Source organism: Pseudoflavonifractor sp. AF19-9AC (genome assembly GCF_003478995.1).
GTDB lineage: Bacteria > Bacillota > Clostridia > Oscillospirales > Oscillospiraceae > Lawsonibacter.
Window position 1 is genome coordinate 83,965 of sequence record NZ_QUGI01000009.1, and the last position, 45,529, is coordinate 129,493.

Annotated in this window: 41 protein-coding genes, 3 tRNA genes and 1 pseudogene (1 of these 45 cut by a window edge); 17 read left to right on the plus strand and 28 right to left on the minus strand. The window is 60.7% G+C overall.

Annotation, left to right across the window (positions count from 1 at the left end):
• From DWX58_RS14025 to DWX58_RS14040, 4 genes are all read right to left on the minus strand, one after another.
• Positions 1–189: the 5' portion of an RNA polymerase sigma factor gene (locus DWX58_RS14025; RefSeq protein WP_243093533.1), read on the minus strand. 306 nt of this gene lie to the left of the window's left edge; 189 of the gene's 495 nt are visible here — the first part of the coding sequence; its start codon is at positions 187–189; the stop codon falls past the left edge of the window.
• A 134-nt stretch (positions 190–323) separates the two neighbouring features.
• Entirely contained in the window at positions 324–851 is a 528-nt protein-coding gene (locus DWX58_RS14030) for a hypothetical protein (protein ID WP_118644885.1), read from the minus strand.
• Between the two features lie 119 nt (positions 852–970).
• A complete protein-coding gene (gene alaS / locus DWX58_RS14035) occupies positions 971–3,649 on the minus strand; it encodes an alanine--tRNA ligase (RefSeq protein WP_118644887.1) in 2,679 nt (892 codons plus the stop codon).
• 48 nt (positions 3,650–3,697) lie between these two features.
• Positions 3,698–4,129: a DUF3887 domain-containing protein gene (locus DWX58_RS14040; RefSeq protein ID WP_118644889.1), complete on the minus strand. Its 432-nt coding sequence runs from the start codon at positions 4,127–4,129 to the stop codon at positions 3,698–3,700.
• A 384-nt stretch (positions 4,130–4,513) separates the two neighbouring features.
• Between DWX58_RS14040 and DWX58_RS14045 the strand changes: the two genes are divergently transcribed.
• Positions 4,514–4,600, plus strand: a tRNA-Ser gene (locus DWX58_RS14045).
• Positions 4,601–4,635: 35 nt separating this feature from the next.
• Positions 4,636–4,727 (plus strand) — tRNA-Ser (locus DWX58_RS14050).
• Positions 4,728–4,859: 132 nt separating this feature from the next.
• On the opposite strand, the gene DWX58_RS14055 is transcribed toward DWX58_RS14050, so the two are convergent.
• The 11 genes from DWX58_RS14055 to DWX58_RS14105 all read right to left on the minus strand — a co-directional run bounded on the left by DWX58_RS14055 (position 4,860) and on the right by DWX58_RS14105 (position 17,130).
• Complete coding sequence (locus DWX58_RS14055; RefSeq protein WP_118644892.1) at positions 4,860–5,624, minus strand: peptidoglycan recognition family protein; 765 nt, start codon at positions 5,622–5,624, stop codon at positions 4,860–4,862.
• A 256-nt stretch (positions 5,625–5,880) separates the two neighbouring features.
• Complete coding sequence (locus DWX58_RS14060; protein ID WP_118644895.1) at positions 5,881–7,062, minus strand: sodium ion-translocating decarboxylase subunit beta; 1,182 nt, start codon at positions 7,060–7,062, stop codon at positions 5,881–5,883.
• 15 nt (positions 7,063–7,077) lie between these two features.
• Complete coding sequence (locus DWX58_RS16010; protein ID WP_118644898.1) at positions 7,078–7,755, minus strand: OadG family transporter subunit; 678 nt, start codon at positions 7,753–7,755, stop codon at positions 7,078–7,080.
• A 16-nt stretch (positions 7,756–7,771) separates the two neighbouring features.
• Complete coding sequence (locus DWX58_RS14070) at positions 7,772–8,203, minus strand: biotin/lipoyl-containing protein (protein ID WP_118644901.1); 432 nt, start codon at positions 8,201–8,203, stop codon at positions 7,772–7,774.
• 199 nt (positions 8,204–8,402) lie between these two features.
• Positions 8,403–9,539 carry a (R)-2-hydroxyglutaryl-CoA dehydratase subunit beta gene (gene hgdB / locus DWX58_RS14075; RefSeq protein WP_118644904.1) on the minus strand — a complete coding sequence of 379 codons (1,137 nt, stop codon included), beginning with the start codon at positions 9,537–9,539 and terminating at the stop codon, positions 8,403–8,405.
• On the minus strand, positions 9,536–10,999 hold the full coding sequence (gene hgdA, locus DWX58_RS14080) for a (R)-2-hydroxyglutaryl-CoA dehydratase subunit alpha (RefSeq protein ID WP_118644907.1): 1,464 nt from the start codon (positions 10,997–10,999) through the stop codon (positions 9,536–9,538). Before hgdA ends, hgdB begins: the two co-directional genes overlap by 4 nt.
• Before the next feature lie 54 nt (positions 11,000–11,053).
• On the minus strand, positions 11,054–11,848 hold the full coding sequence (gene hgdC / locus DWX58_RS14085; protein WP_118644910.1) for a (R)-2-hydroxyglutaryl-CoA dehydratase activase HgdC: 795 nt from the start codon (positions 11,846–11,848) through the stop codon (positions 11,054–11,056).
• Between the two features lie 76 nt (positions 11,849–11,924).
• Positions 11,925–13,175, minus strand: coding sequence for a sodium/glutamate symporter (locus DWX58_RS14090; RefSeq protein WP_118644913.1), 1,251 nt, complete (start codon positions 13,173–13,175; stop codon positions 11,925–11,927).
• A 223-nt stretch (positions 13,176–13,398) separates the two neighbouring features.
• The gene (locus tag DWX58_RS14095) at positions 13,399–15,147 is read right to left on the minus strand and encodes a carboxyl transferase domain-containing protein (RefSeq protein ID WP_347559182.1); all 1,749 of its coding nucleotides are present in this window, start codon (positions 15,145–15,147) and stop codon (positions 13,399–13,401) included.
• 60 nt (positions 15,148–15,207) lie between these two features.
• Complete coding sequence (gene gctB / locus DWX58_RS14100; protein WP_118644919.1) at positions 15,208–16,011, minus strand: glutaconate CoA-transferase subunit B; 804 nt, start codon at positions 16,009–16,011, stop codon at positions 15,208–15,210.
• A gap of 21 nt (positions 16,012–16,032) precedes the next feature.
• Positions 16,033–17,130, minus strand: a complete 1,098-nt coding sequence (locus DWX58_RS14105; protein ID WP_118644922.1) for a CoA-transferase — start codon at positions 17,128–17,130, stop codon at positions 16,033–16,035.
• 290 nt (positions 17,131–17,420) lie between these two features.
• On the opposite strand from DWX58_RS14105, the gene DWX58_RS14110 reads away from it, so the two are divergent.
• Both DWX58_RS14110 and brnQ read left to right on the plus strand, forming a co-directional pair.
• The gene (locus DWX58_RS14110) at positions 17,421–18,260 is read left to right on the plus strand and encodes an AraC family transcriptional regulator (protein ID WP_118644925.1); all 840 of its coding nucleotides are present in this window, start codon (positions 17,421–17,423) and stop codon (positions 18,258–18,260) included.
• 226 nt (positions 18,261–18,486) lie between these two features.
• On the plus strand, positions 18,487–19,794 hold the full coding sequence (gene brnQ, locus DWX58_RS14115) for a branched-chain amino acid transport system II carrier protein (protein WP_118644928.1): 1,308 nt from the start codon (positions 18,487–18,489) through the stop codon (positions 19,792–19,794).
• A gap of 64 nt (positions 19,795–19,858) precedes the next feature.
• On the opposite strand, the gene DWX58_RS14120 is transcribed toward brnQ, so the two are convergent.
• The 10 genes from DWX58_RS14120 to DWX58_RS14165 form a co-directional block, all read right to left on the minus strand.
• Positions 19,859–20,737, minus strand: coding sequence for a YitT family protein (locus DWX58_RS14120; RefSeq protein ID WP_118644931.1), 879 nt, complete (start codon positions 20,735–20,737; stop codon positions 19,859–19,861).
• 24 nt (positions 20,738–20,761) lie between these two features.
• Positions 20,762–21,286: a CDP-diacylglycerol--glycerol-3-phosphate 3-phosphatidyltransferase gene (pgsA, locus tag DWX58_RS14125; protein WP_118644934.1), complete on the minus strand. Its 525-nt coding sequence runs from the start codon at positions 21,284–21,286 to the stop codon at positions 20,762–20,764.
• Positions 21,287–21,316: 30 nt separating this feature from the next.
• Positions 21,317–22,642 (minus strand): 30S ribosomal protein S12 methylthiotransferase RimO, encoded by a 1,326-nt coding sequence (rimO, locus tag DWX58_RS14130; RefSeq protein ID WP_118644936.1) that lies wholly within the window; start codon positions 22,640–22,642, stop codon positions 21,317–21,319.
• Between the two features lie 41 nt (positions 22,643–22,683).
• Positions 22,684–23,304, minus strand: coding sequence for a RecX family transcriptional regulator (locus DWX58_RS14135; protein ID WP_118644939.1), 621 nt, complete (start codon positions 23,302–23,304; stop codon positions 22,684–22,686).
• A 3-nt stretch (positions 23,305–23,307) separates the two neighbouring features.
• A complete protein-coding gene (gene recA / locus DWX58_RS14140) occupies positions 23,308–24,420 on the minus strand; it encodes a recombinase RecA (protein WP_118644942.1) in 1,113 nt (370 codons plus the stop codon).
• Between the two features lie 89 nt (positions 24,421–24,509).
• On the minus strand, positions 24,510–25,373 hold the full coding sequence (gene prmC / locus DWX58_RS14145) for a peptide chain release factor N(5)-glutamine methyltransferase (RefSeq protein ID WP_118644945.1): 864 nt from the start codon (positions 25,371–25,373) through the stop codon (positions 24,510–24,512).
• Positions 25,374–25,414: 41 nt separating this feature from the next.
• The gene (locus DWX58_RS14150; RefSeq protein WP_347559180.1) at positions 25,415–26,419 is read right to left on the minus strand and encodes a DUF1385 domain-containing protein; all 1,005 of its coding nucleotides are present in this window, start codon (positions 26,417–26,419) and stop codon (positions 25,415–25,417) included.
• A 79-nt stretch (positions 26,420–26,498) separates the two neighbouring features.
• The gene (locus tag DWX58_RS15930) at positions 26,499–27,926 is read right to left on the minus strand and encodes a HAMP domain-containing sensor histidine kinase (RefSeq protein ID WP_118644948.1); all 1,428 of its coding nucleotides are present in this window, start codon (positions 27,924–27,926) and stop codon (positions 26,499–26,501) included.
• Between the two features lie 268 nt (positions 27,927–28,194).
• Complete coding sequence (locus DWX58_RS14160) at positions 28,195–28,884, minus strand: response regulator transcription factor (RefSeq protein ID WP_118644951.1); 690 nt, start codon at positions 28,882–28,884, stop codon at positions 28,195–28,197.
• 39 nt (positions 28,885–28,923) lie between these two features.
• Positions 28,924–30,381, minus strand: a complete 1,458-nt coding sequence (locus DWX58_RS14165; RefSeq protein ID WP_118644954.1) for a hypothetical protein — start codon at positions 30,379–30,381, stop codon at positions 28,924–28,926.
• A gap of 253 nt (positions 30,382–30,634) precedes the next feature.
• Here DWX58_RS14165 and DWX58_RS14170 point away from each other — a divergent pair, with 253 nt between their 5' ends.
• From DWX58_RS14170 to DWX58_RS14195, 6 genes are read left to right on the plus strand one after another with little or no spacing between them, the layout of a single operon-like run.
• Positions 30,635–30,880, plus strand: coding sequence for a hypothetical protein (locus DWX58_RS14170; RefSeq protein WP_118644957.1), 246 nt, complete (start codon positions 30,635–30,637; stop codon positions 30,878–30,880).
• A 31-nt stretch (positions 30,881–30,911) separates the two neighbouring features.
• Positions 30,912–31,292: a GntR family transcriptional regulator gene (locus DWX58_RS14175; RefSeq protein WP_118644960.1), complete on the plus strand. Its 381-nt coding sequence runs from the start codon at positions 30,912–30,914 to the stop codon at positions 31,290–31,292.
• Positions 31,289–32,176, plus strand: a complete 888-nt coding sequence (locus DWX58_RS14180; RefSeq protein ID WP_118644963.1) for an ABC transporter ATP-binding protein — start codon at positions 31,289–31,291, stop codon at positions 32,174–32,176. The genes DWX58_RS14175 and DWX58_RS14180 overlap by 4 nt, the downstream gene beginning before the upstream one ends.
• Positions 32,177–32,189: 13 nt before the next feature.
• Complete coding sequence (locus tag DWX58_RS14185) at positions 32,190–32,861, plus strand: hypothetical protein (protein ID WP_118644966.1); 672 nt, start codon at positions 32,190–32,192, stop codon at positions 32,859–32,861.
• Between the two features lie 10 nt (positions 32,862–32,871).
• Complete coding sequence (locus tag DWX58_RS14190; protein ID WP_118644969.1) at positions 32,872–33,600, plus strand: hypothetical protein; 729 nt, start codon at positions 32,872–32,874, stop codon at positions 33,598–33,600.
• 21 nt (positions 33,601–33,621) lie between these two features.
• Positions 33,622–33,813, plus strand: a complete 192-nt coding sequence (locus DWX58_RS14195) for a DUF6440 family protein (protein ID WP_118644972.1) — start codon at positions 33,622–33,624, stop codon at positions 33,811–33,813.
• Positions 33,814–33,876: 63 nt separating this feature from the next.
• Here DWX58_RS14195 and DWX58_RS15935 read toward each other — a convergent pair whose 3' ends face one another.
• A complete protein-coding gene (locus DWX58_RS15935; RefSeq protein WP_118644975.1) occupies positions 33,877–36,708 on the minus strand; it encodes a phosphodiester glycosidase family protein in 2,832 nt (943 codons plus the stop codon).
• Positions 36,709–36,967: 259 nt separating this feature from the next.
• On the opposite strand from DWX58_RS15935, the gene murJ reads away from it, so the two are divergent.
• The 7 genes from murJ to DWX58_RS14235 all read left to right on the plus strand — a co-directional run bounded on the left by murJ (position 36,968) and on the right by DWX58_RS14235 (position 44,624).
• A complete protein-coding gene (gene murJ, locus DWX58_RS14205; RefSeq protein ID WP_118644978.1) occupies positions 36,968–38,530 on the plus strand; it encodes a murein biosynthesis integral membrane protein MurJ in 1,563 nt (520 codons plus the stop codon).
• Positions 38,531–38,533: 3 nt separating this feature from the next.
• Positions 38,534–39,982 carry an O-antigen ligase family protein gene (locus DWX58_RS14210; RefSeq protein WP_118644981.1) on the plus strand — a complete coding sequence of 483 codons (1,449 nt, stop codon included), beginning with the start codon at positions 38,534–38,536 and terminating at the stop codon, positions 39,980–39,982.
• On the plus strand, positions 39,979–41,112 hold the full coding sequence (locus DWX58_RS14215) for a glycosyltransferase family 4 protein (protein ID WP_118644984.1): 1,134 nt from the start codon (positions 39,979–39,981) through the stop codon (positions 41,110–41,112). Before DWX58_RS14210 ends, DWX58_RS14215 begins: the two co-directional genes overlap by 4 nt.
• On the plus strand, positions 41,099–41,611 hold the full coding sequence (locus tag DWX58_RS14220; protein ID WP_158579300.1) for a DUF4330 domain-containing protein: 513 nt from the start codon (positions 41,099–41,101) through the stop codon (positions 41,609–41,611). The genes DWX58_RS14215 and DWX58_RS14220 overlap by 14 nt, the downstream gene beginning before the upstream one ends.
• Positions 41,608–42,108, plus strand: coding sequence for a DUF4330 domain-containing protein (locus DWX58_RS14225; protein ID WP_118644990.1), 501 nt, complete (start codon positions 41,608–41,610; stop codon positions 42,106–42,108). The genes DWX58_RS14220 and DWX58_RS14225 overlap by 4 nt, the downstream gene beginning before the upstream one ends.
• Before the next feature lie 29 nt (positions 42,109–42,137).
• Complete coding sequence (csaB, locus tag DWX58_RS14230; RefSeq protein ID WP_118644993.1) at positions 42,138–44,348, plus strand: polysaccharide pyruvyl transferase CsaB; 2,211 nt, start codon at positions 42,138–42,140, stop codon at positions 44,346–44,348.
• Positions 44,349–44,532: 184 nt separating this feature from the next.
• Positions 44,533–44,624: transfer RNA gene (locus DWX58_RS14235), tRNA-Ser, on the plus strand.
• Positions 44,625–44,764: 140 nt separating this feature from the next.
• On the opposite strand, the gene DWX58_RS14240 is transcribed toward DWX58_RS14235, so the two are convergent.
• Both DWX58_RS14240 and DWX58_RS15265 read right to left on the minus strand, forming a co-directional pair.
• The gene (locus DWX58_RS14240; RefSeq protein WP_118644996.1) at positions 44,765–45,094 is read right to left on the minus strand and encodes an SCP2 sterol-binding domain-containing protein; all 330 of its coding nucleotides are present in this window, start codon (positions 45,092–45,094) and stop codon (positions 44,765–44,767) included.
• 254 nt (positions 45,095–45,348) lie between these two features.
• Positions 45,349–45,529, minus strand: a pseudogene (locus DWX58_RS15265) (hypothetical protein); the annotation flags it as partial.

Here is a 45,529-nt window from a genome sequence, read left to right on the forward strand (position 1 = left end):
GAACCATGCCTTTTCATGCTCCGGATCATGGAAGGGCTTTGGATCCTCCATCACCTTGCGGAAGACATTCTGGGCGGCGTCCTCCGCGTCAGGGCGGTTTTTCATCAGCATCATGCAGATTTGATAGACCATTTTGATGTGTCGCCGGTAGAGGCTGGCCACTTCCTCCCGGCTCCGTATTCCATCCACGAAGGCACCTCCCTTCTATCTCTTCTGTCTATTACACAATTGGAGGGAACAAATTGTTGAGTGGAGAAAAAATTTTGAAAGGGACGGCACAGGCCGTCCCTCTGTGAGTGAAAAAGGTATCTGGAATGGGGGTATTAAAGCCCAAGCGTTTCGTAATACTCCGGGGAAAAGATCAGCACCGCCGGGTCAAAATCGGACTGAAGTGTCTTTACCGCCTCGTAAGGATCGGCGGGAGCAATAGAAAACTCCGTACGCAGGCACTCCAGGGCCTGTGCCTTTCGCGCCAAAAATTCCTGGCACCCCGGCCAGTCCGCTTCCCCGTCCTCCGCCAGCAGTTGGCGAAAGCGCTCCTCCGAAAGCCACCAGATCTGGGACAAGGGGTTGGCGTCCCGGCAAAACAGCACATAGGAGAGGAATGTGCGAAAATTCTCCGCCACCGGCAGCACATAGCTCCCTGGCTCTCCCATGGCGGGATCGACGCAGAACACCCGCTCGTCTCCCGGCAGCAGAATAAAGTGAACGCCGTCACAACCAATCCAACCTACATACTCGGCTCCCAACGGGGTACAGAAGTACGGTTCATTCTCCTCCTGCTGGATGAGTCCGATGGATTCAAAATCCAGTTTCAAAGCACGAAACCGTTTCAGGTCCTCTCGCGTCATGGGAATATTCTCCTTTCGCCATTTTCTCTCTTCGGACGGCAATATGCAAATCCCCGCCGTATATTTCGGCGGGGATTTTACACATTGTAGGTGCTATTTGCTTACAATCGCGGGGCGGCTTACAGTCCCAGCTTCATGGACACTACATTGTCCACCATAGCCAGAGCATTGTCCAGCATCAGGGGATCCTTACCGCCGCCCATGGCGGAGTCAGGCTTGCCGCCGCCGGAACCGCCGGCAATGGCAGACACCTGCTTGATGATGTCGCCGGCCTTCACGCCCTTCTGAACGGCCTCCTTGCCGCAGACGGCCAGGAAGGTGATCTTCTCACCCTGAACGGTGGCCAGCACAGCCACCACCTTGGGATCCTTATCCCGCAGGAAGTCGCCCATGCTGCGCAGCCGGGCGGCATCGGCATCGGGCACGGTGGAGGTCAGCACCTTCAGACCACCCACGTCGTGGGCAGCAAAGAGGAAGCGCTCGGCCTCGCCCATGGCGTCCTTGCTCTTGAACTTCTCCACCAGCTGCTTCAGGTCCTTCATCTCGGCCATCAGGTGCTCAGCCTTGTCCCGCAGCTCGCCGGGCTTGGCCTTCAGGGTAGCAGCGGCCTGGAAGAGCATCTCCTGGTTGCGGTTCATGACCTCCAGGGAAGCCCGGCCGGTGGTGGCCTCAATACGGCGCACGCCGCTGGCCACGGAGAATTCGCTGGAGATGTGGAACACGCCCACCTTGGCGGTGTTGTCCAGGTGGGTGCCGCCGCAGAACTCCACGGAGTAGCCCTCGCCCATGTCCACCACCCGGACGGTGTCGCCATACTTCTCGCCGAAGAGGGCGATGGCGCCCCGCTTCTTGGCCTCCTCAATGGGCAGCACGTCGGTGTGGATTTCATAGCCCTCCAGCACCGCCTCGTTGACCATGGCAGACACCTTGGCCAGCTCCTCAGCGGTCATGGCGGAGAAGTGTGTGAAGTCAAAGCGCAGGCGGTCCTCCTCCACCAGGGAGCCGGCCTGATGGACGTGGTCGCCCAGCACAGTGCGAAGGGCCTTGTCCAGCAGGTGGGTGGCGGAGTGGGCGCGCATCACGGCCTTGCGGCGCTTCACGTCAATGGCGGCAGTGACGGTATCGCCCAGCTTCAGCACGCCGGAGGACAGCTTGCCGTAGTGCATATACTTGCCGCCCTTGTTCTTCTGCACGTCGTTGACCAGGAACTGGGCGCCGCTCTGGGTGGTGATGGTGCCGTGGTCGGCCACCTGGCCGCCCATCTCGGCATAGAAGGGAGTCTTGTCCAGCACCAGGATGGCCTCCACGCCGGGCATGACCTCCTCAGCCTGCTCGTTCTCCACCACCAGGGCCACCACCTTGGCATCCTCAATGGCGGTGTTCTCGTAGCCCACAAACTGGGTCTCGGGCACGTCCTTGCCGAACTCCACGCCGGACCAGCCCAGATCGCCCAGAGCCTCCCGGGCCTTCCGGGCCCGCTGGCGCTGCTCCTCCATCTGCTTGTGGAACTCGTCCTCGTCCAGCTTCATGCCCTGCTCTTCCACCATCTCCAGGGTCAGGTCAATGGGGAAGCCGTAGGTATCATAGAGCTTGAAGGCGTCGGCGCCGGAGAAGGTCTGCTCCCCCTTGGCCTTGTGGCCCTCCAGCATCTCATTGAAGATACGGAGGCCGCCGTCGATGGTCTTGGCGAAGTTCTCCTCCTCCACCCGGATGACCTTGGTGATATAGTCCTGGCGCTCCCGCAGCTCAGGGTAGTGGCCCTCGTTCTCGTGAATGACGGTGTCACACACCTCATAGAGGAAGGGCTTGTTCACGCCCAGCAGCTTTCCGTGGCGGGCGGCCCGGCGCAGCAGGCGGCGGAGCACATAGCCCCGGCCCTCGTTGGAGGGCAGCACGCCGTCGCAGATCATGAAGGTGGCGGAGCGGATGTGGTCGGTAATCACCCGGAGGGACACGTCCTTGGCGGCGGTCTCGCCGTAGTGGGCGCCGGTGATCTCGCTCACCTTGTGGGTGATGTTCATGACGGTGTCCACGTCAAAGAGGGAGGGCACGCCCTGGCACACGCAGGCCAGACGCTCCAGACCCATGCCGGTGTCGATGTTCTTCTGTTTCAGCTCGGTGTAGTGGCCCTCACCGTCGTTGTCGAACTGGGAGAACACCACGTTCCAGACCTCAATGTAGCGGTCGCAGTCACAGCCCACGGTGCAGCCGGGCTTGCCGCAGCCCCACTGCTCACCCCGGTCGTAGTAGATCTCAGAGCAGGGACCGCAGGGGCCGGAGCCGTGCTCCCAGAAGTTGTCCGCCTTGCCGAACTTGAAGATGTGGTCAGCGGGGATGCCGATCTCCTCGTTCCAGATACGGAAGGCCTCGTCGTCGGCGGGGGTAGTCTCGTTGCCCTCAAAGACGGAGGGATAGAGGCGGTTGGGGTCCAGGCCCACCCACTCCGGGCTGGTCAAAAACTCCCAGGCCCAGTGGATGGCATCCTTCTTGAAGTAGTCACCGAAGGAGAAGTTGCCCAGCATCTCAAAATAGGTGCCGTGGCGGGCAGTCTTGCCGATGTTCTCAATGTCGCCGGTACGGATGCACTTCTGGCAGGTACACACCCGGTGACGGGGAGGCTCCTGCTCCCCGGTGAACCAGGGCTTCATGGGGGCCATGCCGCTGTTGATGAGCAGCAGAGAGGGGTCGTTCTGGGGGATCAGAGAAAAGCTGGGCAGACGAAGATGGCCCTTCGTCTCAAAGAAGGCCAGGAACATCTCGCGCAGTTCATTCAGGCCAAAGGGTTTGGGATCGCTCATATTTGATTACCTCCATGTAAAATCTTTTATATATAATACGATTTGCTATTAAAATAAGGACTGCTCTCCAACGGTAAAGCCCATCAGTTCCATCTCAGTACTGAAGGCCACCCGGTAGACCGCTTTCTTTTTCTCGTGCTTGCAGTAGAACACCGCCGTGCCATATTCTTCGCCGCTGTCCAGCTTCTGCCCGGTGACAAGGGTGTCATTCTCCTTCACATAGGGTCCCACGTCGTCCAGCAGATTCTCCATGGCTTCCCGGATATCATCCACGGTACTGGTCTCCTGGCCGTCGGCCCGCATCCGGTCGTAGACGGCCTGATAGTCCCCCTCGTTGAGCAGGGTCACGATCTCCCGCCCTGCATCCAGGAGAGCCTCCTCATCCATGCCCTGGGGCAGCGCCTTTCCGCTGCATCCGGTCAGCACGGCCAGCAGCACCACGGCCAGCACGCCGGCTGTCAATCGTTTGAATTTGCTCATGTCACACTCCTTTTTCCCGAAAAAAACCGCCCCTGACCTTCGTCAGGGGCGGAAATTCCACGGTACCACCCTGATTATCCCAGGTTACACCAGGTACCCGGGCATCTTCAGCTGCCCAATAACGTGGGGCAATCCGTCCCGGTCCTCCCGGGCCGCTCAGAAGTGGCTTGCGCGGTTCTGCCTGCCGGGGGCTTTCACCCTTCCCCCTCGCTTTGGGCGGCGCCGCCGCGCTTGGCTTCGTCATAGCGTTTACTGTGTCATTTTATCATGTTTTCCCCCATTGTCAAGTCGTTCTCCACATTTTTCTCAGAGATTTCAAAGCTTCTATTGACAGAGAGAAAAAAATATGGTAGGATAGTTCTCGCCTCTGATTGAAAAAGATGAGGAGAGATGTCCGAGTGGTTTAAGGAGCCGGTCTTGAAAACCGGTGACTCGCAAGAGCCGTGGGTTCGAATCCCACTCTCTCCGCCACTTTTTTCTCAAATAAGTTTATTGCTTGTAGCCATGCAGAAGTACCCAAGTGGCTATAAGGGGCTCCCCTGCTAAGGGAGTAGGCGGGTAAAACCGTGCGGGGGTTCGAATCCCCCCTTCTGCGCCACGATGCCGCAAAGCCTGTGCTTTGCGGCATCGTTTTTTTATACTTCTCTTGCCTCAACAACGGCGCCATTCTTTGGCTTGACTTCTTGTCCCAGCTGCCCCACCGGTCACTGCCGGCGGGGCAGCTCTTCTGTTATTTCAGGGCAGCGTTGAGCATAGCTGCCACTTCCTGCCGGGTGGCAAAGCCCTGGGGGCTGGTGCCGTCCGTGAAGCCCCGTTCCACCGCCTGACGCAGAGGCTCCTTGGCCCAATCGCTGGTGGCCAGCTTGGTCCGGCTTTTCAAATAGACCTCCATCATCTTGTTGAACTGTTCTTGTGTCACCGTTTCTTCCTCCATTGCCTGAGCCACATCGGCTCGAAAATCGTCCATGGACTTGCCATACATGGGAAACCAGTGGAGTACGTCGGCGTGATTGCTGGCAATCCCCCGCTGATGCCCCTCCTGATGACAGATGACCACTCCATCCGCCTTTGGGTCCAGACCGTAGCGCTGGCACAGGTAGGCGGTCAGCTCCACCGCCTCTTGATAGACGGCCCGGAAATACGTCTCGTCGGACAGGTCATCTTCACAGATTTCAAACGAGATGTGAGTGTTGTTGGCGCTGCCCTTGGGGCCGCTGGCGCTGTGCCACCCACGCATGGTCCAGGGCAGCGTCTGATAGGTGGCCACCGTTCCATCTTTCTGTCTGCCAATGAAGGCATGGACGCAGGCTCCCACGCCGCTTTGGTTCCAGTTCCGGGAAGAGCTCTCCCCCAACAGGCCGTCGTCGGGGCCCACATAGCGCCTGAGATTGGGATTGTTGGCTCCGGTAGAGTGAACCATCACCCCCTTGGGGACAATGGTTCTTCCCGCCTTGTAGCAGTCGTTTTCTTTTAGCATGCAGACGTGTAAGTTCATCCTCGATTTCTCTCCCCCAGCACATGTGCACATCCTTCTCCCCTGCTTTGGGCCATTTTCTCACCGGTCTGTCCGGTGAGCTTGCCTTCGCTTTTTACATCCGGGAAGTAGGCTGATCCTTCTGCAACGAGGCAGCCATTTTCAGGCTCACCCGGTTCAGTCTATGCCTGCCATTTCCAGTTGGTGTCTGCCCATAAAAAAGCACCCCGGCTTCTCAAGCTGAGAAGCCGGGGTGCAATCTGAACCAGATATGGGATCAGCCACCGAACACCTTGATCATGAAGCCGGCAGCCACAGCGGAACCGATAACACCGGCCACGTTGGGGCCCATGGCGTGCATGAGCAGGAAGTTGGAGGGATTCTCCTTCTGGCCGACCACCTGGGAAACCCGGGCGGCCATGGGTACGGCAGACACACCGGCGGAGCCGATGAGGGGGTTCACCTTGCCCTTGGTCAGGACATACATCACATTGCCGAAGATGATACCGCCGGCAGTGGACAGCAGGAAGGCGGTCAGGCCCAGGAAGATGATGCCCAGGGTCTGGCCGGTAAGGAACTCGTCAGCAGTAGCCTTGAAGCCCACCGACAGACCCAGGGGGATGGTCACGATGTTGATCAGGGCATTCTGGGCCACGTCAGACAGACGCTCGGTGACGCCGCACTCACGGAACAGGTTGCCCAGCATGAGCATACCGATCAGGGGCGCGGTGTCAGGGATGAGCAGCACCACAAAGAGGGTAACGGCAATGGGGAAGATGATCTTTTCCGTCTTGGAAACAGTGCGCAGCTGGGTCATCTTGACTTTGCGCATCTCCTTGGTGGTGAGCAGCTTCATGATGGGGGGCTGAATCAGAGGAATCAGCGCCATGTAGGAGTAAGCAGCGATGGCAATGGCCGGCAAAATGCTCACAGCCAGCTTGGAAGCCGTCAAAATGGCGGTGGGGCCGTCTGCGCCGCCGATTACGCCGATGGCAGCGGCCTGGGCGGGGGTAAAGGAGATGGCGCCGCCGGTGATGGGGCCAATGACCAGAGCCATCAGGAAGGCGGCAAAAATGCCCAGCTGAGCGGCAGCGCCCAGCAGCAGAGACATGGGGTTGGCCAGCAGGGGGCCGAAGTCCGTCATGGCGCCAATTCCCATAAAGATAATGGACGGGTAAATGGCGTACTGAACACCCTGATAGAGTACCCACATAAAGCCCACGGTGCCGCTGTGGGTGGCGGCATCATAAACCGGAGGATTGAACAGTCCGGTCACAGGCAGGTTTGCCAGCAGCATACCAAAGGCGATGGGAACCAGCAGCAGAGGCTCAAAGCCTTTGCCGATACCCATATAAAGCAGCACACAGGCAATAAACAGCATCAGCACGGTCTTCCAGTCCAGAGCGGCGAAGCCCGAACCCTGCATGATTTTTGTTAAAACCTCAGTAATAAAATTCATACTTCACCCCTCCTTTCAACCAATGGTAACCAGCAGGTCATCGGTGTTGACGGTGGCACCCACCACTGCAGAGACGGCCTTGACGGTACCGTCCACAGGAGCGGAGACCTCAATTTCCATCTTCATGGCCTCCAGAACCACCAGCACGTCGCCGGCCTTCACGGCCTGGCCCACCTGGCACTCCACCTTAAAGATGTTGCCGGGCATGGGACTCTTCACGGCAGTCTCGCCGGCGGGGGCGGGAGCAGCAGCAGGAGCGGGGGAGGGGGCCGGAGCGGGAGCAACGACAGGTGCCGGGGCAGCCACAGGGGCAGCGGCCACAGGAGCAGCGGCCACAGGAGCAGCAGCCACGGGAGCCACATTGGTAATCCGGAAGGAGTTGGGGTTCATGCCGGACTCCTCCGCAATGGCGGACATCATGACCGCCACCAGTTCACCCTCGTCCACTGCGGGGGCCACCGGGGCAGGAGTGCTGGTCGGAGCGGGGGCCGGCTTGGACACATCCTTGGCGGGGGCAGCAGGCTTCTTAGCACCTTCAATGGTGGAAACCACCTTGGAGATGACCATGATGACCAGCGCCAGAATGGCCAGCATCATAAAGACCACCAGCATACCGCACACGGCCACCATCAGTGCCTCAGGTACACTTAGCGGCTTAAAGGGATCCAGAATCGCAATATCTGCATTTGGCATAGACTATGACCCCCTATTAACCCAGGGTGACCAGCAGGTCGTCGGTGTTGACAGTAGTGCCAACCACAGCAGAGATGGCCTTAACGGTGCCGTCCACGGGAGCGGAGACCTCGATCTCCATCTTCATGGCCTCCAGAACCACCAGCACGTCGCCGGCCTTCACGGCCTGGCCCACCTGGCACTCCACCTTAAAGATGTTGCCGGGCATGGGGCTCTTCACGGCAGTCTCGCCGGCAGCCACAGCGGCGGGGGCGGGAGCAGCAGCGGGAGCGGGGGCCGGAGCAGGGGCGGGTGCGGGAGCAGGAGCAGCGACGGGTGCCGGGGCAGCCACAGGAGCGGCAGCCACAGGGGCAGCGGCCACAGGAGCAGCGGCCACAGGAGCAGCAGCGCCGATCTTCTCAACGCTCACACTGTAAACCTTGCCGTTGACAGTAACATTGTAGTTCATAGCTTCTTTTCCCCTTTACAATATAATAATCGCAGACTTAATGGGGTGAACAGCCGGTTTAGCGTCACCTTGAAATCTGGATTGGCAGCTCCCTGCCTTTTGGGCAGGGAGCATGCCGAAATTAGTGGTATTATAGCATTTTCTTCAATGAAGTGTCAAGATTTTCGACCCTTCCAGCCTGCACATCTGAACAGGTCTTTTACAGCACGTCGGCAAAGGCCTGGATGGCGGTGCTGGCCTGGCCGAAGTCCCGCATCTGCTGGTCGATGCCCAGACGGAGGTGGGGGATACCGGCGTCATCCAGAGCCTTCTTCAGATAGGGGTACTCCATCTCCTCGGGGTCACAGAACTGCTGCATAAAGAGCACCAGACCCTGAGCGCCAGACTTCTTCACCATGTCCACCACGAAATCGGCGCGGCGGTTCTGGTTGGAGAACTCATCATAGAGCAGCACGTCGTAGTCCTGGTCGGCAAACTGCTGGGCCAGAGCCATCATGGGATCGCCGGTCTCGGCAGCGTCCACCCGGATGGCGCGGCTCTCGTGGGCCACGTCGTCGGCGGCGATGGCGATCTGGTTGTCGTCAAAGATCTGCAGCAGCTTGGGGTTGTCGCAGATGATGCCGGAGGTAACCACCTTGCGGCCCTTCCACTGGGAGGCGGGCAGGGCGGCCAGCTCAGCATTCAGAGCCTCCAGCTTCTCGCTGTAGGCCACGGGCTCCATGAACCAGGCGGCGCGCAGAACGGCGGAGCGGTTGACGGCGGAAATGGCCTCGGGGTGCTGACCGGCCAGCTTCACAAACTCACGGCGGGCAGCGCGGTTGCGGTTCATCACCTTGATGGCGCCGCGGAGGGCCTCGTCAGTGATGGGGGCGCCGGAAATCTTCTCCAGCTCGGCCTTGATGTGGTTGTACTGGTCCATGGTGAACTGCAGGCCGAAGGAGGGCTTGCGGTTCTGGGGATGGGCCAGGAAGATGCAGGGCAGCTTCTTGCTCATGGCCACGCGGATATTCTGGCTCATGGGGCGCAGGGTATCACAGATGGTGGGGGTGATGACGCCGTCCAGCTGATCCAGGGTGCCGTCCAGCAGCATCTCCAGAGCCAGCTGAGCAATGGTGCAGTAGAAGGTGGCGCAGTACTCCTTGGCCATGGAGATGGTCTTGTTGTTGCTGCCCCAGATGCCCATGGGCACCATGCCGGCAGCCACTACCAGCTCCACAGGGGCGTAGTAGGGCAGAACACCGATGACCTTCTTTCCCTCCTGCTTGTACTGGGTCAGTACGCGGTAGGGATGCTCAGAAACTTCCTTAAACTCGTTCAGCATAACCTCGGTGCTCATTTCGCCTCGGCCTCCTTATTCGCCTTATTGGCCTCCATGGCCTCCACCAGGCCCTGAACACGGGTGGTGTACTGGGCCTCGTTAAAGTTACGGGGATCCGCCTGGTCGCCGTCGAAGCCGGCGCAGGGCACGCCCAGATCCTCGGTGAAGCGGCGCTGCATCTCGGCCATATAGCCGGACCAGGGCTTGCAGGAACGGTTGTAGTGGACCAGCACGCCGTCCACCTTGTTGTCCCGGCAGATGCCCTCACGCCAATCCACGCCCTGCTCGATACACACGGAGTTGGGGGCCTTGTAGTAGGCGCGGGCCATCTCGTCCATGTTGTTGTACACGAAGCCGAAGGCGGGGGCGTACACCACGGCGGTGACGTTGACGCCGTGCTCCTTCAGGGGCTTGAACAGGTTGGGCAGCTTGGGCCAGCAGGGGATGCCCTCGAACATCACGCGGAACTTCTCGGGGAAGGGCGTGGTGGTGGTGCCATCCTTGATGGCCTGCTCCAGATCCTTCTCCAGCAGCTCGAAGGCCTCGGCAGCAGCCACCTTGCCGCGGGCGGTCACCACGTCGGCCATGTGGTTAAAGAGGTCGAAGCCGCTGTAGGGAGCGGGCTTGTACTGCAGGTAGTCGCAGACGCGCAACCAGGCCTTGGCAGTGCGGTTGGCGTTCTCACAGGCGTGCTCGAACTTCTTCTCGTCGAACTTCTTGCCGGTGATCTGCTCCAGCTGGTGGATGGCGGCGTCGAACTGAGCGCGGACATAGGCCACGTTGGTGTCGTGGACATCCACAGTGTTGTTGTAGGGGATGTCGATCATGATCAGGGGGATGTTGCGCATACGGGCGATGTTCTCATACCACTTGGTCATGCAGTTGCAGATGTTGTTGCAGCACAGCACGAAGTCGGGCTGGGGCATACGCATCTGGCGGTAAGGCTTGATGGCCTCCCGACGGAAGTTCTTGTAGGCGATCTCCTTCTCGGTGGTCTCGGGCAGAGCCTCGATCTCATAGATGTCATCCAGCACGGTGTAGGGCTGCATGGTCTTGGGATCCTTCTTGGGCTTGCCGGTCTCGGGATCGATGATGACCTTGCCGTTCTCGTCCTTCAGGGGCTTGCCGCTGTTGGGATCGATGATGAACTCCAGGGTCTCGGGGTCGAACTTGCGGGACGCGCGCTTGCCGGCGGCATAGGCCAGGCTGATGCGGGCGTAGCCGCAGATGTCGTTGTCAAAGCCCAGGTCCTCGGCGGCCTTGCACATGATCTCGCCGTCCCGGTTGGCGGCGATGCCGGCGGCCTGGTTCTCGGGGTACATAATGTTCAGGTCAAAGGCCTCAGCCAGCTCACAGGGGAACTTGGAGCTGGACCAGCCCACCAGCTTGCCCTCAGCATGGGCCTTGCGGGCGTCAGCATAAACATCCTCAACGACCTTGCGCAGAGCCAGGACGCCGGGACTTACCGTTTTAGCCATTGTAGTTTCCTCCCTACTAATGTTCAAAAAATTGCTTGGAGCGGCAAGGGCTTTTTACTCCTTGTGCTCCTTTTGATACTTCTGATAGGCGAACAATGCCGCCCCCAGGGCCCCATTGTACTGGGTCAGGGGGGAGGTATAGATGATGTGGCCAAGCTCCTCCTCCAGAGCCTTTACCACACCGGTGTTCTGTGCCACGCCGCCGGTCATGACCACCTGATCACGCACCCCAACCCGGTGGGCCAGGCCGGCAACCCGGCTGGCCACGGAGTGATGGATGCCGTTGATGATATCCCGCTTATCCGTGTCCATAGCCAACTGGCTGATGACCTCGCTCTCGGCAAAGACGGTGCAGGTGGAGCTGATCTCTACCTTTTTGGTGGACTGGGCGCCCAGGGTGCCCAGGTCCTCCACCTTCACCTCCAGCACCCGGGCCATAACGTCCAGGAACCGGCCGGTGCCGGCGGCGCACTTGTCGTTCATCACGAAGTTGGTCATCACGCCGTTTTCAATCTGAAGGATCTTCACATCCTGGCCGCCGATGTCGATGACGGTGTGGACATCGGGGAACAGGAAACTGGCGCCCTTGGCGTGGCAGCTGAGCTCGCTCATCTGCTGATCCGCCAGCTCCAGCATGGAGTTGCGGCCGTAGCCGGTAGCCAGGATGAAGGACATGTCCTCCTTGGTCTTACCGGCTCCCTCCAGCACCTGGGCAATGGCCCGCTGAGGGCCGCTGGTGCCGGCGCCCACGGATACCAGGGACTTGCTGACGATTTCCTTGCCGTCGGCCAGCATCACACATTTCGAGGCGGTGGAACCGATGTCGATTCCTAAGGTATAAATGCTCATACGTTCATGTCTCTCCATCATTTGAAGGTCTCAGGACGCGGAAAGCGCCCCGGATTGTGTCCCGGCGAGGCCTGTTTTACCGGAACAGGCCGCCGAAAATGGACAGGAAAATGGGATTGTAGATGTCATCAATGATGACGGCGAAGGCGGGATAGAAGACCCACGCCACATGGTGATAGCCATAGGCGTCCATAACGGCCTTCTCGTTAGCCACCGCATTGGGTCCGGAGCCGCAGCCCCAGCCGCAGTTGCCCGCGGCCATGACGGCTGCACCGTAGTCCCGGCCGAAGAGGTTGTAGGAGATAAAGATGGCAAACACAGCCATCAAAACCGCCTGAGCCAGCAGAATGACGCCCATCTGACCTGCCACAGCCAACAGGGCAGTGATGTCAATGGTCATCAGAACCAGGGCCAGGTACAGCTCCAGGAACATGTGCTCGATGGCGTCCACCTCAGGGGTATAGAAGCGGATGTTGGCGGCCTCCATCACGTTGCGGCCAATGGCGCCGGCGAAGAGGCAGCCGATAAACTTGGGCATTTCAATCTTGGGGATATTGTCCAGCAGGCAGTAGATCGGCATGCCCAGAGCCGCCAGCAGGAGCAGCATGGCAAACATGGAGACCATGCGGCTGTTATTCAGGGTGGGAGCAATTCCGGTGGACTCAGCCTCAGGCCGGTCATTGGGATCGGACTTCAGGCCGTGCCGGGAGATAAGGTAGGCCGCCACAGGGCCGCCGATGAGGGAGCCCATAATGTTGCCCATGGTGCCGGCGGTGACACCCACCGCCTTGGCGCCGGCCACGCCCCAGGACTCAAAGGTCTCGCCGAAGGAGGCGGCAGTACCCACACCGCCGGACATGGCGGAGGAGGAGCACTGCAGGGCCAGCAGGGGATTCATGCCCACCAGGTTGCCCACCAGAACGCCGATGACGTCCTGCAGGGTGATGAGCAGGCAGGCGGCAAAGGCTACCTTGATGGCCAGCTTTCCGCCGGCCTTCTGCAGCATCTTGGCGCTGAAGCCGAAGCCTACGCACAGGAAGAACAGGTTCTGACACAGATCCTGAATGGTAGATACATCAAACTGGATGGCCAGAATGCCGCCCCCTTTGATCAGGGCAATGATGATGGAAACCAGCAAGCCGGACACCACCGGAGCGGGGATGGCAAACTTCCGCAGAAGCTTGCTGTGGCTGACCAGGGCGTGGCCCAGGAAAATCACCAGAGCCGCAATGCCCAGAGAGGTCAGGTACTCTACTTTGAAGGATGCAACCGCACCATCTGCGGCCGGTGTGTAGGTACCAAAATAGGATAAGATTTTTTCTGCCATAAGGGTTTTCTCCTTTCCAAAATACAGTACTATATAGCAAACATTCCCGTATTTTGTCAATGTGAGAATTCACAACCCTGACAATCTTTATCCCGTATTTTCCCCCGCGGAAGGCGGTCTTTTTTTCCCCATTTTCCTTCTGCCCCAAGGCTTCCAAAAAATTGGTTATTTTGCCGGTAAATTCTCTCCGGCGGAGGGCCTCTCCGCCGGAGACGCTTCCCTCTTACTTCTTGAAGGTGTCGTAGTCCTTGATGGTCCGGGGCAGCAGCATCTGATGGAAGGGGCAGATGCTCTCGGGGTTCTGGTAGCAGGCATCGGTGAAGGCCACGATGTAGTTGCGCATCATGGGCATATCCACGATCTCGTCCACCAGGCCGGCCTGGGCGCAGAACAGGGGCTTGGACTTCACGTCGTAGTCGTCGATGAGGGCGTTCATCTTGTCGATGGTGGGCTGGAGATCCTTGCCCGCCTTCTGATCCTTGGCCAGACGGCCGGTGTACATGGCGTTGGCGGCGGTCTTGCCGTTCATGACGTTGATCTCAGTGGCCGCAGTGCCCAGAGAGAAGGCGTTGTTGTCGTTGCCCTGGGGGCCGCCCAGCACGTAGTGGGCAGCGGCGGTGCCGCGGCGCAGGGTGATCTCCATCATGGGCAGCTTGCTGCTCTGGATGGAGTAGATCAGGCTCTGGCCCAGACCCAGCAGCTCGGCGACCTCGGCGTCATCGCCCACGTCGATGCCGGTGGTATCCTGGATCCAGATCATGGGCAGACGGTCACGGGCACACAGAGTGACGAACTCGTTCATCTTGATGAGGCCCTGGCGATAGAGCTTGCCGCCGGCGCCCATGGACTGGCCGTACTTCTCCATCTTGTACTCGGGGTAGTTGGGGAACACGCCCTGCTGGTTGGCCACCACGCCCACCAGAAGGCCGTCCACCTTGGCGATGCCGGTAATCATCTCGGGACCGTAGCCCTTCTTATACTCCATGAACTGGCTGCCGTCGAAGAGGCGGCCGATGACGGAATACATGTCGTAGGGACGGTTCTTGTTGTTGAGCACCAGGTCATAGAGCTCCACATCGGACATGGCGGGAGACTGGGGAGTATCCACGCGGAAGAACTCCAGGTCGTAGGAGGGCAGCATGTCCACATACTTCTTGATGCCCTCGATGACGCCCTCCTGGGTCTCATAGACTTCGCGGAAGAAGCCGGTCTGGCCGAAGTGGATGGAGACGGATCCCGGCGGGTCAGCGCGCAGGCCCTTGGTGGCCTCGATCTGAGCCAGAGCGGCCTCCATGTCCACGTGGGGCTTGGGGTTCATGCCGCCCACGATGCCGGCGCCGCCCACGGCCATGTTGGCCTTCTCATGGGCAATCAGCACGGTGGGGCTGATGGAGTGATAGCCGCCGCCGGCGGGGTTGGTGCCGTGGATGCCCACGATGACGGGAACGCCCATCTGGTTGAGCTCAGAGTTGCGGTAGAAGGGAGTACCGCCGCCGCGGCGGTTGGGGTACACCTTCTCCTGCTGGTCCAGCTCCACGCCGGCGCACTCCAGCAGGTAGATGAGGGGGATGCGCAGACGCTTGGCGGTGTCGCTGCCGCGCAGCAGGTTGTCCGCCTGGCCTGGCACCCAGGTACCGGCGTGCTTCTTGTTGTCGGAAGCGATGATGACGCACCACTTGCCGTTGACGCGGCCCAGGCCCTTGACAATGGAGGTGGAGCCGTTCTTGTTGTGCTCGGGGTTGTAGAGGCTGTTCAGGGGGCACCAGGTACCGGCGTCCACCAGCAGGCTGACGCGCTGCATGGCAGTGAGCTGGCCCTTGGCGTTCATGGCCTCGTCCGCCTTACCGGCGGACAGGGCGTCTACAACATGAGCGTGAATATCGTCCTCAATGGCCCGCAGCTCTTCCACGTTCTCGGCGTTGGGACGCACGGGCTTGCCCACCACGGGCATATTCTGGAAATAGCGGGGCATGGAATAGTTACCCAATGTCAATTCCTCCTAATCCTTATGTTGGTTTCGGCGTCAGGCCGCTCAGTCCTTGGGGACCTTGATGAAGGCCTGGCCGGGGTCGATCTCCTCGCGGATGAGCTTGATGATGTCGGGAGAGGGGCCCTCCATCAGCTGGGCGCGGGACACGTCGATCTCGAAGCCGGTGTTCTCCTGAACCATCTCGGGGCTGGAGAAGGGATAGTAGTAGGCCAGGTACATCCGCTTGGTCTCTTCGTCGAACTTCATGATGCCCAGGTCGGTAACCACCATCTGGGGACCGCGGTTGCCGGGCAGGCCGGCGCGCTCACGGCCGCCAGGGCCGTCCATCCAGCCGCAGGAGGTGATGTAGTCGATCTGCTCCATGAAGCGGCGCTTCTGGTGCTGCATCATGATGATGGTGTTGCAGTAGGTGGCAATGCCGTTGGCGCCGCCGGAACCGGTGAAGCGGGTCTGGGGCTTGACATAGTCGCCCTTGCCGTAGATGCAGGTGGAGTTCACGTTGCCGTAGGGGTCGATCTGGGCGCCGCCGATGAAGGCCACCAGACGGTCGGCATCGTGGAGCCACTCGTTGGCCTCAAAGCCGATGAAGCGGATGTTGGGCCACTGCACGGCGCAGTGAGCCATGAAGCGGTTGTCGCCCACGGAGCGGGGCACCTCGACGGGATCGCAGTCCATGAGGCCGCTCTCCACGATGGGGTGGCAGGAGGGGCAGACCGCCCGCTTGGCCAGGGAGGCGCCGATCAGAGGAAGACCGGTACCCACGATGACGATCTGGTTCTCCTTAATGTTCTTGGCAATGGCATAGGCCTGCATTTCCTGCTTGGTGTACTTTGTATAGTCAGACATGTTAATTCTCCTCCCTACTTCTTAGTGTCTGGTGGAGTAGCCCAGGTGGGGCTCATTCTTCAGACGCATGAGACGGGAACCGCCCACCTTATCCAGCAGCTCCTCGTGATCCTTCACACTGTAAACCCACTTGTCCAGGTAATCCTTGAAGGTCTCGGGAATCACGGTGCCGGCGGCAGCGTCCTCAGCGGCCTTCTTGGCGCGGGCAGCGGCGTCAGCCAGCTTCTCGTCCTCGGGCTTGGCGGCAGCGGCCTTCTCGGCCTTGGCAGCGGCTTTGGCCAGCTGAGCCTTGGCGTCCTCGGCGTCCTGATACTTGGAGGCCTTGTCGTACTCCTTCAGGGCGTGGGAGTCGTTGTCGTAGTAGTTGTAGCACTGGGAGGGCCAGGCACCGTAGGGGCAGTGGACCACGGCGTCCACGCACTGGCCGAAGATGCGGGTCAGGGTGGGGTCGCGGCGGATGTACTCGTCGCTCACCAGGTCCTCGCAGGTGACGATGACCTTGCGGGCGGCCACGGCGATGTCAACATCGTGGAACTCGTCGCCCTCGATGATGCAGGTGCCGTCGGGAGAGGCCTTCTGCACGTGGATGATGGCGGTGTCCAGCTTGGGCACGGGAACGGCAATGACCTTCTCGCCGGGGTTGAAGGGATTCTCAACCTCCACGCACTTCAGGTCGTCCACCTTGTCCAGGGTCTTGCGCTGCTCCTCGCTGATGCCCCAGTACTTCACAAGGCCGGAGCCCTGCATCAGGCGCACAGGCAGGAAGGGCAGGCCCAGAGAAGCGGCGTGAAGCTGCAGCATCAGGACGTCCTGGGAATAGTCCTCATAGATGAGCTCGCCCTTCTCGATGGCGGCACGGAAGCGGCGGGACACGTTGGTGTAGCCGGAGTTGGCGGTGTAGCAGTTGATATAGGCCTTGACGCGACCCTCGCCGATGAGCATGTCCCAGTCGCCGCCGGCAGGACCGGCCCAGACGGTGAAGTCCTTCTGGCCCTGGCGCAGGATCTCGGACACAGCCGCATAGGGCTTGCGGTTCGTGGTGAAGCCGCCGAAGGAGATGCAGTCGCCGCTCTCGACGAACTTCGCCACTGCGTCATGCAAGGAATACACTTTGTTCATGGTAAAACCCCCATTTACAAACAGTTTTTGTCTCTTTTATCCTTGTTTTGATTTTCAAGGTTCCAAAAGCGCAGCGCGCTCTTTAACGGATATATTGTACCATAATATTCACAGAGGGTCTATTTGTAATTTAGCAAAAAATTTGCATATCTTCTCCTGCCATGGTATAATGCCAGCATGTGAAAAAACGTGGCTCCGCCGCGAAAAGGGCGGAAAAGTGCTGGAACTTCTGCTCTTTTTCCCGTTTTCTTCTCTTCCGCCCCATTCTGCCGATTGACGGAGGTTGTCCTATGACCAATGTTGAATTCCATCTTCAGCTCAATCACAACGAGACCTGGAGCATGAGCCGCCTCCATTTCCACGATCATTTTGAGCTGCTCCTGCCCCTGACCAGTCCGGGCAATATCTTCGTCAACGACCAGGTCTACCCCCTGCGCCGGGGCACGCTGTACCTCATCGGGGAGAACACCCTGCACCGCACCATTGCCACCGGCTTCCACGCCCGGTATGTCCTGCACATCAGCCGAAAGGCCCTGGCCCAGCTGTCCACCCCCCAGACCGACTTTACCCAGGTGGCCCAGGACTCCTTTCGCCGCGTCACCCTGGATGTGGAGCAAATGACGGAAATTATTGAGCTTTTTCAGGCTCTGGAGCGCAATAAAAACGATGGTTCCTTCGGCAGCGACATCAACCAGACCATCGCCCTTTTGAACCTGCTCATCCGGGTGGGCCCCACCTTGAACGCCGCCACCGCCGGTGAGCCCATCCGCAACAAGGACTTTCTCCGGGTGGCCCCCATCCTGGACTACATCCGGGACAACCTGTCTGAGCCCCTCTCTCTGGACCACATCGCCAGCTGCTTCTTCATCAGCAAGCACTACCTGTGCCGTATCTTCAAATCGGCCACCGGCTTCTCCGTCATGGAGTACATCATTTACAGCCGGGTACTCAAGGCACGGCAGCTCCTCCAGGAGGGGGTCAGCGTCCAGCAGGCGGGCGAGCTGGCCGGATTTTCGGACAACTCCCATTTCATCCGCACCTTCGGCCACCTCACCGGTCTTACCCCGGGGCGGTACGCCAAGGAATACCAGTCCAGCGACCAGATTCTTCTGAAAGAGAACCTGCGCTGACCCGGTTTTCCCGGATTTCACCCTGATTTTTCCGGTTTTTTAGGTCAAGATCTGCAAATTTGCTCTTTTCTGCCTCTTTTGTGGAAATTTCCTATACAACCTTCTCTGTCCCAGCCGCGGAAGGGCCGTCCGGACCGTCCGCGGCTCCATTTTGGCGGGGCCGCTTACCGGCCGGGACAGCAGTTCCATTTTCCAACTCTCTGCTTCTTTAAAAGGAGGATCCTCTGTGAAGTCACTGCGCATCAAAGACACCCTGCTGGTGGGGTTTACTCTGTTTTCCATGTTTTTCGGAGCGGGCAACCTGATCTTCCCTCCGGGCATCGCCGCCCAGGCCGGCACCATGACCTGGTTTGCCGTCCTGGGCCTGGCCATCAGCGCCGTGGGCCTTCCGGTGCTGGGCGTGGTGGCGGTGGCTCGCTCCGGCGGTCTGGACCGGCTGGGCAGCCGGGTCCACCCCGCCTTTGCCAAGGGCTTCACCATTGTGGCCTACCTGGCCATCGGTCCCTGCCTGGCCATCCCCCGTACCGCCAGCACCTCCTTTGAGATGGCCGTCCCTCCCTTTGTGGGCGCGGACGCTCCCATCTCCCTCTTCCGTCTGATCTACTCCCTGGTGTTCTTCGCCCTGGCTCTGCTCATTGCTCTTCGTCCGGAAAAACTCACCGACCGATTGGGCAAGATCTTCTGCCCCATTCTGGTGGCCCTCATCGTCATCACCTTCGCCGCCTGCCTGCTCAATCCTCTGGACGGCTACGGTGCCCCCGCCCTGCGGTGGGACAGCCCGGTGAAGGCGGTGGCCGCCGGTTTCCTGGACGGCTATCAGACCATGGACACCATCGCAGCCCTGGCCTTCGGCATTGTCATCGCCCTGAATATCCAGGCCCGGGGTGTGACGGAATCGGGGGCCGTTGTGAAGGAGACCGTGCGGGCCGGACTCATTGCCGGAGCCATGCTGCTGGCCGTCTACTCCATGCTGGCCCACATCGGCGCTCTCTCCGGAGGCGCGGTGCCCAATCCCAGCGACGGCACTCAGGCCCTCACCAATGTGGTGCCTCTTCTGTTCGGCTCCCTGGGCAGCGTCATTCTGGCCGCCATCTTTGTCATCGCCTGCTTCAACGTGTGCGTAGGTCTCATCAGTTCCTGCGGGGAATATTTTCATGGGCTGTGCCCCCGTCTGAGCTACCGCAGCTGGGCCATCCTCTTCGCTCTGGTAAGTATGCTGCTGGCCAACGCGGGACTGACCCAGATTCTCACCTTCTCGGTCCCCGTTCTGAACATCATTTACCCGGTGGCCATCGTCCTCATTCTCCTCTCCTTCGCCCACCGGTGGATCGAGAGCCATTCCGCCGTCTACCCCGCCGCCATTTTGTGCACGGGGATTGCCAGCGTCCTGCTGGAGCTGCAGCGGCTTACAAAGCTCCCCATCCTCGCTTCCCTCTCCGCCCTGCCCCTGGCCGATCTGAACCTCGGCTGGGTGGTACCCGCTCTGGTGGGCGTGGTCATCGGCCTGTTCCTTCCCGCCCGTAAGATTGCCTAATTTCAAAAAAACAAAAAAGACCGGATACGTCCCGTTTCATGGACGTATCCGGTCTTTTTCATCGTTAATCTCTGGGGCGCCGGTAGAAGTTGCCGTGGAGCTTCTCCGTGCGCAGCACGTTGACAAAGGCCTTGGGGTCCGCCTCCCGCACCTTGCGGGTGAGCTGGCGGATCTGACCGCTGGCCACTACGGAATAGATCATCACACAGGGCTGACCGTTGTAGAGGCCCACACCCTCAATCAGGGTAGCGGTGTGGTGTGTCTCCTGAATCTGGGCACACACACCTCCGGCACTCTCCCGACCAGTGACAATAAAGAGGGTTGCCCGTCTGCTCTCGGGGTCCAAAAGACGGATTACCTGGGTGGAGGTAAACTGGAACACAATGGAATAGAGGGCCTTATCCCAGCCAAAGAGCAGGCCGGCCACCGTAAGCATGACCACGTTGCCGCACAGAATGTAGTTCCATGCGTCAATATTCTTTCGCTCAGACAGGGCGATGGCGATAAAATCCGTGCCGCCGCCGGTCACCCGAACCTGCAGCAGAAGGCTGACCGCCAGGCCGTTAATCAGTCCGCCGAATACGCTGATGAGCAGGATATCCTCCGTAATGGGCATGGCCGGAATCATATCCGTAATCACGCTTACAAAGAAAATGGACAGGCAGGAATAAAGGGTAAACCGCTTGCCTACCAGCTTATAGCTGACCACTGCAGGGACTGCGTTCAGAAGAAGGTTAATGGGACCAAAGGGCAGCTCCTTGCCCGTTACTTCCAGGCAGCAGCGCTGGATGAGGCGGGTCAGGCCGGTAAACCCGCCGGGAAACAGGTCACCTGTCTGGACAAAGCTCTTCAGGTTGACCGACATAATCACAGCGGAGATAAAAATGACCACCAGACGGAGCAAGATTCCCTTCAAATGTTCTTCACGGTTCTTATGTTCCATTTTTTCCTCCTCTTCTTGGAACGTTTACTTCACCTCGGCCAAAATATCCAGGTTCTTCATAAAGTACTCCACACCAGAGTAGATGGTGGTCAGCACAATGACCGCCACACAAATGCTGTTGATCCAGTGGGAGATGGGCAGGAGCATCAGGACGATGCACACCATGGTGGAGGCGGTCTTCACCTTCCCCGACCAGCCGGCGGCAATGACCCGGCCCTTGTCCGCGGCCACCATGCGCAGTCCGGACACGCCGAACTCCCGGATGATGACCACCAGCAGGGCCCAGCCGGGCATCTGGCCGATTTCCACAAACCACAGCATAGCTGCGGTCACCAGACACTTGTCCGCAAGGGGGTCCATAAACTTACCAAAGTCGGTAATCTGGTTATAGTGCCGGGCGATGTAGCCGTCCAGCGTGTCCGTAAGGCTGGCCAGAACAAAGATGGCCAGGGCCCAGTAGTTGGCGCCCGGAACATGGAGGTAGAGCACCAGCAGGAACACAGGGATCATGATCACCCGCAGGATGGTCAGCTTGTTGGCGGTATTCATATTCTATTACACCTCAAAACTACAAATTCCTTATTCATCAATCTCACCGGTGAGATCGCCGTCGGAGACGCCGGTGATGCGCACGGGGACAAAGGTTCCGGCGGGCACCAGTCCCGCGGCGGTGAAGTAGACGCGGCCGTCGATGTCCACCGAGTCGGCATAGGTGCGGCCTACATAGCAGCCCGCCTCCCCGTCGAAGCCCTCGCACAGCACCTCCATCACGGTGCCCAGGCGCTCCTCGTTCCACTGGTCCATCACCCGGGACTGGAGGTCCACCACCAGCTCCACCCGGCGCTGGGCCGCCTCTGGGTCCACCTGGTTGTCCATGGCGGCGGCCAGAGTCCCCTCCTCGGGGGAGAACTGGAACACCCCGGCCCGCTGGAGCTTCTGCTCCTTGAGGAATTCACAAAGCTCCTCAAACTCCGCCTCTCCCTCGCCGGGCAGGCCGCAGATGAGGGAGGTACGGATGACCAGGTCGGGAATGGCCTTTCTCAGCCGGGCAAACAGCTCCTCCAGCTCTGCCTTGGTGTTCCGGCGGCGCATGGCCTTGAGAATGGCGTCGTTGCAGTGCTGGATGGGAATGTCCAAATAGTGGAGAATCTTGGGCTGGGAGGCAATGACCTCGATAAGCTCGTCGGTGATGACCTCAGGATAGAGGTAATGCAGGCGAATCCAGTGGAAGGGCAGCTTGCACAGCTCCTTCAGAAGGCCCGCCAGGGAGCTTCCGTCCTTCAAATCCAGACCATAGCGGGTGATGTCCTGGGCGATGACAATGAGCTCCTGCACCCCAGAGTCGGCCAACCCCCTGGCCTCAGCCAGGAGGGCGTCCATGGAGCGGCTTCTATAGCGGCCCCGCAGCTTGGGAATAATGCAGAAGGCGCAGCCATTGCTGCACCCCTCGGCAATCTTCAGATAAGCGGTGTAGGGCGGGGTGGTCACCATCCGCTCCCCATCCTCATAGGTGCGGTGGATGTCGCCGAAGTGCTCGGCCTTCTCCCCCGCCATCAGTTCCTCCACCGCGGCCACCACATCGGTGTAGCTGCCGGTACCCAGCATACCGTCCACCTCAGGCAGCTCGGCCCGGATGTCCTCGGGATAGCGCTGGGTGAGGCAGCCGGCCACCAGCAGCTTTTTCAGCTTTCCCTGCTCCTTGAGCTGAGCCAGCTGAAGAATGTTGTCAATGGCCTCGCTCTTGGCCGACTCAATAAACCCGCAGGTATTGAGCACCGCCACGTCGGCTCCCTCCGCGTCCCCAGTGACGATGTGGCCCGCCTTGCGGCACAGGGCCATCATCTGCTCGGTGTTCACCAGGTTTTTGGCACAGCCGAGGGAGATAAAGGCTACTTTGTAAGGCATCTTGTTCGCTCCTGTTCTTGTTCCTTCCGGGCCCTGGGCCCTCAGTCCTCCTCCACCTCTGCCCCATACCGGCGCAGGGCGGCGGAGATATCCGACCACCCGTAGCCCCGGCGGGCCAGGGCGGCGGAGACCTTTTGCAGCTCCTTGCGGTCCGCCGTCTTTCCTCCCAGCTTTTTGGCCAGAAAGGCGTCAATGGCCTCGGCGGGATCCTCAGCCCCCTCCAGGGCCTCATCCCACAGCTCTCGGGGTACGCCCCGGCGGTAGAGCTCATCCCGCAGCTTCTTCACGCCAAAGCCCTTGGCAGAGAAGTGGCTCACCACCCGCTGGGCATAGACCCGGTCATTGAGAAAGCCCAGCTCCTCCATCCGGTCACAGATGGCCAGGCGCTCCTCCTCCCCGGCGTCCCACTGCTCCAGCTTTTTCTCCAGCTCCCACCGGGACAGGGGCTTCCGGCTGAGCAGCTCCAGGGTTTTCTCTTTGAGACTGTCCCTCCGGGCGGCCTCCAGCAGAGCCTTGGCCTGCTCTTCGCTGAGCTCCATGCCGGCGTACAGAGCAAAGTCCGCCACCTGGGCCTCCCCCAGGCGCAGGATGCTCCCGTCCTCCAGGGCGGCCAGCCATCGGCCGGGCACCCGCTTGGAGGGCTTTAAATCCTGGATCACCATGGATTAGTCCTCGCTGCCGTCCTCAAAGTCGTCGGCGGACACGTCCACCGCCCGTCCGGCGGCCTTGGCCGCTGCCTGGGACTGCTTACTCATCAGCCTGTAGGCGTTGGAGCGCACCTGGTCCTCCACCTGCTGGGCAATCTCCGGATTGTCCTTCAGGTACTGGCGGGCGGCGTCCCGGCCCTGGCCGATGCGCAGATCGCCCATGGCAAACCAGGAACCCGACTTCTGGATGATGTCCAGCTTGACGGCCAGATCCACCAGCTCGCCCCACTTGGAGATTCCCTCGCCGTAGAGGATCTCAAACTCCGCCTCCCGGAAGGGGGGCGCCACCTTGTTTTTCACGATCTTGGCCCGGGTGCGGTTACCAACCACCTCGCCGCCCACCTTGATGGCCTCAATGCGGCGCACGTCAATGCGCACGGAGGCATAGAACTTCAGGGCCCGGCCGCCGGTGGTCACCTCGGGGTTGCCGTACATAACGCCCACCTTTTCACGCAGCTGGTTGATGAAGATCACGATGCAGTTGGTCTTGGCGATGGAGCCGGCCAGCTTGCGCAGGGCCTGGCTCATCAGCCGGGCCAGCAGGCCCACGTGGCTGTCGCCCATGTCGCCCTCGATCTCCGCCCGTGGCGTCAGCGCGGCCACCGAGTCCACCACCACCACGTCGATGGCGCCAGAGCGCACCAGGGCCTCGCAGATCTCCAGGCCCTGCTCGCCGGTGTCCGGCTGGGAAATGAGCATGGAGTCGATGTCCACCCCCAGGGCCCGGGCGTAGCTGGGATCCAGGGCGTGCTCGGCGTCGATGAAGGCCACCTCGCCTCCCCGCTTCTGGGCCTCGGCCACAATGTGCAGGGCCAGGGTGGTCTTACCGGAGGACTCAGGGCCGTAGATTTCGATGATACGTCCCTTGGGCACGCCGCCGATGCCCAGGGCGATGTCCAGGGACAGGGAGCCGGTGGGGATGGACTCCACCACAATGCCGGTATTCTCGCCCAGGCGCATGATGGAGCCCTTGCCGTAGGCCCGCTCAATCTGAGCCATGCAGGTCTCCAGTGCCTTCTTCTTATCCGACGCGGGGGCCGCGGCCTCCACAGCAGGCTTCTTGGTTGCCATGTACACTTCATCCTTTCCCGCCGGGCACGCCCGGCCTTGCTCTCTATGCTTGGGATTGTACCAGAAAGAAAGTCCGTTAATACGGACTTTTAATTGTTCAGCACGCCTTCCACCACACGCCAGATTCCCTGGGTGTCCTGGGCGGTCTGGATGTTCTCGTAGCCGTTCTGAGCCAGAATATCCTCCACCTGGGGTGCCTGGCCGATGCCCACCTCAAACACCAGGGAGCCACCCAAGCGCAGGGCGGGCTTCCACTTGGCGGCAATGGCCCGATAGAAGTCCAGGCCGTCCTCGCCCCCGTCCAGGGCCATGTGGGGCTCGTAGTCCCGCACGGAGCCGTCCAGGCCGGCAATGTCCCCGGAGGGTATGTAGGGCGGATTGCTCACAATGACGTCAAAGTCCCACAGGGAGGACGCAGGTGGCTCCAGGGCGTCCACGGACAAGCAGGTCACCCGGGCATTGAGGGCATTGCGCCGCACGTTCTGCTTACAGATGCGCAGTGCGCCCTCGGACAGCTCTCCCAGCACCACCCGGCAGGCGGGCACGTTGGCGGCGATGGCCAGTCCTACACAGCCGCTGCCGGCGCACAGGTCCAGCACCCGGGCGCCCTCACCGGACTCCCGGGTCTTCTGAATGCCCCGCTCGGCCAAAAGCTCCGTGTCGCTTCTGGGGATGAGCACATCCCGGGAGATGTCCAGGGGCAGGCCGTAAAACTCCCACTCCCCGATGATGTAGGCCACCGGCTCACCGCCCAGGCGGCGCTGCACCAGCTCATCCACCCGTTTTTCCAGCTGGGCGGACACATAGAGGGACATGTCCCGGTACAGCTGCTCTTTGGTCTTGTCAGCGGCATAACATACCAGCTCCCGGGCCTCCAGTTGGGCAGCCTCTACCCCCGCCTTGCGTAGTCTGGCCCGGGTATCCAGAAACAGATTGTTGTAGGTAGTTGCCATGTTCTCACCCTCAGCTTGTCAGATTTCTCAGGCTGGCCCTCTCACCACGCGTCCTCGCCCTTCTTTTCGGGCAGCACCAGCTCCAGAGCCTTGATGCCCACTTCAATCATGGAGTCATCCGGCTCAAAGGTGGTGAAGTTCTGAAGCCATAAACCGGGCGCCACCAGAATTTTGGTGATGGGGCCGTCGTGCCGCCCCGCCCAGCGGTTAAACTCGTAGCTCACGCCCACAATAATGGGCAGCATGGCCAGATGGGCCAGAAAACGCAGGAACACATTGCTCACCGGCCAGATGGCAAAGACCACTGTGGACACCAGAATGGAGATGGCGATGACCATGAACAAAAAGCTGGTGCCGCAGCGGGGATGGTGCCGGGGCTGCTTGCGCACGTTTTCCACCGTGAGGGACAGACCCGCCTCATAGCAGAAAATGGTTTTGTGCTCCGCCCCGTGGTAGGAGAAGACACGCTTCATCTCGCCCAACTGGGAGCACAGGGCCAGATAGCCCACAAAAATAAAGAGTTTCAGGATGCTTTCGGCCAGATTCCGGGCCAGCATGGAGGAGGTGACCAGCGTCACCGCCGTTCCCAGCAGGGTAGGCAGCAGGAAGAAGAGGCCGATGGACATTCCAATGCCCAAAATCACCGCAATGGTAGTGATGACCGAGGCCGCCTTGTCGCTGCCCAGCCGCTTCTCCAGCCACTGATCAAATTTGGAGGGCTCCTCCGCCTCCTCGTCCTCCGGGAAAAACTCAGCGGAGAACATCAGGGCGGTGACACCGTTGTACATGGCGTCACAGAAGTTGACCACGCCCCGGATGAGAGGCCAGCCCAGAATGGGGTAGCGGTCCTTGATAAATTCCAGGTCCTTTTCCTGAATTTCCAGCTCTCCGTCTGGCTTGCGCACCACCACGGCCTGCTTTTTGGGGCCGCGCATCATGATGCCTTCAATGAGCGCCTGGCCGCCGCACATGGTTTTAAAGCCCTTGGGGCACCCCTGGGCGGAGGAACAGGTCTGATTTGGTTCTTGTTGTTGCTGTGTGATCAAGGTTTGGTTCTCCTTTGTCTTGGGACAAATCCACGGCTATTCTACCAGAAGGGCGGAGAAATAGCAAGGGTAATCGAACTTATGTTTTAATCGGCAGCCGGATGGTCACCAGGCAGCCGCCGCCCTCCGCGTTGCCGATGTCCAGGGTGCCCTCATGACGGGTGATAATCTCCTCGCACACGGCAAGGCCGATGCCGGAGCCCCGGGCCTTGGAGCTGCCCTTGTAGAATTTGTTCTTAATGAAAGGAAGCTCCTCCTCAGGGATACCGGGGCCGTAGTCCCGGATATAAATGACCGCATCCAGAATGTCCTGGCGGATGGACACGTCGATGCGCCCGCCGGATCCGCCGTGTTTGGCCGCGTTGTCCAGCAGATTGCAGAACACCTGCCGCAGGCGCTCGGGGTCGCCGGTGATGGGCACGCTCTCCTCCGGGCAGTCCTGGTAGGTGAGCTCGATGCCCTCCCGGCGGAAAAACTCCCGGTAGGTGTACACCGCGTCCTCCAGCTCCGCCTTCAGGTCCAGGGGCTCCACCGCCAGGGTGAAGCGGCCCTCGGAGATGCGGGAGAACTCCAGCAGCTCCTCCACCATGTTGGTCAGACGCCGTGCCTCGGAGACGATGATGTCCATGCCCTTGCGCACGTCCTGGGGGTTCTGCAGCTCGCCGCTCTGGAGTGTCTCCGCCCAGCCGTTGATGGCAGTAAGGGGAGTACGCAGCTCGTGGGAGACGGAGGAGATGAACTCCGACTGGGTCTTCTCCGACTGCTTGATTTTCAGGGACATGTCGTTGATGGTATCGGTAAGCTCACCGATTTCGTCGTCGTACTTCTTTTCAATCTGCACTCCGTAGCTGCCGTCGGCAATGAGGCGGGCGGTCTCCGTGATGCTGGCCAGGGGCTCCACAATAGAACGGACGAAGTAGAGGTTGGAGAAGTAGACCATGGCGAAGATCACCAGGGCAATGGTGATAATGACGCCCATGGAGAAGGCAAACTGGCGGTCAATGGCACTGAGTGAGGTGACGTATCGGATGACGCCCACCGTCACGCCCTGATAGACCACGGGGCTGGAGGCGGCCACAATCCGCTCCCCGGTGGTGGGGTCCTTGCCCCGCCAGGCCCGGGTGATCTGATTTTCCAGGGCGTCCTTGATATCCTGGGTGCCCGGCGTGCTGCCGGCGGTCAGGGCGTTGGCCGAGTAGACCACTGCCCCGGTGTCGTCCAGGAATTGCAGCTCCAACTGACTTTTCTCCTCGTAGTTGTTCACCGTCTGCTGGGCCGCCGCGCTGTACTCGGCTTGGGTATAGTTCTTGAAGCCAGAGGCGGTGGAACTGGCCTTCCGGGAGAGATCATCCTCCGTACTAGTATAGTAGTAGTTCCAGAGGGTGGTGGCAAAGGCGCCAACTGCCAGAATGAGGATCAGCAGTACGACGCCCACGCTGTTGAGCAGCCAGCGCTTGCGGATGCCTCGGATTTTGATTTTGTCGCTGCGTTCCAGTCGCTTTGCCACGTGCCGTTCCTCCTCTCCCAATCAAATGTTTTTTTGGGGGGGCGCTTATCCCCGCCACTTATAGCCATAGCCCCACACGGTGTTAATATACACCGGCTTCTGAGCGTTGCTTTCCCATGGGCCGCAGGCCCATGGGGACCCTTCTCATTTCAATCCTCGGCGGAAGTGAATTCCGCCTCCGGAAATCCCCGCCCCTGCGGGCCGGGAATTTACGGCCTGCCGGTCGCCCCGCTGTGCGGGGCCCCGGACAACGCCCGGGCAGGCAAATTTATCCCCGCCACTTGTAGCCATAGCCCCACACGGTGTTAATATACACCGGCTTCTGGGCGTTGTCCTCAATTTTGATCCGCAGACGGCGGATGTTTACGTCCACAATCTTCAGCTCACCGAAGTAGTCCTTGCCCCACACCGCGTCCAGAATCTCCTCCCGTGCCAGGGCCTTGCCAGGGTTTTCCATAAACAGCTTGACGATGGAGTACTCCACCTGGGTCAGCTTCACCCGCTGGCCGTTTTTCTCCAGAGTGCGGTTGCGCACGTTCAGCAGGAAGGGCGGATCGTTGATCTCATCGGTGGAATTGGCGTCCAGGTCCCCGCCGGTGCGGCGGAAGAGGGCGTCCACCCGGGCCGTCAGCTCGGCGGGCGAGAAGGGCTTTGTCACGTAGTCATCCGCACCGGTCATGAGGCCGGTGACCTTATCCATCTCCTGGGTGCGGGCGGTGAGCATGATGATGCCGATCTTGTTGTCCATGGCCCGGATCCGGCGGCACACTTCAAAGCCGTCAATCCCCGGGAGCATGATGTCCAGCAGGGCCACCTTCACGTCCGGGTTCTCCTTCAGGGCCACCAGGGCGTCCTCGCCGGTGGCGGCCTCGATGGTCTGATAGCCCGCCCGCTTGAGATTGATCACCACAAAGCTGCGGATGTTTTCCTCATCCTCCAGCACCAGAATCTTTTTCATCGGCTCATTCCTCCTCTGCCCAGCCCTCAGGCCTGTTCTTTATTCGCTATACCAGCTGGCCTGGATGGTATTGAAGTGCTCCATCAGGCTGGTCTGGTCCAGGCCGCAGTCCCAGTCACAGTCGTAGAAGGCGGCGGCGTAAATCACGTTTTCTTCCTCCCGGAGGATAAACCGCCCCTCATAGGCGGCCCGGGACGTGCGGTTGTTTCCGGTAAGCTTATAGATGCTCAGGAAGGGCACCGGGTCCTCCCCCACACCCTGCCACAGGGAGAAGATGACCTCCCGCTGTCCGCTGAGGGCGTCGTTGCGGGAAATGGTGATCATATCCTTCCAGCTGTCAGGGATGATGAGGTACCAGGAGTCGGCCACATTGTGATAGGTGGTCAGAACCTGGTTGCACTTCCCCTTCTCGTCATACTGGCTCCAGTCGATGAGCCAGAAATTGGAGGTCACTGCCTCGCTGATGGAGGGCAGACGCCGGGGGGACGGCAGCTCCAGCACATAGTCCCCGTTGATGTCCGTAAGACTGACCTCGGTATAGCCCCGCAGGATATTGCGGCTGACGCCGGTGTCCGGGTCCAGGGCCAGGTTGACCAGCTTTTCCTGCTGGTAGGACAGCACATCAATGGTCCGGCTACCATCGGACATGGTGCAGGTGATGTACAGCGCAGGCCGGTAAAATTCCCCGGAGAGATAGTTTGCCTGCATCCGCACCAGAGATACCACTCCGGCAGACAGTCCGGCGCTGCTCAGGCTCACAAAGGCCCCATCCCGCCAGCCGTACACCTCCACCTGGCTGCCTACGCCCGCCGAGTCAATGCGGGTCACGGCAATCTCCATGCGGGTGTCCCGGTCAATGTCCAGCAGTTCATAGCCGCTGGAGCCATCGGTGGCACCGCTGCAGCTGGTGAGAAGCAGCTCGGTAGCCATCTGATTGGAATAATCCGTGGTCTGCACGATGCCGTTTCCCGTGGTCTCCTCCTGGTTGGGCATAGGCACTCCCAGTTCGTCCAGGGTGTAGGCGCCCAGCTGATACACGCCGGCGGAGATCTGCCAGCTGACCACCAGCTCCTTCTCTCCCTCGCCGTTCAGATCCACATAGTCCACCGAATAGATGGCGGCGCCGTCGCCTTCCACCACACCGGAGACCCGGTATTCCTCGCCAAACTGGCGGAAGATATAAATTTTAATGGATTTTGCAATGCCGGGCACCCGGAAAAAGGTGAGGGCGCTCTCCCGCTCCCCATCCCCGTCCAGGTCCTGCAGCTGGATGGAGGCGGTGTTTTCTCCGCCCACAATCACCGCCAGCTCGCAGCTTGTCCCGTAGGTCATCTCCAAATTGGAGCGCACCGTACGGATGGCGCTGTTGAGCTGCTCATACCCCGGGGATTTCTCCGGCAGCTTGTAGAGATCATCCGGCGGCCGGAACAGACAGCCTGTGAGCAGCAGCATGGCCGCCGCAGTCCACAGCAGCAGCCCCATCCACTTTTTTCTCATGCCGTCCACTTCCTTTCCGCCCGGGCGCTGCCCGGTCCATCCCATAGAAATCCTGTTTATCATCATACCACAATTCCCGCAAAAAGCCATATGCTTTTTTGAAAATTCCCATTTTCCTCTCCTGCCTTTTCCCCCTTCGGGGGCTGGGAAATTTTTCACCGGAGGGTTTCTCTCCCCTCTTGACACCGGGCTTCCTCTGTGCTATGGTTAATTACACAAGTAATGAACCAACAAACGAAAGGAGGCGCTTCCTGTGTCATTCACATCCACAGGCCTCGGCCAGCAGGTCCTGACCTTCCTGATCAGCGGAGGCGGCGTGTTTCTGATGGCCGTACTGCTTGTCTCCGCCCTGGCGGGGCTGTTCCGCTCCAGAAGCGCCACGCTCCGCCTGGCATGCGGGATGGTGCTGCTCCTGTGTCTGCTGTATGCCGGTCTGCTCCTCTGGCTGACCATAGGCTTTGGCGGCAGCAGCGGTCCGCCCACCCCCATTCAGCCTTGAATGGTTCCCACTCTTCTTTGGAGGTGATTGTGTGCATGGTACATTGAACGATCAGTCCCTGATTTATCTGCAGATCGCCCGCATGCTGGAGGACGACATCCTCCGCGGGGTCTATCGGGAGGGAGAGCAGGTCCCCTCCACCAATGAGCTGGCCCGGGGCTATAACATCAACCCGGCCACCGCTGCCAAGGGCATCAATCTGCTGGTGGCCGACGGCATTCTGTATAAAAAGCGAGGAATCGGTATGTTTGTGGCTCCGGGCGCGGGAGAAGCCGTGCGAAACAAGCGGAAGGCCGCCTTCTACGACGGCTTTGTCAAGCCCCTGGTCAAAGAGGGGGCCTCCCTGGCGCTGAGCGGGGAGGAGCTGATGGCCATGGTAAGCCGGGCCATTGAGGAAGGAGATGCGAAATGAGTGCAGAAGTATTGAAGACCCAGGGACTGTGCAAGTCCTACGGAGCCAATCAGGTGCTGTTCAATCTGGACCTGGCCATCGAGCCGGGGAAAATTTACGGTCTCATTGGCCGCAACGGCGCGGGCAAGACCACCCTGCTGGGCATTCTCACCGGGCAGAACACCAAGAACAGCGGCACGGTGACCTACGGGGATCAGCCCGTGTGGGAAAATCAGGCGGTTTTAGATCAGATCTGCTTCTCCCGGGAGCTGCAGCCCACCCTGTTCTCCGGCCCCAACAATTTAAAAATCAGCCACTACCTCCGCTCGGCGGCCATCTACTACCCCGGCTGGGACAAGGAATACGCCCAGCGGCTGCTGGAGGAGTTCGGCCTCAACCCCAAGAAGAAGATTTCCCAGCTCTCCAAGGGCCAGATGTCCATGGTGACCATCCTCATCGCCCTGGCCAGCTGCGCACCGGTGACCATTCTGGATGAGCCGGCGGCGGGACTGGACGTGGTGATGCGAGAGCGGTTTTACCAGCTGCTGCTGGAGGACTTCGCCCAGACCGGGCGCACCTTCATCGTCTCCACCCACATCATTGAGGAGGCGGCCTCCGTCTTTGAGAACGTCATCATCCTGGATCAGGGCCGCATCATCGAAAACTGCCACACCGAGGAACTGGTGGACCAGTTCCGGTACATCTCCGGCCGGGAGGACGTGGTGGACCAGGTCTGCCGGGGGCTGGAGGTATTGTCCACCCACCAGATGGGCCGGCACAAGACGGTGGCCGTCCGGGGCGGGGGCGTAAAGCTGCAGAACGCCCTCCAGTCCGACGTGGACGTGTCCCCCATGAACCTGCAAAACGTGTTCGTGGCCCTGTGCGGACACGGGGACGGACAGTGAGGAGGGATCCGCCATGGTGAAATCCTTTCGTTTTCTCCTGCAGTTTGCCTGGATCAACCTGGGGGCACTGCTGATTTTCGCCCTCATCGTCACCGTGGGTTCCCTGCTCACCGGTGTGCCCGGCGGAGCCGACAACCTGTTCTCCACTTATTTTTCCGTCTTTCCCCTGATGGTGCTGATGATCCTCTACATCTACGCCTTTGCCCTGTGCACCAGCAACCTAAACCTGGCCCTGTCCTTCGGCGCCACCCGGCGTGGATTTTTCTGGGCTGTCCAGGGCATTTGCCTGCTGTACATCCTGGTAGGCTGGCTGCTCCAGGGCGTGCTGGCCGCCCTCCCCTCCCTGCTCAACTGGGACTTTCCGGAGCGCTTTCCCATGCTTCGGATGTGCGGGTTTACCTCCTGGTTCTTCCCCCTGATGTCCCTGGTGATTCTGTGCCTGGGCTGTCTGGCCGGCATCATTTTCATCAAGAGCAAGGCAGCGGGCATCGTGGTCATCACCCTCTCCGGCGTGCTGGGCATTGTCGGCATGGTGGCCCTGTTCGTCACCTCCAGCGCCGTCCGGGACTTCGGCACCCAGCTGTTCGGCTCCCTGCCTCTGTGGCTCACCGCCGGCGCCGTGGCCCTTGTGGGGGTGAGCGAGGTTTTTTTGTGGCACACCATTCGCAAATTCACGGTGAAATGAGGTGAATCCCATGCTGAAAAAACTCATTCGTCTCAATCTGGACGATCTGTGGCTGACTGTGGGGGTGGTGGGCTTTTTCTTCCTGCTCATCCACCTGGGCACCGCCGTCGTTCTGCACTTTTTCTTTGCCAGCGAGCACAGCAGCCTGCTTCTCTCCGGCGTGGTCCTGCCCATTGTCTCCGCCATCGTCATTGCCATTCTCTCCCTGGGCCACACCATGCTGAACTTCACCACGGCGGTGAAATTCAGTCAGAACCGGCGGCGGGCCCTGGGGCTCACCCTGGGGCTGGTGGGCTTTGAGACCACCTGCTCCATGGGCTTTGCCGCCCTCCTGGCCCTGCTGGAGCGGGCGGTGGCCCCCCGGTTCTGGATGTGGCTCACGGGAGCCGATGGTCTGAGCATAGGCCGGGGTGGGCACAGTTTCCTGCTCACCGCCGGAGACAATTCCCTGCTGGTGGAGGACTTCTCTCTGGACTGGTGGTGGTTTCCCCTGCTGGCCGCGGCGGCCGTTCTGCTGGGGATTATCATGGGAGCGCTCATCCTCCGCTTCGGCCGGAGAGGGAGCTGGGTCCTGTTGGTCCTCTGGATGACCATCTGCTTTGCTCCCCAGCTGCTGCCCTGGGATGCGTCCTGGTTCACCTTCCCCTGGCAGTACCTGGCCGTGGGAGGCGGGATTATCGTTCTGGCCGGCCTGACCTGGTCGGTTAGGTATCTGCTCCGCGCCCCCATTAAAAGTTAAGTCATTCAGGAGGAATCCGTTATGAGTGAGAACAAGCGGTTTGAAAAGATTTATTCCCAGGGCGTGGCCAACGTCAACGAGATCTGGGTGGACCGGGAGACCGGAGTCCACTACCTCTACCACGCCGCGGGCTATAGCGGCGGTCTGACCGTACTGCTGGACCGGGATGGCCGTCCAGTCATCTCCCCGGTGGTCCACCGGGAGGAGGATTAAAAAACGCCCCGTCTGAAATCAGACGGGGCGTTTTGCTGTTTTGTGTTTGGGTCGGATAGGCGGTCAGTTGGTCCGCTGGGTCACTTCCAGGTAGCTGCCAGACACATAGCCGATGGCAGCCTGTCCGCTTTTATTGGCGTAGAGCACATGGCACCAGCCGTCCTTTACCTCCAGCACCACAACCTGGGTGCCGTTGGTCAGTCCGCCAATGACGCTGTAATCCGTTCCAGGACCGGAACGCACATTCAGGCCCGCCTCGGCGTTCACCACCTTGCCCACCTGGGCAGCGGGGGCGCAGGTGACGGTGCAGCTGGCGCTCTGGCCGTTCCAGGAGGCGGTAATGGTGGCGGTGGCCGTACCCTCTCCCGCGTACAGGTTGGTGACAGCCCCCTGGCTGCTCACCGCGGCCACGGCGGGATTGCTGCTGCTCCAGGTGATGGAGGCCCCTTCCACAGCCGGATCCAGGGTGGCCTTGAGCACCGCGCTCTGGCCGGAGGTGAGAGACAGCTCACTCTGATCCAGGGTCAGGGTGCTGGCGGGGGGATCCACCGGGTCAGTGGGCACGTCGGTTTTCGGCGTGAAGGTCATGATGTTCATCAGCATCACCGCCATCTGGGCCCGGCTCAGAAGTCCCTTGGGGTCAATGCCGCTGTCTCCGCCGGACACAATGCCCTGGGCCACCAGGGTGGCGGCATGGCCCTTGGCGTAGTCGGCGATCTGGTCCTTATCGGGGTAGACGTCCAGCACCGACAGGCTGGCGTCGGGGCACTCCTTGCCCACCAGAGGCATGAACTGGCGCAGAATGGTAAAGGCCTGCTCCCGGTTCACCGGCTCATGGGGGGCATAGAGCCCGTTGCCCACACCGGCGGCCAGGCCAATGCTCTGGCCCCAGGAGATGGCGGTATAGTAGTAGTCCGTGGGATAGACGTCCGTGAAGGTGCAGCCGGAGGTCACAGCGGGCTGGCCCACCGTGTTATAGAGCATAAGCATGAAATCGGCCCGCTGGATCTGATAGTCGGCGCCGAACTCGGTGGCGGAGATTCCGCTGGTGATGCCGTGGGCATAGCAGTATTCCACCGCGTCATAGGCCCAGTGTCCCGGGGGCACGTCGTTGTGGACGCTGTTAAAGCCCACCTGAATGGTCTGGGATACGCCGCCGGCGGTGGCGGTGATGGAGCCGCTGCCCCCGTTCTGGGAGGCAGTAAAGAGACCATTCTCATCCACCGTTCCCACGTCGCCGGTCACCGTCCAGCTGACCCCGCTCCAGTCCCGCAGAGCGGTGCGGCCCCAGTAGCTGCCGGTGACGGACAGCTGCACCTTCTCTCCCGGCTTGACGGTGAGGGAGGTGAGGGCGCTGGAGCTGCCCTCCCGGGACACAGTGAGGGAGGTCAGGCTGTTCACCACGTGGATCTGAGCGGTGCCCTCCACCCCCAGGCTCCGGGACGTGAGGGTCAGGGTGTCGGTCCCGGCCCGGGTCCCGGCGGTATAGACGCCGTTTTCAATGGTACCCAGCCCCTGAGAGGTGACGGAAGCGTCGTCCGCGGTTTGAGAAAGAATATTCAGTCCGCTGTCCAGCACCACCGTCTTGGGCAGAGGAACCGAGGTGCCGGACAGGACGGTCAGGCCGTCCTCCGCCAGGGCCAGGCGGCTGGGCGTTCCGTCACCCTTGTCGTCGGTGACCAGCAGCAGGTAGGTGGCACAGCTGCGGGGCTTGCCGTCGGAGGGCAGGTTATGTACCGCGGGGCCGCTCTGTCCGGGCATCCACACAGAGATGGCCGTGGAGCCGCCGCCGTCCAGGTTGACGGCCCACACACAGCCCTGCTTGAGCATCTCATCAGCCAGATCCTTCTGGCTCAAGCCGTTGGAGTAATTCGACTGTCGGCCGTCCACTGCGTAGACCACCAGGGTGCCGTCCGCCTTCACGCCCAGAGCGGTGCGGGGCTGGCGGCCGTCGCCGGTGTAGGTCCAGGAGGAGCTGTCGGTCATCTTCCCGTCCTTGACCATGATGTCGCCCACGCCGCCGGCCCACTGGGCCTTGGACAGGGCCTCGTCGGTGCAGGTGGTGGTGAGGGTAATCCGGTCTCCCACCCGGAAGGAGTCATAGACATAGCCGTAACCGCTGTCGTCGTGGGCGGTGAGGATATACTCGTCCTCGCCGATGGTGATGGCCTCGTCGGAGCGAATGAGCTCGGTGACCTCCAGGCTCAGAGTCGAATTCACGCCCAGCGTGGTGTCCCCGCTGCCCCAGATACCCAGCGGATCATCTCCCCCCACCAGCTTCATGCGCACATACCATCCGTCGCCGGAGGCACGGGTGGAAACGGTGGAGAAATCCTCGTTCAGGAGGTAGAGCCCGCCGGTGGAGCTGCGCCATTTATTTAAATGGTGTGGATTCACCGTGCTGCCGGTGCGCTGGTTATAGAGGGCCATGGTGACCACGGGGTCCTCACACAGGGAGACCACCCCATCGGTGATGAGCATGGCGTCCTCGTGCTCCGCGCTGGACTTATAGACTCCGTCCTCGATGACGATGCCGATGGGCACGCCGGAGGCGGTGGAGAAGAAGTCAGTGTTGATGGCGCCCAGCACATGATATCCCAGAGACTGGGCATAGCTGACGGCCTTGTTGATGGTGGCCGCGCCGTAGACGGTGCCGGAGGCCTGAAGAAGAATGGGGTAGGCCTCGCTGTCCTGGCTGAGCTCCATGGAGAAGCTCTCCACCCGTTTGGAATTGTTGACCGTAACGGTGTTGCGGTAGGTGAGACCATCCGTCAGGTCGGCGGAGGTCTGAAGCTTTTTCTCCCCTGCGTCAGCATAAACCGTGGGGAGGGCCAGAAGAACCGCCAGCGTAAAGGCGGCCGTCCGGCGCAGGAACTTTGCGGCGGTATGTTTCATGGGTACTCCTTTTTCCGTATGGTAACCAGTGGGACAGGGCCGGGCCTGTCCGGCAGGTCCAGCCGATTGGTTTTCATTATAACAGGTTCCCAAAGGGGTTTCAACGCCGAAACGGTAGAAAGCCGGAACCGCTCCGGAGGAAAAGTTTGGACTCGGGGAAGTGTAAACAACCTGTAAACCTCCGGCTTAAGTGGTTGAAAAAAGGGTATTCTTGGTGTAGAATAAGTCGATTGTCAACTTGCGGAAAGGAGGGTGCGCCGTGGACGACGCCCGCAGCCACGCCACAAAAACCATCAGCACCGTCATGCTCATCACCCTCCTGGGGAAGGTGCTGGGGCTGTACCGGGACCGGCTCCTGGCCGTCCATTACAGCGTGGGGATGGAGGCCAACGCCTTCTTCACCGCCAGCCGCATCCCCAGGGTCTTTTTTGACGCGGTGTTTGCCTCGGCCATCGCCGCCTGCTTCATCCCGGTGTTCAGCGAGTACCTGGAGAAGAAAGGGAAAAAGGATGCCTTCCGTTTTGCCGGTTCCTTTATTACCATCATCTCCCTGCTCACCGCTGTGCTCACCGTGCTGGGGATGCTCTTCCCCCAGCCGCTGGTGGCCCTGTTTGCCGACTACTCCGACCCCCAGACCACCGCGCTGGCCGTCTCCCTCACCCGGGTGATGTTCCCCACGGTGTTCTTCTCCGGGGTGGCCTTTTCCCTGGTGGGTGTCCTTCAGGCCCAGGACCACTTTACCGCCCCCGCCCTTATGTCCACTCTCTCTAACCTGGTCATCATCGTCTATTTCCTCTTTGGCGACCAGAAGTTTGGCATTTACGGCCTGGCGGGGGCCTATCTGGTGGGCTGGTTCCTCCAGGGAGTCATCCAGTTCCCGCCCCTGCGGCGGTTGGGCTACCATTACCGGCCCAGCTTTGACTTCCGCTCCCCTGGAATGAAAAAGGTCTTCGCCCTCATGGTGCCGGTGATGGTGTCCACCTGGGTACAGCCCATCTCTCTGGCCATCAATTCCCGCTTCGGCTCCCAGCTCTACGACGGAGCCGGGGTGTCCGCCATGGAGTACTCCTCCAACCTCTATCTGGTGATCACGGGCACCTTCATTCTCTCCATCACCAACGTCATCTTCCCCAAGCTCTCCCGGCTCACTGCCGGCGGGCAGGAGGGCGCCTTCCGGGACACTCTGCGCCAGACGGTACACAGCAGCCTCTTCTTCGTGCTGCCCATGTCCGCCGGTCTCATGGCGGTGGCCCGTCCCCTCATCTCCTTTATTTACGGCGGCGGAGCCTTTGACGACTTCGCCGTGGACATCACCTCCACCGCCCTCATCTGGATGTCCCTGGGCATGGCGGGCTACGCCGTTCAGAACATCCTCAGCCGGGCCTACTTCGCCCGGCAGGAGGGCCGCGGCCCCCTGGTGGCCGGCGCCGTATCCATCGCAGTGAACATCCTCCTGTGCGCCCTGCTTTCAGGGCCCCTGTCCGTCACCGGCCTGGCCATCGCCTCGGCGGTGTCCTCCACGGTATACGCCCTCATGCTGCTCATCCCCATGGAGCGCCGGGGGGAAGGGGTGCTGGACGGCCCCTTTGTCCGGGACCTTAGCAAGATGCTGCTGGCCGCCGCGGCCACCGGTCTCGGGGCCGTGGGTGCCCGCGTCCTGCTGAGCGGGCTCCTTCCCGCCGGCAAGGTGGGAGAGCTTCTCTGTCTGGGCGGCTGCGCTCTGGCGGGCGTGGTGGTGTACGCCCTGCTCACTCTGGCCATGGGGCTGGAGGAGGCCCGACTGGGTCTGGTCTTTGTGAAACGTCTGGGAAAGCGAGGTTAAGCTATGCAGCAAGCAAAACAGATTTTAAACGCCAGCGTGCTGTGGCGGGCCCTCATGGCTGTGTGCCTGTGGTTCAGCCACCAGTGGCAGCGCAGCGGCGTCATTCAGTGGTTCGTTCACCCGCCCCTCTGGGATCAGGCGGTGTCGGAGAGCAGTATCTTCTTCCGCCTGTGGTCCTGGCTGCGGAATCTTCTGTGCCGTCTCTACCGGTTTTTGCATCTGGAAAAGCTGTTTGCCGGCAGCGTCTTTCTCCAGGTTTGGGTGTGGTGCGCCCTGCCGGTGGTGCTGGCCCCTGTGCTGCCCACCATGGCGGTGCTGGGCCTGGCGGCCATCGGCTATGCCTCCCTCCTTCTGAACCTGGTGCATGACCAAAAGAGGCCCCTGGCCTATTCCCCCATCAACCGCTATGTCATCCTCTACGCCGCCATTTATCTGGCCGCCACCTTCTTCTCGGTGAACCGTTCTGCCAGTCTGAAGCCCGGCCTTCTCACCGTGGCCTTCATTCTCTTTGCTGTGGTCCTCTACAACTCGGTCACTGGACGGCGCCAGCTGGATACCCTCATTGTCCTCATGGTGCTGGCGGGTACCGCCGTGGCCTTCTACGGCATCCTCCAGTACATCTTCCGCTGGGGCTACCAGTCCGCCGCCTGGGTGGACAGCGACATGTTTTCCGGCATTGAGTTCCGGGTGCCCTCCACCCTGGAAAACCCCAACATGCTGGGACAGTATCTCCTGCTGACCATCCCCATGGGCGGGGCCTGTCTGCTGGGGGCCAAGACCTGGGGCAAGCGGGTGTTCTACCTGTGCTGCTGCGGCATTATGGCTCTCTGCATGATCCTCACCTTCTCCCGGGGTGCCTGGCTGGCTCTGCTCTTCGCCGGGGCCATCTTCGTGCTTTTCCTCAATCCCCGGCTCATCCTGCTGGCCCCCTTCGCCCTCATCGCCCTGTACTTCGTCCTGCCGGAAACGGTCATCACCCGCTTTACCAGCATCGGTGACCTCACCGACAACTCCACCTCCTACCGGGTGTATATCTGGATGGGCGTGCTGGCCATGCTCAAGGACTACTGGCTGTGCGGCATCGGCCCCGGCGACGCCGCCTTCAACATGGTCTACCCCGCTTACAGCTACAGCTCCATTGACGCCCCCCACTCCCATAACCTGTTTCTCCAGATCGTGTGTGACGCGGGCATCTGTGCCCTGGTGGTGTTCTTCCTGCTGCTCTTCCACTACTTCCGCATGCTGTGCGCTGCCATCAGCCGGGAGAAGGACTGGCAGAGCCGCCTCTTCCAGATCGCCTTCGGCTCCGGCGTCTGCGGGTTTTTGGTGCAGGCCATGACGGATTACTCCTTCTACAATTACCGGGTCATGTTTTTGTTCTGGGCCTACCTGGCCGTGGGCGCTCTGTCCGCCCGCCGCAGCCAGCTGCCTGAGGGGAGGCTTTGGGTATGATGCGGGTTTTGAACATCATCAGTGATACCAACATCGGCGGCGCGGGCCGGGTCATTCTCAACTACCTGCGCTACGCCGACCGGACGCAATTTGAAACTCTGGTGGCTGTTCCCCGGGGCTCCCTGCTGAAGGAGCCGCTGGAGCAGGAGGGCGTCCAGGTCTATGAAGTGGACGGCATGGCCGACCGCTCCTACCACAAGGACGACGTGAAGGTCCTTCAGGACCTCATCCGTCAGGTGAAGCCCGACCTGGTCCACACCCACGGAGCCCTCTCCGGCCGCATCGCCGCCAAGCGCTGCCATGTGCCGGTGGTGTATAGCCGCCACTCCGCCTTTCCCGTGCCGGCCAAGCTGAAATATCCCCCCGGCCGCTGGGTGAACAAACTCATCAACGAGCACTACGCCGACCACATCATCGCCGTCAGCCCTGCCACCCGGGACAACCTGGTGGAGGGCGGCATCTCCCCCAAAAAGATCACGGTGGTCATGAACGGCATCGCCCCGGTGCCCGAGACCAGCCCGGAGGCGCGCGCCGCCCTGCGGGAGTCCCTGGGTCTGGCGAAAAACACTTTTGTCTTCGGCATTCTGGCCCGGATGGAGGACTATAAAGGGCACCTCTACCTGGTCCACGCGGCCAAGCTTCTGAAGGACCAGGGGCGCACCGATTTCCGGATCCTCATGGCGGGCACCGGCTCCTTTGAAGATGAGGTGGCCCGGGCTGTGGTGGAGATGGGCGTGGACGACGTGGTCCAGATGCTGGGCTTCCGCTCCGATGTGGCGGAGCTGCTGAACATTCTGGATGTACAGCTCAACGCCTCCTACGGCACCGAGGCCACCAGCCTGGCCCTGCTGGAGGGCATGAGCCTGGGGCTGCCCTCCATCGTCAGCGATTACGGCGGCAACCCCTTCCTTGTGGAGCACGGCGTCAACGGCCTGGTCTTCCCCAGCCAGGACAGCCTGGCGCTCAGCAAGTGCATGACCCGGCTGATGGACCACCCCAACGAGGTCAAGAGCATGGGTCAGCGGGCCAAGGAGCGCTTTGACGCCCAATTTACCGGTCCGGTGTTTGCCCGGAACATTGAGCGTATCTATCTGGATGTACGGAAAGGAGATCCCCATGGAACAAAATAACGGAAAATTTCGCCTGAGGTTAAATCTGTTTGACGGCATTGTGCTCATTGTGGCACTGGCCGTGGGCGCTTACCTTCTTTGGAATGCCTTTAAGCCCGCCCCCTCCACCCCCTCTGGACAGCCCACTGTCTCCTCCACCACCGTGCGCTATACCATTCGTTTCCAGCGCATGATGGAGGGCACCGGCTCCCTCATTGAGCCGGGAGACGCCCTGGTGGACACCATTAAGAATTACAAGCTGGGCAACGTAGTCTCCGTGGAGATCGTTCCCGCCCAGTCCCAGATCCTGGACCACGACAGCCGGGAGTATGTCCTGGCCGACGTTCCCGGCTATGAGGACGCCCTGGTCACCGTGGAGTCCACCTGCACCGACAGCAACGACACCATTCTGCTGGACGGCGGCTACACCCTCCGGGTGGGCGCCACCGCCTACATCCGCGGCGAGGGCTACATGGGCAGCGGACCGATTATCTCCATTGAACGGGAGGAGCAGGCATGAAAATCATTGATCGAAACGGCCGTCTCTTCGGCAAAATCAGCATCATCGACCTGGTGGTCGTGGCCGTGGTCATTGTGATGGCCTTCGCCCTGTATGTGAAGACCAACCACAATGAGATTACCTCCACCTCCACCTCCAACACCCCCATTACTTACCAGATGCTGGTGCGGGGTGTGCGTACCTATGTGGCCGACGCCGTTCAGGTGGGCGACCACGTGTACGACCAGGACCGCAACAGCGGCGGCGGCTCCCTGGGTGAGATCACCGACATTGAGATTCTGCCCAGCGGCAAGCTGGCCGAGTTCAAGGACGGCACCATCGACACCGTCCCCGTGGAGGATGGAGTGGACATGCTGCTCACCATCCAGGGGGAGGGCCTCATCACCGAGGGGCGCTATGTGCTCAACCGGGTGTATGACCTGGGCGTCAACTCCTCCCGGAACTTCTGCACCATGTACGCCCAGTTCACCGGAACTATCTACTCCATTCTGAGCTGATCAAATACTGGAACAAAGGAGCCTGCAGCATGAAAATCCTGATGGCCACCATGGGTCTGGACATCGGCGGAGCGGAAACCCACATCGTGGAGCTGGCCAAGGAGCTGCGCCACCAGGGACATGAGGTGGTGGTGGTGTCCAACGGGGGCGTCTACGTCCCTGAGATCACCGCCGCCGGCATCCGGCACTACAATGCCCCCATGCACCGGCGCAGCCTGGGGGATATGCTCCGCTCCCGGGCCATTCTCCGGGACGTCATTCTCCGGGAAAAGCCCGATGTGGTACACGCCCACGCCCGCATCCCCGCCTTCCTCTGCGGCACCCTCCAGCGCCGCCTCCGCTTTCCCTTCGTCACCACCGCCCACTGGGTCTTTGACACCAGCGGCGCCCTCCGTTACCTCACAAACTGGGGCCAGCGCACCATTGCGGTGTCCGACGACATCAAGTCTTACCTCATCCGGGAATATCACCTTCCCGCTGAGCACATCTCCGTCACCATCAACGGAATTGACACGGAGAAGTTCTCCCCGGAGGTCTCCGGGGAGCGGGTCGTGGCCGAGTTTGGCCTGGACCCCAGCAAACCCATCGTCTCCTACGTCAGCCGCATGGACCAGGACCGGGCCTTGGTGGCCCGGCAGCTCATTGAGATCGCCCCCCAGCTGGACCGGGTCGTTCCCGGAATTCAGCTGCTCATTGCCGGCGGCGGCAACGTGTTCCAGGAGCTGCTGGCCAAGGCCAAGGAGGTCAATGCCGCCCTGGGCCGCCCCTGCATCACCATGGCCGGTCCCCGCACGGACATCAACGAGATTGTGGCTGCAGGCGACATCTTTGTGGGCGTGTCCCGGGCTGCTTTGGAAGCCATGTCCGCCGGCAAGCCCGTCATTGTGGCGGGCAACGAGGGCTATCACGGCCTCTTTGGCCCGGAAAAGCTCACCGAGGCCCAGGCGGGCAACTTCTGCTGCCGTGGGCTGCCCCTCTCCCAGCCTCAAACTCTGTTGGAGGATGTGGTGTCCACCCTGGCTCTGTCTCCGGAGGAGAAGGCCCGTGTGGGCGCCTACGGCCGCCAGGTCATCTTCGACTACTACTCCGTGCGCCGCATGGCCAACGACTGTCTGGCCATGTATGACCAGGTCCGCCGTCGAAAGTACCAGGTGGTCATGAGCGGCTACTACGGCTTTGCTAACGCGGGCGATGACGCCATTCTGGAGGCCATTCAGCAGGCCATCCACGAGGCCAGCGATGACATCGGAGTCACCGTCCTCTCCAATGACCCGGAGCTCACCCGCAAGCAGTACGGCATGGACGCCATTCCCCGCTTCCGCATGTGGAAGGTGTTTTCTGCCCTGCGCCGCAGCGATGCGCTGCTCTCCGGCGGCGGCAGCCTCCTTCAGGACACCACCTCCACCCGCTCCCTCTTCTACTATCTGTCCGTCATCCGCTGCGCTCAGCTGCTGGGCAAGCCGGTGATGCTGTACGCCAACGGCATCGGGCCGGTGCGCCGTCCTGGCAACCGCCGGCGGGTGAAAAAGGTGGTGGAACGGGCCACCCTGGTCACCCTGCGGGACCACAGCTCCGCCCGGGAGCTGGCGGACATGGGCGTGACCCGTTCGGACCTCTATGTGACCGCCGATCCGGTGTTCCATCTCTCCCCCGCTTCGTCGGAGCGTGGGCAGGAGCTGTGCCGGGCGGCTGGTCTGCCGGAAGGCAAGCCCTTTGTGGCGGTATCCGTCCGGGACTGGCCGGACACCGGTCGTTTCCCCAAGGAGCTGGCCAAGCTGTGTGACCACCTGCACCGCACCTACGGCCTGGAGGTGCTGTTCCTGCTGATGCAGCCTGCCCGGGACCGGGCCACCGCCCAGCTGGTTCAGCAGGCCATGACCGAGCCCTCCTACCTTCTGGACTGCGTCTGCACCCCCCGGGAGCTGATGGCCGTCCTGGGCCAGGCCCGGCTGTGTCTGGCCATGCGGCTTCACACCCTCATCTTTGCCGGACGGATGGCCGTGCCCTCCCTGGGGCTGGTCTACGACCCCAAGGTGGAGAGCTACCTCCAGGAGCTGGAGCTGCCTGCCGCGGGCTATGTGGACCGCTTTGACGCCGCGGAGGCGATTCTCCGGGCAGACGCCCTGATGGCGGACTACGACCAGGTTCTGGAGCGCCTGCGCCAAAAATCCGCCCAGCTGGCCCAGGCTGCCCGACAAAACGAAGCCCTGCTGCTGGATATGCTGGAGCACCCTGTGTGACACATTTTCGCGGGCCGGAAAGTACTCCTTTCCGGCCCTTGCTTTTTCCTCCCAGTCTCTTGTTTGGGGGTTCAGATTTTTTTACTGTTTTTTTCAGAATGGGCTTGACTATCGCCAAAAAAATGGTATAATACATGTTGCTGTCGCGCTGAATGTTGTCGCGTTCAGATTGAAAATTGTATATGGAGTAGTATCGAAGTGGTCATAACGAGCACGACTGGAAATCGTGTGGCCGTCAAAAGCGGCCCGAGGGTTCGAATCCCTCCTACTCCGCCAGAAAAAAGACATCTGCATAAGCAGATGTCTTTTTTCGATTTTAACTTTTTAGACCGCTGGGAAAGGCAGTGTCTGACGCACACCTGTGGAGCTCAGCGCAGAAAACCAGTGAGCAGCATCTTCTCTTTTTCTCGCTGCCCTTATTTCCCCCTGGGCAGCAGTTCCTTGAGCCGGAGCGCCTTGTCAATGCTCCCCTCCACCTTCAGCTTCCCCATAAATACCGCAGCCACCGGGTCTGTCTTTCCAGAGGCAATCTTAAACAGGGTTTCCGCCGAGCAGGTAAATGCCGCATCCCGGTCCCGGTAGTCGTAGGGCTCCACAGCCAGCGTTCCGTCCTTCACCTCCAGGTAGAAGGTTCCGCTGGCTTCCCCTGTAATATTGAACTGGTAGGCCAGATGCTCGTGGATGCCGCTGGCATCCGCCCGCTTCAGCAGCGTCTTTACTTCCTGAAACATCGCTTCATAGGTCATGATAATTCCCCTCTCCGCTTCACAGCAGCTGACTTCACCGCTAGGGTACCATCTTTTTCTCCCATCGTCAATGCTATGGAAAGTCTCCCCGGTTGAGCGCAGAATTTCAAAGGCTCCTTCCACGCATTCCATCCCCGTTGCCCGCAACTTTCTCGCTAGATACCATTGATTTAATATTTTTATTTCCAATAAAGCACAACTGAGACGATAATTTTCATTATCGCCTCAGTTATTGCCTTCATCTTTTATTGACTTTACAGCTCGCCCACAGCGGCCTCCACCGCGTTGAGCAGGTCATCGGACTCGATGAGGCCGATGGTAGCCTTGGACTGGTTGCCCATGTAAATATCTTCCTTCTGGAACTTGATGAGATCGGTCACCATCTCATAGGCGATGGAAGTGCCCTTGCCCAGCTTGAACTGGCCCAGCTTCTCC

What these genes read in the sequence shown, in the direction of transcription:
- DWX58_RS14030 (WP_118644885.1), bottom strand. Translation starts at nt 851, where the DNA reads ATGACGCGAGAGGACCTGAAACGGTTTCGTGCTTTGAAACTGGATTTT.
- DWX58_RS14225 (WP_118644990.1), top strand. Translation starts at nt 41,608, where the DNA reads ATGAAAATCATTGATCGAAACGGCCGTCTCTTCGGCAAAATCAGCATC.
- DWX58_RS14070 (WP_118644901.1), bottom strand. Translation starts at nt 8,203, where the DNA reads ATGAACTACAATGTTACTGTCAACGGCAAGGTTTACAGTGTGAGCGTT.
- hgdA (WP_118644907.1), bottom strand. Translation starts at nt 10,999, where the DNA reads ATGGCTAAAACGGTAAGTCCCGGCGTCCTGGCTCTGCGCAAGGTCGTT.
- DWX58_RS16010 (WP_118644898.1), bottom strand. Translation starts at nt 7,755, where the DNA reads ATGCCAAATGCAGATATTGCGATTCTGGATCCCTTTAAGCCGCTAAGT.
- hgdC (WP_118644910.1), bottom strand. Translation starts at nt 11,848, where the DNA reads ATGAGCATTTATACCTTAGGAATCGACATCGGTTCCACCGCCTCGAAA.
- DWX58_RS14095 (WP_347559182.1), bottom strand. Translation starts at nt 15,147, where the DNA reads ATGCCCCGCTATTTCCAGAATATGCCCGTGGTGGGCAAGCCCGTGCGT.
- DWX58_RS14220 (WP_158579300.1), top strand. Translation starts at nt 41,099, where the DNA reads ATGGAACAAAATAACGGAAAATTTCGCCTGAGGTTAAATCTGTTTGAC.
- DWX58_RS14165 (WP_118644954.1), bottom strand. Translation starts at nt 30,381, where the DNA reads ATGAGAAAAAAGTGGATGGGGCTGCTGCTGTGGACTGCGGCGGCCATG.
- DWX58_RS14185 (WP_118644966.1), top strand. Translation starts at nt 32,190, where the DNA reads ATGGTGAAATCCTTTCGTTTTCTCCTGCAGTTTGCCTGGATCAACCTG.
- pgsA (WP_118644934.1), bottom strand. Translation starts at nt 21,286, where the DNA reads ATGAATACCGCCAACAAGCTGACCATCCTGCGGGTGATCATGATCCCT.
- rimO (WP_118644936.1), bottom strand. Translation starts at nt 22,642, where the DNA reads ATGCCTTACAAAGTAGCCTTTATCTCCCTCGGCTGTGCCAAAAACCTG.
- DWX58_RS14105 (WP_118644922.1), bottom strand. Translation starts at nt 17,130, where the DNA reads ATGAACAAAGTGTATTCCTTGCATGACGCAGTGGCGAAGTTCGTCGAG.
- DWX58_RS14110 (WP_118644925.1), top strand. Translation starts at nt 17,421, where the DNA reads ATGACCAATGTTGAATTCCATCTTCAGCTCAATCACAACGAGACCTGG.
- alaS (WP_118644887.1), bottom strand. Translation starts at nt 3,649, where the DNA reads ATGAGCGATCCCAAACCCTTTGGCCTGAATGAACTGCGCGAGATGTTC.
- csaB (WP_118644993.1), top strand. Translation starts at nt 42,138, where the DNA reads ATGAAAATCCTGATGGCCACCATGGGTCTGGACATCGGCGGAGCGGAA.
- DWX58_RS14190 (WP_118644969.1), top strand. Translation starts at nt 32,872, where the DNA reads ATGCTGAAAAAACTCATTCGTCTCAATCTGGACGATCTGTGGCTGACT.
- DWX58_RS14060 (WP_118644895.1), bottom strand. Translation starts at nt 7,062, where the DNA reads ATGAATTTTATTACTGAGGTTTTAACAAAAATCATGCAGGGTTCGGGC.
- DWX58_RS14040 (WP_118644889.1), bottom strand. Translation starts at nt 4,129, where the DNA reads ATGAGCAAATTCAAACGATTGACAGCCGGCGTGCTGGCCGTGGTGCTG.
- DWX58_RS15935 (WP_118644975.1), bottom strand. Translation starts at nt 36,708, where the DNA reads ATGAAACATACCGCCGCAAAGTTCCTGCGCCGGACGGCCGCCTTTACG.
- DWX58_RS14180 (WP_118644963.1), top strand. Translation starts at nt 31,289, where the DNA reads ATGAGTGCAGAAGTATTGAAGACCCAGGGACTGTGCAAGTCCTACGGA.
- DWX58_RS14240 (WP_118644996.1), bottom strand. Translation starts at nt 45,094, where the DNA reads ATGACCTATGAAGCGATGTTTCAGGAAGTAAAGACGCTGCTGAAGCGG.
- prmC (WP_118644945.1), bottom strand. Translation starts at nt 25,373, where the DNA reads ATGGCAACTACCTACAACAATCTGTTTCTGGATACCCGGGCCAGACTA.
- DWX58_RS14120 (WP_118644931.1), bottom strand. Translation starts at nt 20,737, where the DNA reads ATGGAACATAAGAACCGTGAAGAACATTTGAAGGGAATCTTGCTCCGT.
- DWX58_RS14090 (WP_118644913.1), bottom strand. Translation starts at nt 13,175, where the DNA reads ATGGCAGAAAAAATCTTATCCTATTTTGGTACCTACACACCGGCCGCA.
- DWX58_RS14055 (WP_118644892.1), bottom strand. Translation starts at nt 5,624, where the DNA reads ATGAACTTACACGTCTGCATGCTAAAAGAAAACGACTGCTACAAGGCG.
- DWX58_RS14135 (WP_118644939.1), bottom strand. Translation starts at nt 23,304, where the DNA reads ATGGTGATCCAGGATTTAAAGCCCTCCAAGCGGGTGCCCGGCCGATGG.
- recA (WP_118644942.1), bottom strand. Translation starts at nt 24,420, where the DNA reads ATGGCAACCAAGAAGCCTGCTGTGGAGGCCGCGGCCCCCGCGTCGGAT.
- DWX58_RS14160 (WP_118644951.1), bottom strand. Translation starts at nt 28,884, where the DNA reads ATGAAAAAGATTCTGGTGCTGGAGGATGAGGAAAACATCCGCAGCTTT.
- DWX58_RS14195 (WP_118644972.1), top strand. Translation starts at nt 33,622, where the DNA reads ATGAGTGAGAACAAGCGGTTTGAAAAGATTTATTCCCAGGGCGTGGCC.
- DWX58_RS14210 (WP_118644981.1), top strand. Translation starts at nt 38,534, where the DNA reads ATGCAGCAAGCAAAACAGATTTTAAACGCCAGCGTGCTGTGGCGGGCC.
- hgdB (WP_118644904.1), bottom strand. Translation starts at nt 9,539, where the DNA reads ATGAGCACCGAGGTTATGCTGAACGAGTTTAAGGAAGTTTCTGAGCAT.
- DWX58_RS14215 (WP_118644984.1), top strand. Translation starts at nt 39,979, where the DNA reads ATGATGCGGGTTTTGAACATCATCAGTGATACCAACATCGGCGGCGCG.
- gctB (WP_118644919.1), bottom strand. Translation starts at nt 16,011, where the DNA reads ATGTCTGACTATACAAAGTACACCAAGCAGGAAATGCAGGCCTATGCC.